At 36.1% G+C, this 57671-nt stretch carries 59 protein-coding genes and 6 tRNA genes (1 of these 65 running past the window's edge); 41 read left to right on the forward strand and 24 right to left on the reverse strand.

What is annotated here, in order from left to right; translation table 11 throughout:
* Positions 1-15 precede the first annotated feature (15 nt).
* The 13 genes from ACIQ7L_RS23105 to ACIQ7L_RS23165 all read left to right on the forward strand — a co-directional run bounded on the left by ACIQ7L_RS23105 (position 16) and on the right by ACIQ7L_RS23165 (position 10243).
* Positions 16-91 (forward strand) — tRNA-Val (locus ACIQ7L_RS23105).
* Positions 92-107: 16 nt separating this feature from the next.
* Positions 108-191, forward strand: a tRNA-Tyr gene (locus tag ACIQ7L_RS23110).
* Between the two features lie 66 nt (positions 192-257).
* Positions 258-332, forward strand: a tRNA-Gln gene (locus ACIQ7L_RS23115).
* 5 nt (positions 333-337) lie between these two features.
* Positions 338-413 (forward strand) — tRNA-Lys (locus ACIQ7L_RS23120).
* A 5-nt stretch (positions 414-418) separates the two neighbouring features.
* A tRNA-Gly gene (locus tag ACIQ7L_RS23125) sits at positions 419-490 on the forward strand.
* A 10-nt stretch (positions 491-500) separates the two neighbouring features.
* Positions 501-573 (forward strand) — tRNA-Ala (locus tag ACIQ7L_RS23130).
* A gap of 145 nt (positions 574-718) precedes the next feature.
* A complete protein-coding gene (locus tag ACIQ7L_RS23135; protein ID WP_400571979.1) occupies positions 719-1864 on the forward strand; it encodes a glycerate kinase in 1146 nt (381 codons plus the stop codon).
* A 398-nt stretch (positions 1865-2262) separates the two neighbouring features.
* Positions 2263-3156, forward strand: coding sequence for an arginase (gene rocF / locus ACIQ7L_RS23140; RefSeq protein ID WP_400571981.1), 894 nt, complete (start codon positions 2263-2265; stop codon positions 3154-3156).
* Positions 3157-3394: 238 nt separating this feature from the next.
* Positions 3395-4222: a diadenylate cyclase CdaA gene (gene cdaA / locus ACIQ7L_RS23145; protein ID WP_097894908.1), complete on the forward strand. Its 828-nt coding sequence runs from the start codon at positions 3395-3397 to the stop codon at positions 4220-4222.
* Positions 4215-5642 carry a CdaR family protein gene (locus tag ACIQ7L_RS23150; RefSeq protein ID WP_400571983.1) on the forward strand — a complete coding sequence of 476 codons (1428 nt, stop codon included), beginning with the start codon at positions 4215-4217 and terminating at the stop codon, positions 5640-5642. The genes cdaA and ACIQ7L_RS23150 overlap by 8 nt, the downstream gene beginning before the upstream one ends.
* Positions 5635-6981 carry a phosphoglucosamine mutase gene (gene glmM / locus ACIQ7L_RS23155; RefSeq protein WP_400571985.1) on the forward strand — a complete coding sequence of 449 codons (1347 nt, stop codon included), beginning with the start codon at positions 5635-5637 and terminating at the stop codon, positions 6979-6981. Before ACIQ7L_RS23150 ends, glmM begins: the two co-directional genes overlap by 8 nt.
* Positions 6982-7462: 481 nt before the next feature.
* Positions 7463-9265 (forward strand): glutamine--fructose-6-phosphate transaminase (isomerizing), encoded by a 1803-nt coding sequence (gene glmS / locus ACIQ7L_RS23160; protein WP_400571987.1) that lies wholly within the window; start codon positions 7463-7465, stop codon positions 9263-9265.
* Positions 9266-9784: 519 nt separating this feature from the next.
* A complete protein-coding gene (locus tag ACIQ7L_RS23165) occupies positions 9785-10243 on the forward strand; it encodes a putative iron-sulfur cluster-binding metallochaperone (RefSeq protein ID WP_400571989.1) in 459 nt (152 codons plus the stop codon).
* A gap of 309 nt (positions 10244-10552) precedes the next feature.
* Here ACIQ7L_RS23165 and scfB read toward each other — a convergent pair whose 3' ends face one another.
* The 3 genes from scfB to ACIQ7L_RS23180 all read right to left on the reverse strand — a co-directional run bounded on the left by scfB (position 10553) and on the right by ACIQ7L_RS23180 (position 14157).
* Positions 10553-11959 (reverse strand): thioether cross-link-forming SCIFF peptide maturase, encoded by a 1407-nt coding sequence (gene scfB, locus ACIQ7L_RS23170; RefSeq protein ID WP_400571991.1) that lies wholly within the window; start codon positions 11957-11959, stop codon positions 10553-10555.
* A gap of 78 nt (positions 11960-12037) precedes the next feature.
* The gene (scfA, locus tag ACIQ7L_RS23175) at positions 12038-12187 is read right to left on the reverse strand and encodes a six-cysteine ranthipeptide SCIFF (protein WP_097894903.1); all 150 of its coding nucleotides are present in this window, start codon (positions 12185-12187) and stop codon (positions 12038-12040) included.
* A 533-nt stretch (positions 12188-12720) separates the two neighbouring features.
* Positions 12721-14157, reverse strand: a complete 1437-nt coding sequence (locus tag ACIQ7L_RS23180; RefSeq protein ID WP_400571993.1) for an APC family permease — start codon at positions 14155-14157, stop codon at positions 12721-12723.
* 395 nt (positions 14158-14552) lie between these two features.
* Here ACIQ7L_RS23180 and ACIQ7L_RS23185 point away from each other — a divergent pair, with 395 nt between their 5' ends.
* Entirely contained in the window at positions 14553-15812 is a 1260-nt protein-coding gene (locus tag ACIQ7L_RS23185) for a multidrug effflux MFS transporter (RefSeq protein WP_400572090.1), read from the forward strand.
* Positions 15813-15850: 38 nt separating this feature from the next.
* On the opposite strand, the gene ACIQ7L_RS23190 is transcribed toward ACIQ7L_RS23185, so the two are convergent.
* On the reverse strand, positions 15851-16297 hold the full coding sequence (locus ACIQ7L_RS23190; protein WP_400571995.1) for a hypothetical protein: 447 nt from the start codon (positions 16295-16297) through the stop codon (positions 15851-15853).
* A gap of 572 nt (positions 16298-16869) precedes the next feature.
* Here ACIQ7L_RS23190 and ACIQ7L_RS23195 point away from each other — a divergent pair.
* Positions 16870-17382, forward strand: coding sequence for a hypothetical protein (locus tag ACIQ7L_RS23195; RefSeq protein WP_335359282.1), 513 nt, complete (start codon positions 16870-16872; stop codon positions 17380-17382).
* Between the two features lie 17 nt (positions 17383-17399).
* Here the strand turns inward: ACIQ7L_RS23195 and ACIQ7L_RS23200 are convergent, their stop codons facing one another.
* Positions 17400-17615 carry a DUF3951 domain-containing protein gene (locus ACIQ7L_RS23200; RefSeq protein ID WP_400571998.1) on the reverse strand — a complete coding sequence of 72 codons (216 nt, stop codon included), beginning with the start codon at positions 17613-17615 and terminating at the stop codon, positions 17400-17402.
* A gap of 173 nt (positions 17616-17788) precedes the next feature.
* Entirely contained in the window at positions 17789-18256 is a 468-nt protein-coding gene (locus ACIQ7L_RS23205; RefSeq protein WP_097894897.1) for a YusW family protein, read from the reverse strand.
* A 173-nt stretch (positions 18257-18429) separates the two neighbouring features.
* On the opposite strand from ACIQ7L_RS23205, the gene ACIQ7L_RS23210 reads away from it, so the two are divergent.
* The 4 genes from ACIQ7L_RS23210 to ACIQ7L_RS23225 all read left to right on the forward strand — a co-directional run bounded on the left by ACIQ7L_RS23210 (position 18430) and on the right by ACIQ7L_RS23225 (position 21742).
* A complete protein-coding gene (locus ACIQ7L_RS23210; RefSeq protein WP_400572000.1) occupies positions 18430-19329 on the forward strand; it encodes a helix-turn-helix transcriptional regulator in 900 nt (299 codons plus the stop codon).
* A 20-nt stretch (positions 19330-19349) separates the two neighbouring features.
* A complete protein-coding gene (locus tag ACIQ7L_RS23215) occupies positions 19350-19880 on the forward strand; it encodes a hypothetical protein (protein WP_400572002.1) in 531 nt (176 codons plus the stop codon).
* An 87-nt stretch (positions 19881-19967) separates the two neighbouring features.
* The gene (locus ACIQ7L_RS23220) at positions 19968-20549 is read left to right on the forward strand and encodes a TetR/AcrR family transcriptional regulator (protein WP_400572003.1); all 582 of its coding nucleotides are present in this window, start codon (positions 19968-19970) and stop codon (positions 20547-20549) included.
* Between the two features lie 53 nt (positions 20550-20602).
* On the forward strand, positions 20603-21742 hold the full coding sequence (locus tag ACIQ7L_RS23225; RefSeq protein ID WP_400572005.1) for a YhgE/Pip domain-containing protein: 1140 nt from the start codon (positions 20603-20605) through the stop codon (positions 21740-21742).
* A gap of 259 nt (positions 21743-22001) precedes the next feature.
* Here the strand turns inward: ACIQ7L_RS23225 and ACIQ7L_RS23230 are convergent, their stop codons facing one another.
* From ACIQ7L_RS23230 to modA, 5 genes are all read right to left on the reverse strand, one after another.
* Positions 22002-22835 carry an aldo/keto reductase gene (locus ACIQ7L_RS23230; protein WP_400572007.1) on the reverse strand — a complete coding sequence of 278 codons (834 nt, stop codon included), beginning with the start codon at positions 22833-22835 and terminating at the stop codon, positions 22002-22004.
* Between the two features lies 1 nt (position 22836).
* Entirely contained in the window at positions 22837-23640 is an 804-nt protein-coding gene (gene proC, locus ACIQ7L_RS23235) for a pyrroline-5-carboxylate reductase (RefSeq protein ID WP_400572009.1), read from the reverse strand.
* A gap of 249 nt (positions 23641-23889) precedes the next feature.
* Positions 23890-24741, reverse strand: a complete 852-nt coding sequence (locus tag ACIQ7L_RS23240; protein ID WP_097894890.1) for a GRP family sugar transporter — start codon at positions 24739-24741, stop codon at positions 23890-23892.
* Between the two features lie 509 nt (positions 24742-25250).
* Positions 25251-25925, reverse strand: coding sequence for a molybdate ABC transporter permease subunit (modB, locus tag ACIQ7L_RS23245; protein ID WP_400572012.1), 675 nt, complete (start codon positions 25923-25925; stop codon positions 25251-25253).
* A 5-nt stretch (positions 25926-25930) separates the two neighbouring features.
* A complete protein-coding gene (modA, locus tag ACIQ7L_RS23250; RefSeq protein WP_097894888.1) occupies positions 25931-26737 on the reverse strand; it encodes a molybdate ABC transporter substrate-binding protein in 807 nt (268 codons plus the stop codon).
* Between the two features lie 133 nt (positions 26738-26870).
* Between modA and ACIQ7L_RS23255 the strand changes: the two genes are divergently transcribed.
* Entirely contained in the window at positions 26871-27818 is a 948-nt protein-coding gene (locus ACIQ7L_RS23255; protein ID WP_400572014.1) for a substrate-binding domain-containing protein, read from the forward strand.
* 68 nt (positions 27819-27886) lie between these two features.
* On the opposite strand, the gene ACIQ7L_RS23260 is transcribed toward ACIQ7L_RS23255, so the two are convergent.
* Positions 27887-27988 (reverse strand): DUF3948 family protein, encoded by a 102-nt coding sequence (locus ACIQ7L_RS23260; RefSeq protein ID WP_400572016.1) that lies wholly within the window; start codon positions 27986-27988, stop codon positions 27887-27889.
* A 324-nt stretch (positions 27989-28312) separates the two neighbouring features.
* Between ACIQ7L_RS23260 and ACIQ7L_RS23265 the strand changes: the two genes are divergently transcribed.
* Positions 28313-28918 (forward strand): lysophospholipid acyltransferase family protein, encoded by a 606-nt coding sequence (locus tag ACIQ7L_RS23265; RefSeq protein WP_097894884.1) that lies wholly within the window; start codon positions 28313-28315, stop codon positions 28916-28918.
* Positions 28919-28988: 70 nt separating this feature from the next.
* On the opposite strand, the gene ACIQ7L_RS23270 is transcribed toward ACIQ7L_RS23265, so the two are convergent.
* On the reverse strand, positions 28989-29084 hold the full coding sequence (locus ACIQ7L_RS23270; RefSeq protein ID WP_335359293.1) for a DUF3948 family protein: 96 nt from the start codon (positions 29082-29084) through the stop codon (positions 28989-28991).
* A gap of 546 nt (positions 29085-29630) precedes the next feature.
* Between ACIQ7L_RS23270 and ACIQ7L_RS23275 the strand changes: the two genes are divergently transcribed.
* On the forward strand, positions 29631-30467 hold the full coding sequence (locus tag ACIQ7L_RS23275; protein ID WP_400572019.1) for a YitT family protein: 837 nt from the start codon (positions 29631-29633) through the stop codon (positions 30465-30467).
* A 22-nt stretch (positions 30468-30489) separates the two neighbouring features.
* Here the strand turns inward: ACIQ7L_RS23275 and ACIQ7L_RS23280 are convergent, their stop codons facing one another.
* Genes ACIQ7L_RS23280 through nirB form a run of 5 tightly spaced genes read right to left on the reverse strand, consistent with a single transcriptional unit; the run spans position 30490 to position 35862 of the window.
* Positions 30490-30948, reverse strand: coding sequence for a precorrin-2 dehydrogenase (locus ACIQ7L_RS23280; protein ID WP_400572020.1), 459 nt, complete (start codon positions 30946-30948; stop codon positions 30490-30492).
* Positions 30941-31651 (reverse strand): sirohydrochlorin chelatase, encoded by a 711-nt coding sequence (locus ACIQ7L_RS23285; RefSeq protein ID WP_400572022.1) that lies wholly within the window; start codon positions 31649-31651, stop codon positions 30941-30943. Before ACIQ7L_RS23285 ends, ACIQ7L_RS23280 begins: the two co-directional genes overlap by 8 nt.
* Positions 31648-33072 carry a uroporphyrin-III C-methyltransferase gene (locus tag ACIQ7L_RS23290; protein WP_400572024.1) on the reverse strand — a complete coding sequence of 475 codons (1425 nt, stop codon included), beginning with the start codon at positions 33070-33072 and terminating at the stop codon, positions 31648-31650. The genes ACIQ7L_RS23285 and ACIQ7L_RS23290 overlap by 4 nt, the downstream gene beginning before the upstream one ends.
* Before the next feature lie 54 nt (positions 33073-33126).
* On the reverse strand, positions 33127-33444 hold the full coding sequence (nirD, locus tag ACIQ7L_RS23295; protein ID WP_400572026.1) for a nitrite reductase small subunit NirD: 318 nt from the start codon (positions 33442-33444) through the stop codon (positions 33127-33129).
* 12 nt (positions 33445-33456) lie between these two features.
* On the reverse strand, positions 33457-35862 hold the full coding sequence (gene nirB, locus ACIQ7L_RS23300) for a nitrite reductase large subunit NirB (protein WP_400572028.1): 2406 nt from the start codon (positions 35860-35862) through the stop codon (positions 33457-33459).
* A gap of 272 nt (positions 35863-36134) precedes the next feature.
* Between nirB and ACIQ7L_RS23305 the strand changes: the two genes are divergently transcribed.
* The 6 genes from ACIQ7L_RS23305 to ACIQ7L_RS23330 all read left to right on the forward strand — a co-directional run bounded on the left by ACIQ7L_RS23305 (position 36135) and on the right by ACIQ7L_RS23330 (position 41236).
* Positions 36135-36491 (forward strand): YxeA family protein, encoded by a 357-nt coding sequence (locus ACIQ7L_RS23305; RefSeq protein WP_400572092.1) that lies wholly within the window; start codon positions 36135-36137, stop codon positions 36489-36491.
* A 130-nt stretch (positions 36492-36621) separates the two neighbouring features.
* A complete protein-coding gene (locus ACIQ7L_RS23310; RefSeq protein ID WP_400572030.1) occupies positions 36622-37344 on the forward strand; it encodes a response regulator transcription factor in 723 nt (240 codons plus the stop codon).
* A complete protein-coding gene (locus ACIQ7L_RS23315; protein WP_400572032.1) occupies positions 37341-38735 on the forward strand; it encodes a sensor histidine kinase in 1395 nt (464 codons plus the stop codon). Before ACIQ7L_RS23310 ends, ACIQ7L_RS23315 begins: the two co-directional genes overlap by 4 nt.
* An 87-nt stretch (positions 38736-38822) precedes the next feature.
* Entirely contained in the window at positions 38823-39737 is a 915-nt protein-coding gene (locus ACIQ7L_RS23320; protein WP_400572033.1) for an ABC transporter ATP-binding protein, read from the forward strand.
* The gene (locus tag ACIQ7L_RS23325) at positions 39737-40477 is read left to right on the forward strand and encodes an ABC transporter permease (protein WP_400572036.1); all 741 of its coding nucleotides are present in this window, start codon (positions 39737-39739) and stop codon (positions 40475-40477) included. The genes ACIQ7L_RS23320 and ACIQ7L_RS23325 overlap by 1 nt, the downstream gene beginning before the upstream one ends.
* A 12-nt stretch (positions 40478-40489) precedes the next feature.
* On the forward strand, positions 40490-41236 hold the full coding sequence (locus ACIQ7L_RS23330) for an ABC transporter permease (RefSeq protein WP_400572038.1): 747 nt from the start codon (positions 40490-40492) through the stop codon (positions 41234-41236).
* Between the two features lie 64 nt (positions 41237-41300).
* Here ACIQ7L_RS23330 and ACIQ7L_RS23335 read toward each other — a convergent pair whose 3' ends face one another.
* Positions 41301-41402 carry a DUF3948 family protein gene (locus tag ACIQ7L_RS23335; RefSeq protein ID WP_400572040.1) on the reverse strand — a complete coding sequence of 34 codons (102 nt, stop codon included), beginning with the start codon at positions 41400-41402 and terminating at the stop codon, positions 41301-41303.
* An 811-nt stretch (positions 41403-42213) separates the two neighbouring features.
* On the opposite strand from ACIQ7L_RS23335, the gene ACIQ7L_RS23340 reads away from it, so the two are divergent.
* Positions 42214-42984 (forward strand): TatD family hydrolase, encoded by a 771-nt coding sequence (locus ACIQ7L_RS23340; RefSeq protein ID WP_400572042.1) that lies wholly within the window; start codon positions 42214-42216, stop codon positions 42982-42984.
* 315 nt (positions 42985-43299) lie between these two features.
* Entirely contained in the window at positions 43300-43833 is a 534-nt protein-coding gene (locus tag ACIQ7L_RS23345) for a transglycosylase SLT domain-containing protein (RefSeq protein ID WP_400572044.1), read from the forward strand.
* A 17-nt stretch (positions 43834-43850) separates the two neighbouring features.
* Here ACIQ7L_RS23345 and ACIQ7L_RS23350 read toward each other — a convergent pair whose 3' ends face one another.
* The gene (locus ACIQ7L_RS23350) at positions 43851-44636 is read right to left on the reverse strand and encodes a DUF4931 domain-containing protein (protein ID WP_400572046.1); all 786 of its coding nucleotides are present in this window, start codon (positions 44634-44636) and stop codon (positions 43851-43853) included.
* A 34-nt stretch (positions 44637-44670) separates the two neighbouring features.
* Positions 44671-44853, reverse strand: coding sequence for a YciI family protein (locus tag ACIQ7L_RS23355; protein ID WP_400572094.1), 183 nt, complete (start codon positions 44851-44853; stop codon positions 44671-44673).
* Between the two features lie 208 nt (positions 44854-45061).
* Between ACIQ7L_RS23355 and ACIQ7L_RS23360 the strand changes: the two genes are divergently transcribed.
* The gene (locus tag ACIQ7L_RS23360) at positions 45062-46807 is read left to right on the forward strand and encodes an ABC transporter ATP-binding protein (protein ID WP_400572048.1); all 1746 of its coding nucleotides are present in this window, start codon (positions 45062-45064) and stop codon (positions 46805-46807) included.
* A 22-nt stretch (positions 46808-46829) separates the two neighbouring features.
* Here the strand turns inward: ACIQ7L_RS23360 and ACIQ7L_RS23365 are convergent, their stop codons facing one another.
* On the reverse strand, positions 46830-46952 hold the full coding sequence (locus tag ACIQ7L_RS23365) for a spore coat protein B (RefSeq protein ID WP_400572050.1): 123 nt from the start codon (positions 46950-46952) through the stop codon (positions 46830-46832).
* Between the two features lie 423 nt (positions 46953-47375).
* On the opposite strand from ACIQ7L_RS23365, the gene ACIQ7L_RS23370 reads away from it, so the two are divergent.
* The 7 genes from ACIQ7L_RS23370 to ACIQ7L_RS23400 all read left to right on the forward strand — a co-directional run bounded on the left by ACIQ7L_RS23370 (position 47376) and on the right by ACIQ7L_RS23400 (position 54976).
* The gene (locus ACIQ7L_RS23370) at positions 47376-47510 is read left to right on the forward strand and encodes an RAxF-45 family protein (protein ID WP_303745253.1); all 135 of its coding nucleotides are present in this window, start codon (positions 47376-47378) and stop codon (positions 47508-47510) included.
* 124 nt (positions 47511-47634) lie between these two features.
* Complete coding sequence (gene abc-f / locus ACIQ7L_RS23375) at positions 47635-49509, forward strand: ribosomal protection-like ABC-F family protein (RefSeq protein WP_400572052.1); 1875 nt, start codon at positions 47635-47637, stop codon at positions 49507-49509.
* A gap of 174 nt (positions 49510-49683) precedes the next feature.
* A complete protein-coding gene (locus ACIQ7L_RS23380; RefSeq protein WP_400572054.1) occupies positions 49684-50877 on the forward strand; it encodes a sensor histidine kinase in 1194 nt (397 codons plus the stop codon).
* Entirely contained in the window at positions 50874-51536 is a 663-nt protein-coding gene (locus ACIQ7L_RS23385; protein WP_400572056.1) for a response regulator, read from the forward strand. The genes ACIQ7L_RS23380 and ACIQ7L_RS23385 overlap by 4 nt, the downstream gene beginning before the upstream one ends.
* Positions 51537-51674: 138 nt before the next feature.
* Positions 51675-52607 (forward strand): ABC transporter ATP-binding protein, encoded by a 933-nt coding sequence (locus tag ACIQ7L_RS23390; protein WP_400572058.1) that lies wholly within the window; start codon positions 51675-51677, stop codon positions 52605-52607.
* A gap of 15 nt (positions 52608-52622) precedes the next feature.
* Entirely contained in the window at positions 52623-53819 is a 1197-nt protein-coding gene (locus ACIQ7L_RS23395) for an ABC transporter permease (RefSeq protein ID WP_400572060.1), read from the forward strand.
* 11 nt (positions 53820-53830) lie between these two features.
* Positions 53831-54976: an ABC transporter permease gene (locus tag ACIQ7L_RS23400; protein ID WP_400572062.1), complete on the forward strand. Its 1146-nt coding sequence runs from the start codon at positions 53831-53833 to the stop codon at positions 54974-54976.
* 13 nt (positions 54977-54989) lie between these two features.
* Here ACIQ7L_RS23400 and ACIQ7L_RS23405 read toward each other — a convergent pair whose 3' ends face one another.
* Together ACIQ7L_RS23405 and ACIQ7L_RS23410 are read right to left on the reverse strand one after the other, a co-directional pair.
* Positions 54990-55187, reverse strand: coding sequence for a hypothetical protein (locus ACIQ7L_RS23405; protein WP_400572064.1), 198 nt, complete (start codon positions 55185-55187; stop codon positions 54990-54992).
* Positions 55188-55231: 44 nt separating this feature from the next.
* Positions 55232-56104: a Cof-type HAD-IIB family hydrolase gene (locus ACIQ7L_RS23410; RefSeq protein WP_400572066.1), complete on the reverse strand. Its 873-nt coding sequence runs from the start codon at positions 56102-56104 to the stop codon at positions 55232-55234.
* A 1116-nt stretch (positions 56105-57220) separates the two neighbouring features.
* Here ACIQ7L_RS23410 and ACIQ7L_RS23415 point away from each other — a divergent pair.
* From ACIQ7L_RS23415 to ACIQ7L_RS23425, 3 genes are all read left to right on the forward strand, one after another.
* Positions 57221-57331, forward strand: coding sequence for a DUF3948 family protein (locus ACIQ7L_RS23415; protein ID WP_097897787.1), 111 nt, complete (start codon positions 57221-57223; stop codon positions 57329-57331).
* 53 nt (positions 57332-57384) lie between these two features.
* Positions 57385-57495, forward strand: a complete 111-nt coding sequence (locus ACIQ7L_RS23420) for a DUF3948 family protein (RefSeq protein WP_098338173.1) — start codon at positions 57385-57387, stop codon at positions 57493-57495.
* A gap of 73 nt (positions 57496-57568) precedes the next feature.
* On the forward strand, positions 57569-57671 hold the 5' portion of the coding sequence (locus ACIQ7L_RS23425) for a DUF3948 family protein (protein ID WP_217993885.1). The gene runs 8 nt beyond the window's last position; the window shows 103 of its 111 coding nt (coding positions 1-103); the start codon lies at positions 57569-57571; the stop codon falls past the right edge of the window.

The following is a 57671-nucleotide window of genomic DNA, read 5'->3' on the forward strand; positions in this document are numbered from 1 at the left end:
CGGGTCACCACTTTTGGAGGATTAGCTCAGCTGGGAGAGCACCTGCCTTACAAGCAGGGGGTCGGCGGTTCGATCCCGTCATCCTCCACCATATATTTTATAATGTCGGAGGGGTAGCGAAGTGGCTAAACGCGGCGGACTGTAAATCCGCTCCTTCGGGTTCGGCAGTTCGAATCTGCCCCCCTCCACCATTTTTCAAAAAATAACCTGAGCAGGGTTTATTTTTTTGATAAGACAAGCATACTAGTAAATATTAATGGGCTATAGCCAAGCGGTAAGGCAACGGACTTTGACTCCGTCATGCGCTGGTTCGAATCCAGCTAGCCCAGCCATTTACGAGCCATTAGCTCAGTTGGTAGAGCATCTGACTTTTAATCAGAGGGTCGAAGGTTCGAGTCCTTCATGGCTCACCATTTTCGCGGAAGTAGTTCAGTGGTAGAATACAACCTTGCCAAGGTTGGGGTCGCGGGTTCGAATCCCGTCTTCCGCTTCTTTACTTCGGGGCCTTAGCTCAGCTGGGAGAGCGCCTGCCTTGCACGCAGGAGGTCAGCGGTTCGATCCCGCTAGGCTCCATTTATAAATCAGAAAAAGCTTACATCAATCGATGTAAGCTTTTTTGTATTCTGTTTAAGGAAGACGGCTTGAATTCATTTCGTTTACAATAGAAAGGTAGAAGTGAATACAATACGTTTGGATATTGGTAATGGGGGGATAGATGTTGAAAGTTGTTATTGCATCTGATTCATATAAAGAGAGTTTACGAGCAATAGAGGTATGTAAGGCCATTGAAATGGGATTTAGTGAGGTTTTTCCTGAAGCTAAGTATGTAACAGTTCCAATTGGAGATGGAGGAGAAGGAACTGTTCAATCTCTTGTTGATGCTACAGGTGGAAAGGTTATTTCACTCGATGTCACAGGTCCACTTGGAGAGGAAGTAGAGGCGTTTTACGGTATTTCTCAAGATAAAAGAACAGCATTTATTGAAATGGCAGCAGCATCAGGACTGCATCATATTCCAATTGAAAAACGAAATCCGCTTATTACGACTACAAGAGGAACAGGAGAACTCATATTACATGCATTAGATCAAGGGGTACAGCATATCATTCTAGGGCTCGGAGGAAGTGCTACCAATGATGGTGGAGCTGGCATGCTGTCTGCTTTAGGTGCAAAGTTCTTAAATGAAAATGGAGAAGTAATGGAGCCTGTTGGTGACAATTTACATTCCATTGCCACTTTTAATCTTTCGGAACTAGATTCTCGTTTCGTACATGTGAAATTAGAAGCGGCATGTGATGTAGATAATCCGTTAATTGGGCCAAAAGGAGCCTCTTTTGTATTTGCTAAACAAAAGGGAGCTAATGTAGAAATGATGAAAGAACTAGAAGAAAATTTGAAACATTATGCTCATATATTAAAAGAACACTTCCATGTCGATGTAGCAGAAGTTCCAGGTGCAGGAGCGGCTGGAGGTGTAGGAGCAGCAGTCGTTGCGGTATTAAAAGGACAACTTCGAAAAGGAATTGAAATTGTATTAGATTATATAGGTTTTGATAAACATATAGAAGGCGCTGATCTTGTTTTGACAGGTGAAGGAAGAATAGATGAACAAACAGCCTACGGAAAAGCTCCTGTTGGTGTTGCTAGACGTGCGAAACAACATCATATACCAGTTATCGCTATTGGTGGCTCCGTTCTTTCAAATCATATTTCGATTTATAAAGAGGGGATCGATGCTGTATTTGGGGTAACAGCAAGCCCAATGACATTAGAAGAAGCATATAGATCAGCGGAAGAAAATATTAAAATGACCGCAAGGAATATTGCAACGGTATGGAAATTAGCATCAGAAAAACATCTCTAAGTATAGAGGTGTTTTTTATGTTTACTAATGTATATATACATTAATTAAAAAAACGATATCCCCTTCTTTTTAGGTGGGAGAGAGCATCTATTCATGCATAGATGCGGTTAGGGCCTTTTTCTGCCACATGCGAAGTAAAAACAGAAAGAGCAAACGAGTATAGATTACTTTTTACTCTGCATCGCAGGGATTTAGATGTCGAAAAATGAAAATGGATTTATATAGGAAAGGATTTGTTCTGCTAAGTTCGTTTTATACATAGGTTCACGTTAAAATATGGATTTTAACGTGAATAAGGGTGAATAAGGTGTATATACATACAAAAAAATGTCGAGTTGAGTCAGACTATATAAAAGATTTAAAATATTTAGTGAAGGCATAAAAGGGGGATACTATCTATGAAGAAAGAAATTTCAATTATTGGCGTTCCAATGGATTTAGGACAAATGCGTCGCGGGGTTGATATGGGACCAAGTGCGATTCGATATGCAGGAGTAATTGAAAGAATCGAGAACATTGGGTATAACGTAGAAGACATTGGGGATATATGTATTGAGAGAGAGAAAGAAATAGATGAAAATACAAAATTAAGAAACCTTACACAAGTTGCAGATGTGTGTAATGAGTTAGCAAGTAAGGTTGATCATAGTATAGAAAAAGGTCATTTTCCACTTGTGTTAGGTGGTGACCATAGTATTGCTATTGGGACTCTTGCAGGAGTAGCGAAGCATTATAAGAATTTAGGTGTTATCTGGTATGATGCACACGGTGATTTAAATACGGAAGAGACATCTCCGTCTGGAAACATTCATGGTATGTCGCTTGCAGCAAGCTTAGGTTATGGACATCCTTCGCTTGTAGATTTATATGAGGCATATCCAAAGGTAAAAAAAGAGAACGTCGTTATCATTGGTGCACGTGCATTAGATGAGGGTGAAAAAGAATTTATTCGCAATGAGGGAATTAAAGTATTTACAATGCATGAAATTGACCGTATGGGTATGACGGCTGTTATAGAAGAAACGATTGGGTATTTATCACATACAGATGGTGTGCACTTATCATTAGATCTAGACGGTCTTGATCCACATGATGCACCAGGGGTTGGAACACCTGTAACTGGTGGGTTATCTTATCGAGAAAGCCATTTAGCAATGGAAATGTTAGCAGAGGCTGATATTATTACATCTGCTGAATTTGTTGAAGTAAATCCAATCTTAGATGAGAAAAATAAAACTGCAACAGCGGCTGTTGCATTAATGGGTTCTTTATTTGGCGAAAAACTAAAATAAATGTAAGAAAAGCGGCTGAAGATGCTGCTTTTTTTATTTTAAAATGAGTTATATTATACGATTCATCAAAAAAGTTTGACATCTTACCAATTTAATCCAAGGGAGGGGTGTTGTTTGTAATTGTTGTTTTTTTCATGTATGTTATAATTAATTAGTTGTTGTAAATACATACAGATAGAGCATAAAAAACATTTCAATATATGGATGAAATTGCTCGTAAGTAGGAGGAAGGTGTAGCATGCCTTTTGGAGATATGAACCTTTTGAAATATCTCAGTACGATATTAGATATCGCCGTTGTGTGGTTTGTTATATATAAGCTAATTCTTGTAATTCGAGGCACAAAAGCTGTTCAGCTTTTGAAAGGGATTACAGTTATTATCGTCGTTCGTATATTAAGCTATTTCCTTGATTTGCATACGCTGTATTGGCTAACGGATCAGGTAATAACATGGGGATTTTTAGCGGTTATTATCATTTTTCAGCCTGAAATAAGACGAGCGCTTGAACAATTAGGACGGGGAAGTTTATTTTCTCGTGGAGGCGTTCATGGAGAGAGTGAACCTGAAATTGTTGCCACAGCTGTAGCGAAAGCAACAGAATATATGGGAAAACGAAGAATTGGTGCATTGATTACATTATCCAGAGAAACTGGAATGGACGATTATATAGAAACCGGAATTCCTTTGAATGCAAATGTATCATCGGAATTACTAATTAATATTTTTATCCCTAATACACCTCTCCATGATGGAGCGGTTATTATGCAAGGTAGTACAATTAAAGCAGCAGCTTGCTATCTTCCATTATCAGAAAGTCCTTTTATTTCTAAAGAATTAGGAACGCGTCACCGAGCTGCAATGGGGGTTAGTGAAGTAACTGATAGCATTACAGTTGTTGTATCAGAAGAAACTGGTCAAATTTCTTTAACAAAAAATGGCGAATTACATCGCGATTTAAAGACAGAGCAGTTGAAAGAAATGCTTTTGGCAGAGTTTAGTGGAAATGTGAAGACAACTTCTTCATCTTTATGGAATTGGAATTGGAGGAGAAAGCGTCATGGATAAGTTAATGGAGAACCATTGGTTTTTAAAAGGAATTTCATTACTACTGACATTGATGCTTTTCATGTCAACAACCATAACAGAAAAAAATAACACTGCGAATATATCGCCCCTCACAGGTGATACAAAAGAAACAATAGATTGCCCTATCAAGGTAGATTATGATGCAGAGAAATATATTGTAAGTGGCATCCCAAGCCAGGTGGAGGTGAAATTGGAAGGTCCTAAGGCGTCGGTTGCTGCTATAAAAGCAAAGAGTAAAATTGAGATTCCTGTAGATTTACGTGGTTATAAAAAAGGAACTTATGAAGTTCCCCTAAAAGCAACGAATCTCCCAAGTAATGTGAAAGCAACCGTTCAACCATCAAAAATTAAAGTTACAATTTATAATAAAGCTAAAAAGTATGTTTCTGTAGATGTGAAATTGTCAAATGAAAATCAGCTGCAGGCAGGTACTAGCATTGACAAATCTGCTATTAAGTTTAAACCAGATACTGTTGAGGTAGTTGGAACAGAAGAGGAAATAGATAGTATTGCTTCTGCTAAGGCATTTGTTGATGTAAAAGGTATTAACAAAACGGTAACAAAAGAAGCAGAGGTTATGCTATATGATAAAGATGGGAAACGATTAGATTTAAAAACAAGCCCATCTAGAGTAAGTGTGACAATCCCTGTTGCCACACAGGGAACAGCAAATAATATAGAGAAAACAGTGCCGCTAACCTATGTGAAAAAAGGAAGTATGCCAGAAGGGTTGGCGGTCACTAACATCGGTATTCAGCCAAGTGAAGTGACGATATCAGGTCCAAAAGATGTTTTGGATAATATACAATCCATAGAGGGGGTCGAAGTGGATCTTAGTCAAATGACAGAGTCTACAACATTCGATACCTCTGTTTTATTACCAAAGGGTGTAACAAGTGCAAAACCTGATAAAGTGACGGTTTCTGTCGAGGTACAGAAGCAAAAACAAACAAAGCATAGAACAATTGATGGCATTTCTATTCAAAAAAATGGTCTTTCAAATGACGCCACTTTGCAACTTCTTTCGCCGCAAAGTGGAAAGATAAGTGTTGATATTTCAGGAGAAGCTAGTGTAGTAGATAAAATAACAGCAGCGCAAATAACGGCGGCAATTAATCTGCAAAACCTATCTCCTGGTACGCATGATATCCCAATTCAGGTTAGCGGCCCAAGTAATGTTTCAATAGAGGCAAAACAAAAAAGTGCGAAGGTAACCCTTGTAAAGAAAGAACAACCAAGTCAAGAAGTACAAGGGAACACAGAGCAATCTGATTCACAAAAAGATAAAGAGAATACAACAGACAAACAAAAAGAACAAGAAAAAGGGCAAGAAAAAGATAAAGAGAATACAACAGACAAACAAAAAGAGCAAGAAAAAGGAGCGAATAGCAATGGGTAAATATTTTGGTACAGATGGTGTGCGCGGTGTCGCGAATAAGGAATTAACGCCTGAATTAGCGTTTAAAATTGGTCGTTTTGGAGGATATGTATTAACAAAAGATACAGAGCGTCCAAAAGTGATTATCGGCCGTGATACACGTGTATCTGGTCATATGCTAGAAGGTGCTTTAGTAGCAGGTCTATTATCAACTGGAGCAGAAGTTATGCGCCTTGGAGTTATTTCAACTCCTGGGGTTGCTTACTTAACAAAAGCATTAGATGCACAAGCAGGCGTTATGATTTCAGCATCTCATAACCCAGTACAAGATAACGGAATTAAGTTCTTCGGTTCAGATGGATTTAAACTAACAGATGAGCAAGAAGCAGAGATTGAAGCATTATTAGATAAAGAAGTTGATGAATTACCACGTCCAACTGGAACAAATCTTGGTCAAGTGAACGATTACTTTGAAGGTGGACAAAAATATTTACAATACATTAAACAAACGGTAGAAGAAGATTTCTCAGGCTTACATATTGCTTTAGACTGTGCACATGGTGCAACATCTTCTTTAGCACCATATTTATTTGCAGATTTAGAAGCTGATATTTCTACAATGGGAACTTCACCAAATGGCATGAATATTAATGACGGTGTTGGTTCTACACATCCAGAAGTTTTAGCAGAACTAGTAAAAGAAAAAGGTGCAGATATCGGACTTGCATTCGATGGTGATGGAGACCGTTTAATTGCGGTAGATGAAAAAGGAAACATCGTCGATGGCGATCAAATTATGTACATTTGTGCGAAGTACATGAAAGAAACTGGTCAGTTAAAACATAACACAGTTGTTTCAACAGTTATGAGTAACTTAGGTTTCTACAAAGCGCTTGAAGCAAACGGTATTACAAGTGATAAAACAGCAGTTGGTGATCGCTACGTAATGGAAGAAATGAAACGTGGTGGTTATAACCTAGGTGGCGAACAATCAGGTCATATTATCTTACTTGATTACATTACAACTGGAGATGGAATGTTAAGTGCACTTCAACTTGTAAACATCATGAAAATGACGAAAAAACCATTGTCTGAGCTTGCAGGTGAAATGACAAAGTTCCCACAATTATTAGTGAACGTTCGTGTAACAGATAAAAAATTAGCATTAGAAAATGAAAAAATTAAAGAAATTATCCGTGTGGTAGAAGAAGAAATGAACGGAGACGGCCGTATTCTTGTTCGTCCTTCTGGAACAGAACCACTTATCCGTGTAATGGCAGAAGCACCGACACAAGAGCTTTGTGATGGATACGTACATCGTATTGTAGAAGTTGTGAAGGCTGAAGTTGGCGCTGAATAATTCGCTGGTTTTATATGAAAAAGGAGCACGTTTTGTGCTCCTTTTTCATATGTTTTATAGACAATGAAAAATTTTCATTGACGGTTTATACTGTTTGTTATAAGATGGTCTTGTTCTTTTTCTCAAAATAAGTATGTGATTATTAAAGCGCCAGAACTACAAGTTGTGTAGTTGACGAGGAGGAGTTTTTATCGAGATTTCGGCGGATGACTCCCGGTTGTTCATCACAACCGAAAGCTTTTACTTAAATCACCAAGGTGACTTGATGGACAAAGGTAAAAGTGTGATGAGAGAAAAGGAACGGATAAATACTAGCTGTATAAGTATATACGGACTGAAACCAATCGAGAGGAAGGTGAAGGCCGTTACAGACTTGCAGGGCTAGCAATATGTAATCCGTTTTTGATATGTAAATAATGGAAAATGACTATGTCGTTACATGTTCGCAGAGCAATGTAAGCATTTGTAACGGCGACTAAACATGTGTGGAATCGTAGGATTTATTGGAGAGCAAGATGCAAAGGAAATTTTATTAAAAGGTTTAGAGAAGCTAGAATACCGCGGATATGATTCAGCGGGTATTGCAGTACAAGCTGAGAACGGTGTTGTTGTATACAAAGAAAAAGGCCGTATTGCAAAACTTCGTGAAATCGTAGATGAGAACGTAGCGGCAAGCGTGGGAATCGGTCATACACGCTGGGCTACACATGGTGTTCCAAGTACAGTAAACGCACATCCGCATCAAAGTACATCAAAACGCTTTACACTTGTTCACAATGGTGTAATTGAAAACTATGAGTTAGTGAAAAAAGAATATCTTCAAGATGTGACGTTTGTAAGTGAAACAGATACAGAAGTTATCGTTCAGCTTATGGAACAGCAAGTAAACACAGGATTAAGTGTAGAAGATGCATTCCGTAAAACGTTATCTATTTTACATGGTTCTTATGCGTTAGGATTACTTGATGCTGAAAATCCAAACATGATTTATGTTGCTAAAAACAAAAGCCCGCTATTAGTAGGTGTTGGTGACAACTTTAATGTTGTTGCGAGCGATGCAATGGCGATGTTACAAGTTACGGATCAATTTATCGAGTTAATGGATAAAGAGATGGTAATCGTAACAAAAGAAAGTATTACAATTAAAAACTTACAAGGTGAAACGATTGAACGTGCACCGTTTACAGCGGAATTAGACGCAAGTGATATTGAAAAAGGAACGTATCCTCATTTCATGCTTAAAGAAATTGATGAGCAACCACTTGTAATCCGTAATATCATTCAAAAATATCAAAATGAAAAAGGCGAAATTGAACTAGATGAAGACATCCGTGGTGCAATTTTAGATAGCGATCGTATTTATATTATTGCATGTGGAACAAGTTACCATGCTGGTCTTGTTGGAAAGCAATTCATCGAGAAATTTGCGAAAGTACCTGTAGAAGTACATGTAGCAAGTGAGTTCTCTTACAATATGCCATTATTAACAGAAAAGCCTTTCTTCATTTATATCTCGCAAAGTGGTGAAACAGCAGATAGCCGTGCAGTACTTGTGCAAACAAATGAGATGGGTCATAAAGCATTAACAATCACAAACGTACCAGGTTCTACGCTTTCTCGTGAAGCAGACTATACACTGGCTTTACATGCAGGACCAGAAATCGCAGTTGCTTCTACGAAAGCTTATACAGCGCAACTTGCAGTACTTTCAATCCTAGCAGCTGACATTGCAAAAGTAAAAGGTGAAGTTCTTGATTTCGACTTAACACAAGAACTAGGTCTTGTAGCGAACGCAATGATAGTACTTTGTGATCAAAAAGAAGAAATGGATGCATTAGCAAAACAATTTTTAGCAACAACACGCAACTGCTTCTTCATCGGACGTAGCGTAGACTTCTTCGTAGGTCTAGAAGGTGCGTTAAAACTAAAAGAAATCTCTTACATCCAAGCAGAAGGATTTGCTGGTGGAGAGCTAAAACACGGCACAATTGCTTTAATTGAACAAGGTACACCAGTTATCGCACTTGCTACACAAGAGCATGTAAACCTTGGAATTCGCGGTAATGTGAAAGAAGTAGTAGCACGTGGAGCTAACCCATGTATCATCTCAATGAAAGGCTTAGAGATGGAAGGCGACAGCTTTGTATTACCAGCTGTACACGAAGCATTAGCACCGCTTGTAGCAGTTATTCCATTACAACTTATCTCATACTACGCAGCGCTTCACCGCGAGTGTGATGTTGATAAGCCACGTAACTTAGCTAAATCTGTTACTGTTGAGTAGGAGATTAGTAGTTTTGTGTAGCTTTTGAATAAAGATTGATAATTTATAAAAAGTTTGATTAAAAATCCTGCATATCAATGCAGGATTTTTTTGTTCAGCAATCTGGGGTATTTTGTTGAATAATTAGATTCCTATTATTTTGCTGCGCAATTTAATGTTGCGTGTACCTATCCTTATGGGCGTAATGTTTAAGATGATAGCGAAAGCTTCCAATGGGATTGAACTGAAAGATTATTGATATAGATATTTAAGGGGGAGTTTCAGCCCGCCTTTAATTTTGGGGCTGCAGTGTTATTATTAACAAGTGGCACAAACAAAAAAATAATAAAGTTTGAACGGAAATTTTGTTTAACACTCTTATTAACGATATAAAAGAGACTTCGGTTTTTCTTATTGCTAAGGTTAACGAAAAAGAAAAAATTCAAAACCATCCTTTTACCCTGTACTATGGTACAGGGTTTATAATTCATTATGAGAGGAATATTTAAAAAACTAATAAATCGTAAAGGTGGAAGAGTAATGGGAGATTGTTGTAGTAACCTGAAAGAAGAAAGAATTGAAAATGAGGGTGTTTGTCCATCATGTAAAAATAAAGCTAAAAATGTAAAATTGATTACACTAAAATCATTACTTAAACCATCTGCATTAGAAACATTAAATGTTAAAGAAAATCACTACTTTTGTTCAACAGAAGATTGTGATGTAGTCTATTTTGATACGAATAATAAAAAGTATCTTGTATCTGACATAAAGGTAGCTGTTCATCAAAAAGAGGGTTCGTCAACTACACCAATTTGTTATTGCTTTGATTGGACTAAAGAGAAAATAAAGGAATATGTAGAAAAAGGACTTACTCCTAATCCAGTAGAACATATTCGTGAAAATATAAAAGAAAATCGATGTGGATGCGATGTAAACAATCCTCAAGGCAGTTGTTGTTTAGGAAATGTTACGGGTTATATAAAAGAACTAAGCTAACTATCTACCTTTAACTAAAAGGAGAGCTTTTGTTTAAGAACGCAGTACGGAATTATCAAACTCTATTTCAAAGATACATTTTGTGTCCCAGTAAAAACATGTTTTAGACTATGGAAAAAATGGTGGGTTAAAGAGTGTTTTCATACTTCTCGTTTTCGGAAGTTGATTTAAGTTGTTTTAAGGATAGATTTATTTGATGTGAATTCTTTTAGTTTTCTAAACGAGGATATTGAAATACTTTCAAAGAGGCTGAGCATAAATCAGATTTTTGTCTGACATATGTCTAAGCCTCTTTTTGTATCATTATGCTTATTGAGTCACGGCTTGTTTGTTTTCTTCCATAGATCTGATGGATTGGGCTACCTTAACCATCATGGAGCATTCGATTCTCTTGCGGAAGATGTCACAACTGAAGTCGTAAGTTCCCTTAAGAGAGCCGGTTGCATGCAACGCGTTGGCAGGGCAACCGCCACTGCAGTAGAGTTTCGCCCAGCAGTCCTGGCATTCCGGCTTCGAGTAGCAGTTGCTCTCTTTAAATTGGCATTGCATCTCTGGTTTTGTGATTCCATCCCAGATGTTTCCCATGCTATATTCTTCATCCCCGACGAACTGATGACAAGGGAATATCTCACCCCATGGTGTGACAGCGAGATATTCGGTTCCTGAGCCACAGCCGGAAATTCTCTTTTGGATGCAAGGACCTTCTGAGAGATCAAGCATGTAATGGTAGAAGGTAAAGCCGTTGCCTGTTTCTTCGCGCTTAAGCATTTCCTTGGCGAGAATCTCGTACTGGTTATAAATCTCTGGGAGGTCTTCCTCAGTAAGCGCATATGGTTCACGTGGATCACAGATGACCGGTTCCATCGAGAGTTTGTCGAAACCAAGATCTGCGATATGAAAAATGTCATTGGTGAAGTCGACATTGTTCTGGGTGTATGTTCCACGTACATAGTATTCTTTTTCTCCACGCTTTTCGATAAATTCCTGGAATTTCGGAACAATATAATCGTAGCTACCCTTTCCAGTAATCGTTTTCCGAAGCCCATCATGGACCTCTTTTCTTCCATCAAGGCTCAATACGACATTGTACATTTCCTTATTTAAGAAATCGGTGACCTCATCGCTCAGCAGCATGCCATTTGTAGTGAAGGTAAAACGAAAAGTTTTTTTGTATTCCTTTTCTTTGCTTCTTGCGTAGGCGACGATCTGTTTGACAACCTTCCAGGCCATGAGCGGTTCTCCACCAAAGAAGTCGACGTCGAGGTTTCGGTGATAACCGGAGTTCTCCAATAGGTAATCGATGGCTCTTTGTCCAACCTCATAGCTCATAATTGCTCTGTTTCCGTTGTATTTCCCTTGACTGGCAAAGCAGTATTCACATGATAGGTTACAAGTATGCGCGACATTGAGGCAGAGGGCCTTTACATAAGTTTGACGATTTCTCAAATTAATTGAGAGGTCCTTATATTCATCCTCAGTAAAGAGTTGCCCATCATTTTTTAGTCCTGCGACATCCGCGATTGTTTCTCGAATGTCTCTCTCGGAGATGTCTGCATCATGTGCGTATTTTTCTAGCATTATTGTCACGATTTCCTCCGCAGGGGTATTTTCATAACGTGCAATAATTTCATAGGCGAGGTCGTCAACAACATGTACCGATCCACTATAGGTGTCGAGTACAATGTTGTATCCGTTTAGTTTATATTGATGAATCATACCTGATAATCAGACTCCTTTTGTCCATAGAAATTGCCGCCCATCTGGAAAGCAGTTGGGCGGTACAGTTTCAGTTTCCTATCTGTTCATTTTGTTTTCACAATGTTGATTTGCAACTCCGCAAGAAGTTTTGCAAGCTGACTGGCAAGATGTTTGACATGCGCCGCATCCACCATGTTTTGCGGTATCTTTCAGTTTACGAGTGCTCAGTGTTACGATTCTTTTCATAACGCACAACTCCCTTTTGAAAATATTTTTTGAAGAAATAAGATTTAAACTTTGTGAAACCCTTCACAATGTTAGTTATAATTTGTGAAGGGTTTCACATTAATTCCAACAATAATTTTAACAACATCTCGGGTTTACGTCAATTATTCCTGATGTCTTGATACTCTGGAAACTCTAATTGATTTCGCTTCCCTTTTTCACTTGCTAAAATTTAGAGAGTCCCTGGAGCGCGAAATATTCGCATATAAGTGTAGCTTGAACACGAAATTATGGGGATTTATATCTTAACTGTGCCGTTGAATATAGATAGCTTCTTGACTAGACTACTAGAGGCTTTATTTCGTTTTTGAAATGAGGTTTCTTTTTTGTATTTATATGATGTAGTTTACAACAGGGAGAAGGAAAATGCTCTGATGAACACTGGGGGAAAATGAAATTACCTGTTCACTAAAGGATATAGCGAACAGGTAATTTCAGTGTTTTGATGTTTGTCCCATTTTCATGGTTCACTTCAGTAACGGAGGGGGGATTGTTTACGAGTGCCCTTCATCAATGTTTCTATTCTGAATCCCAATTTTTCCTGCTTTAATCTTGCTTCGGAATAGTGCAAAATATACAAGAGTTCCCGTTAAAAATAGCGTTCCGCCTACAATCGCCACTCCATGAAACATATCAGGAATAGTTAATACCCCCATTTCGAACACGAGCCATATTAAAGCGCCGTACGTAACAGGTGCTCTCCATTTCCCTAAATTGAACGTCTCCGCGTCAGGCAAATCTTTTCTACGTAAATAGTAAGCCAAAACGGTTATGAAGTATAAAGCGGTAAGAACAACAGATGTTGATCCGACTAGTAAAGTTAAAGAATCAGAGAATAGGATTGCTATAATATCGAGAACTAATACAAGCAAAATCGCATTTACTGGTACGGATGTTCCTGGGTTCACCTTTTTAAAATAACGTGAAGCAAAAAATACATCGTCCCGCGCCATTGCATAGATGACACGGGAAGCAGAAGCCATTCCGATTAACCCGCATGCAAAAATGGAAATGATAACAAGAAGCATAAACAAAGTGCCGATGAATTGGCCGAGCTTTGTTTTAATAATAAGCGGAAGCGGGTTGGCAGAAGCTGTCACACCGGCTAAATCCGTAATGGAAATTGTAACAGTAAAAAGAAAAGCAAATCCAATGATACCACCAATCAGCAATGCGAAAAATACAGCACGTGGTACATTTTTACTAGCGTCAATTGTTTCTTCCGAAAGATTCGCCGCGGCTTCAAAGCCGACCATGGTCCACGATCCCATTAGCATAGCAATTACAAAGCCGCCAAGGTATGTGCCATTTTTCTGTTCGCCAATATTTGTTAGCATGTCCCAATTCGGAGTTGTGAATAGTGCAACAACAGCAAGAATAACAAGAATGCCCACCATACCGATCACTTCGGTATATACTGCAATGTCATTGAGGCGAGAAGCCAGTTTTACGCCAAAAATGTTGAGAACAGCCTGTAGCAGTAGGGTTGCGAGTGCAATATACAACAGGGTTTTTCCACTGATATTCCAGCCGAATACATCAGCAATGAGTGGAGCCAGGCCAAAATCGACGGCAGGAATGACTATGACAAAAAAGCAAAATCCGAGCCAGCCGGAAAACCACCCTAATCCTTGATTTGCAAGCCGCGTCACCCATTGATACGAATAGCCGCTTAGTGGCATTCTTCCTGCCAATTCGGCAATAACAAGAGCGACAAGCAAGTGGCCTGCTAATACGATGGGCCACGTCCAAATACCTGCGGGTCCCGCATTGTTTAAAACAAAACCAAAATTCGTGAAAATGCCCGTTGTGATAGACATAAATGAAAACGCAACTGCAAAAGAACTAAAAAACTTTAAAGACCTCTTTAACTCTTGCTTGTAGTGATATTGCTGCATGTTATTCGTTTCCTGCTTGATTTTTGTTTGCATAAAAAACCTCCTTCTGTTTTGTCAGTACGTTGTATCCCAACTTATCTTGTATCCCTCCTTTCTTTATAAGTTTGAAAATTCAGTCTTTTTCAAGCGTTTTTATTCACTCTCCTATATTGCAAGTACCATACCAATTATACAATTCGCGTCATGCTTTAATTTTGTAAGCTTTTCACTGTTTAAAATGTTGCCTCATTATGAAATTTGGAATAGTTTATTCAAGATTTCATATTCTGCTGGTGACTGATGTTCTATACAAGAAAAGCGCATTTCCCGTACGCTTTTTTATGTTATTAAGAGGAAAGTACGATATACTTGACGTATCTTTAAAGATGTAACTATAATTGTTACGATTCGTGGATACGCTTATTTTATATTTACAACGGAAAGGGTGAATAGCGGAAGTGAATGAAGTTAATCGCGATGTATATAAACCTGTAAAAACAAACAGGTTATGGATGATTCTTGTATTAGGAACACTCACAGCAATTGGACCATTGTCCATTGATATGTACTTGCCTTCGTTACCCAAATTAACGGATGATTTACAAACGAGTGCTTCCCTTGCTCAGCTTACTTTAACAGCTTGTTTGCTAGGACTTTCAGTTGGACAATTATTTGTTGGTTCCATTAGTGATATTTATGGACGGCGCAAACCTCTTATTATTGCTCTTATTATTTATGTTGTATCTTCTTTACTTTGCGTAGTTGCACCATCTATTTGGAGTTTAGTTCTCTTACGTTTCTTACAAGGAGCCTCAGGTTCAGCAGGAATTGTTATATCGCGTGCTATGGTGCGTGATATGTACTCAGGTCCTGAGATGACAAAGTTTTTCTCACTGCTTATGTTAGTAAACGGAGCAGCGCCTATTTTAGCTCCAATTATTGGGGGACAATTGTTACAGTTTACATCATGGCGTGGAGTTTTTATCGTTCTTGGCGTGATAAGTGTCTTTATGTTAGTATCCGCTATTTTTGTATTACATGAGACATTACCTCTAGAGGAGAGGGAAACAGGTGGTTTAACTGGAACATTATCAACATATGGGAAATTGCTGAAAGATCGCTTATTTATGGGATATGCTTTGTCTCAAGGTTTAGTATCAGCAGCGATGTTCGCATATATTTCGGGTTCACCGTTTGTGTTGCAAAACATATACGGGGCATCACCACAAGCATTTAGTTTATTCTTTGCTATTAATGGTATTGGTATTATTATTGCCAGTCAAGTTACTGGCCGTTTGGCAGGAAAGTTAAGTGAGAAAACATTATTTGTAGCTGGTATTGGAATTGCAGCTGTTGGCGGTATTTCCTTACTTCTCATAATTGTACTAGGAATAGGATTAATCGGTGTTTTATGCTCATTATTCCTTGTTGTATCAAGTATTGGGATCGTATCGACAACAGGCTTTACACTAGCAATGAGAAATCAAAAACAAGCTGCTGGAACAGCATCTGCATTACTTGGATTATTACAGTTTATTTCCGGAGCGCTTGTTGCACCTTTAGTAGGTATTGGAGGGAGTAATAACGCACTTCCTATGGGTATTGTGATTGCCCTATGTGAAGTGGGCGCCGTTTTATGTTATATGTTTATGGCAAAGCGCAGCGAAAAGCAGTTTGCACTTCAAGAACAGCAGGATATAGAGGCATAAGAGTACTAAAAAAGAGCTAATTCAAAATATACTCTGAATTAGCTCTTTTTGCTATTTCTTTGAAACAGTTCATACATGTTATTTATAATTGTATCGTATAGAGCGGCTAATTTATCCCAAACCCAGCGATTCGAATCAATCTCTTTTTCACCGCAGTCAATAATATCCGTATGATCTGTAATCTTATAGGCTCTTTCTACAATTATCGGAGCGATTTTTGGGATACGAGGGATATTTTTTAATATATCGGCAAAGTTTCCGATATAGACATGACCGATAATTTCAATTGCCAATGATTCATCAGATATATTGAGGATGGTACCATGTTGATTCGTATGTTCTTGCTTTAAATATTGGGCGAGTTTGAGTGGAGCTTTTTTCTTCTTCAGTACGCGGCGAAGGCTTTCTGTATTTTCAATATGAAGCGATCTTTCACGTATGAGAATAGACAGTTCTTCTCCCATAAATAATAGTTTATTGTACATATATATTTCCCCTTGTATTCTAAAAAATGGATAACTCACCCTTAAATATATATAAATCTATTTTAATTTTTTGACATCTAAATTCCTGCTATGCAGAATAAAAAGTAACCTACACTCATATGTTCGTTCTGCTTTTACTTCGCATGTGGCAGAAAAAGGCCCTGACCGTTTCTATGCATGGCCAGATGCTCTCTCCTACCTAAAAAGAGGGATTTTATGTCGTTTTTTAATTGATGTATATATAGTTACTTCATGTATATATCAGTCTACCATGCTATGTTCTATATGTGTGCTTACACTTTTGTAAGGTATACGGTGAAGTTATGGAGATACTGATAGTATAAAGTGACGATACTGTGACAAAAATGATAGTATGTATATAAAATGGAGGTCATACGTGCAAAGTTTGAAGTGTTCTCGTTATAATAACAAGTAGAGATAAAATTGAACTAATCGGGCTTTTACGGGCAGTGTATTTCCTGCCGAGCTTCTTTTCCGAATCTTGAGGTGGGAAGATTACTACCCGCGAATAGCAGGATAAGTAGTAGATGTAGATAAAAGGAGAGTAAGAGATGAAGAAAGTGTGGGGTATTGTTTTGCTTGGAAGTATGCTTCTTTTAGCGGGATGTAATGGAAATAAGGACGCAAAAGAATCAAAAGAACCAAAAGAAAAAGTAGAACAATCGGCAGATCAGCAAGAAGATATGAAAGTATATCAAGATGTCCATAAAAAGTATGATGAGAAAATGAATAAAGAGTTAAATGAATCCGTAAAACTATGGGAAGAAACGAAAGAAAAAGCTGGGAAAAAATTAGGAGACGCGCAGTTTAAAGAAGATGTTCACAAGGTAACAACAAGTATGTTAGAGGATATTGATCATATTCGTAAAGAAATTCGCGTACCTAAGTCAAAAGAACAGGAACATGAGTTATATGTTGGTTTCTTAGATGAGGCAGAACAAGCAATGAAAAAGCTAGATAAACTAGCGAAAGATGAAGATTCATCATTAATTCGTGACATAGAAGTCCATTTTTCAACAGCTTCAACATACTATAAACGTTTTCAAAAAGAAGCACAAAAATAACCTTGCGCACCGCAAGGTTATTTTTTCTTTTTCCCATCTCCGTCTTCATCTTCAGTTACTAAGACTTTCTGTTCTTCGTGAAATTCTGAAATTGTTTGTCCGGTAATGTTGTCAAACGGGGTGTAGAAAGAAATTATATTTTTCTTTTTAATAAATAATTTGTAAAAGCCGATTATGACCAATATTACAATTGTTAGTGGTAATCCTATAACGGCCATAAGGAATGGATCCATTGTAAATCCCCCTTCTAGGGAAAGGCATTATTAAAGATGCCTTTTACCGTATTATAAAGCTAAGAGGTGATTTTTACCAATTTGTATTTGGGATTTCATATAGTATTGGTTCTAGTCCTGATTTACGATATGTAAAAGATTAAAAATAAAGAAGTAGGCAATCGCCTACTTCTTTATTTAATTTCTTTCTTATATTCTTTCTTTGTTCCATCAGAGAAAACAACTTCTAAGTCGAACTTTTGATAATCTTTGTCCAGTTGGAAGACGCTCACCACTTGATCAATAACTTCTTGATCTGGTGTATTTTTATCAAATGTTAATTTTTGCAGAAGTGGACTTAGCTTTGGAATCGCTTCGTCTCCTGTTAATTTCACATTAGCTTTATGGTCTTCAATTTTTGCGTCCATCTTTTTGTTAGCACCTTTGTTTTTATAATCAGCTTCGTAATCTTTCTTTGTATCTTGATAATCTGTTTTTAAAGTAAATTCATTAAAGTTAAGCTTTAAATCAGCGGGTGCTTCATTTTTCGCTTCGTCCGTTGTTTTTTTATTAGAAGTTGTATCTTGTTTTGCTGGTGCCTTACAGCCTGTTAATGCGGGTACTAGCATAAGAGCTAATAAAACTGAAAGTAAAATTCTCATTATATATTCCTCCTTATTGTAACTTCCTTCCATACAAGTTTTTCCCAATTTCATGTAATTATGTATGTGTTCGAAATAAATTATTTTCCTTGTGTCACGTAGAATACTTCGCAATTTAAATCAAAAATAACTTGTATGTATATGGTAAATTGAAAATGTAGGGAGGCGCAAAAATGTATGAAGAATATAAAGATTTGATTAAAGGAGCAGTTACGTATATAGAAGAGCATTTAGATGAAGAACTTACGACTGAAAGAGTAGCTTCTTATAGTGCTATATCCATGTATCATTTTCATCGTATTTTTCAAAGTCATCTTGGGATGAGTGTCACTGATTATATTCGAAAAAGAAGATTAACACATGCTGCTCAAGCGTTGGTAATGACAGATAGAGCAGTTCTTGATATTGCAGTGCAATATGGTTTCTCTTCACAAGAGGCATTTACAAGATCATTTAAACGAATGTTTCATTTGCCACCCAAAAAGTATCGTACATATTTTCAATCATTTTATATAGAAAGGGAGGGCGTTTCAATGCAAAAAGGATTACCAAAAGGGTGGGTATTAAGCGGAAGTCACCCTGGAGAATATGAAATGGGAATAGACTATGAAACGGTTCATCAAGGAAAAACATCGGCTTATATAAAAGCGAAAGAGGATGTTACACATGGCGGATTTACAACACTTATGCAAATGTTTAAAGCTGATAAATACAGGGGGAAACGTTTGCGCCTAACGGCATTTATTAAAAGTAAAAGTGTGAAAGATTGGGCAGGACTGTGGATGCGTGTAGATGGGAAAGATACAGAGCCATTAGCTATGGATAATATGCAAAATCGTCCAATTAAAAATACGACAAACTGGGAGCCTTATTCAGTTGTGCTGGATATAAGAGAAGAAGCGCTCGGAATTGCATTTGGCATTTTATTATCAGGAGAAGGCTGTATATGGGCGGATAGTTTTCGATTGGATGAAGTCGATGAAAAGGTGCCGTCAACGGACTTAGCGGAAAATTTTTATGAGACTCTTTCTGAAGAACCTACAAATTTGCAGTTTGAAGACATAGAAGAATAAGTAAAGGTGAGAAAGAACACATGTGGAAAATGTTATTCTATTCAATATCGGAATTATTGAAATTAGAAACACCTTCGTATTTCCTTATATGGTTTTTTGTACTCTTTATAATTGGTGTGCTCAGTGAAATGATAGAAACAATAGGGAAAAGAAAGCCACTTTTACATTCTCTATTTAAGGCTATTATAGAATGCTTCCTTGCATTAATTATTTGTATCGGTATTGGTATTCTATTATTTCGTATCATTCATTTCATATTTCCGAGTCAAGTTGAACCCTATGATATTGCCTATGGAAGATGGCTAGCATTCATTGCATTAACTTTATTTTCAATTATCGGTTTTTTAGTGAAGATCACAAAACAAAAGACAAGGATATGGTTGAAACCGACGGGAGTCATTGCTCAATTTTTCTTTATTAGTATAAGTGTTTGGGGAACAATTACTATTTTTCAGCCATCTTTACATATGAGTATGCTAGTTATACTTTTATTTAGTTTTATATTAACTGTATTTCAGTTTCTTGGTTGTTTATATGAGTATCGTTCTTAATAATTTACAAAAAGTGGATTGACAATAATTAGAAAAGGTATATAATCTGAATGTAAGTGATCACTTGCATAAGGAAGAGAGGATTATATGGCGCGCTCAAAGACAGCAGACAAAATTATTCAAGCAGCAATTGAGTTAGTGAAAGAAAGAGGATATAAAGCAGCAACAACGAAAGAAATCGCAATGCGTGCTGGTGTCAATGAAGTAACGATATTTCGTAATTTTAAAAATAAAAAGGGTATCATTGAAGCAGCCGTTTATGAATTTTCATATGTACCGCATGTAAAACAGTTTTTACAAACAGAAGTTGTGTGGGAATTAGAAACGGATTTGAAGAATTTAGCAAGGCACTATCATAAATTTTTGAATGAAGCGAAAGACATCATTTCTATCGGTATACGTGAAACAGGTGAATTTCCCGAATTAGATGATGAAATTGCTAAGATACCAAAAGGATTAAAAGAAGAATTGATGATTTATTTTGAAAAGATGCAGCAAGAAGGAAAAATTATTCATACAAATATTGAAGCGCAAGTAATGAATTTTATATGGATTAATTTTGGGTATTTTCTATCTAAATTGCGTTTTGAAAATCGACTCATAGAGATCAATGATGAAAATTTTATTGAAAATAATATAACCTTATATGCTAGGGCATTAAGACCCTAGTATTTATTTAAAATCAAATGCAAGTATGTACTTGCTTGCGGAAGGGTGGAAAGATGAATACATTGAAGCAATTTTTAAAAATACCGGGTACGTATGTAGGAGTTATAGTGGCGTTAGCGTTTCAACTTATTTTCTTTTGCGTTTGGCTTACAGCATATGATGGAGTAAATGAAAGAGCGGATCAAATGCACATTGCTATTGTGAATCAGGATACGAACATGGGAAGTAAAGTAGCAGAAGGTTTACAGAAGAACTTACCTTTCCAAGTAACAAAAGAAAAATCTATGGAAAAAGCAAAAGAAGAAATGAATGCACATGCATACGATATGATTATTGAAATTCCGACTTCTTTTTCAAAGGATGTAAGTGAAAAAGGAAAAACAGATTTAACCTTTCATATTAACCAAGCAAACGCTATGATGGCAAAGCAGATGATGGAAGGAGTCGCGAAACAAGTTCGTGACAATGTAAATAAAGAAATATCAAATTATAAGCAGCAAGCAGTTGCTGGAAAATTACAAGCCATGGGTCCAGGGAGCGTAGAAGCAATAAAAGGTTTAACTGAAGACTCAGTTGGATTTACGATTCATAAAGTAAATGATGCAAAAGGATTTTCCGTAAACATGGTACCGCTTATGATCGTGTTAGCTTCATTTGTAGGAGCGATGATTATGAGTATGGAATTATCTAAAGTGGCAAAACAGGTAGGAGGCAGCTGGGATAATTACTTATCACGACAAGTGATTAACACCGCAGTATCAATCCTACTTGCATGTATTACAATTGGTTTAATGAAAGTATTTCAAATTGAAGCGCAAGAAACGGTATGGAATGTATGGGTATTTCAAGCAATCGTCTTTTTTGCTTTCCTATCATTAACACAAATGTTTATAACCTTATTTGGAAATGCAGGCATGCTTTTTAATATTATTTCGCTGTCATTACAACTCGTAAGCTCTGGTGTTATGGTACCACATGCAATGTTATCAAAAACATATCAAACAATCGGCGAATTATTTCCCGCAACATATGCAGCGAATGGTTATTATACAATAATATTTGGCGGTGGAAGTTTGAAAGAAAATATTATTTCTCTATTATTTATAATTATCATTACACAAATTGTAGCGCTAGTTGCGATGGGAATATCATTTGCATTAAAAGGGAAGAGGCGTTTAGTAAAAGAAGCATAAAGAAAAAAGGTATCTGTTTTTCTTAAATCATCATAGATGTAATGAGCAAACAAGTAAGTTGTATTCAGTTTTTTTTAGAGAAGCAAGACACTGTGCATATAGAGGGAACTGAAAAAGTTCCTCAAAAAGAAAAAGAAGATAACCTCCTACGTAAATAGGTAGTTATCTTCTTTTTAGTTTCTGTATTTTGATAAAAGTTCTGTTATTGGCTCAAAGTAGACACTTTTCAGCAGCCTTTGCATATACAGTGGCTTTCTTTTTAAAAGTTAAAATTATCAGGATCTGGACCAACGCGATGATTTTCATTTAATGATTGAATAGCTTTCATATCTTCAGTGCTTAATTCAAAATCAAAGATATTTGCATTCTCAATAATGCGGTGTTCTTTAATTGATTTTGGGATAGTCACAACTTCATTTTGCAGATCCCAGCGTAAAATGATTTGAGCAGTTGATTTGTTATACTTTGTAGCAATTTCCTGCAATGTTGGATGATCAAGTAATTGACCTTGCATTAATGGTGACCAAGCTTCAAGTTGAATGCGATGTTCTTTACAAAAAGCATGCAGTTCTTCTTGTGTTAGACGTGGGTGATATTCGACTTGGTTAACCATTGGTTTAATCTCAGCAATTTCGAATACGTCTTGTAGATGGTGAATATGGAAATTGCTGACGCCGATAGCACGAACGCGACCATCTTTATAAAGCTTTTCTAATGCTTTCCATGATTCAGTGTACTTTCCTTTTACAGGCCAGTGTACTAAATAAAGATCTAAATATTCTAAACCTAGTTTTCCTAATGTAGTTTCAAAAGCTTGTAATGTCGACTCATAACCTTGATCACTATTCCATACTTTTGATGTAATGAATAGTTCTTCGCGTGGAATACCAGATTCTCGAATTGCTTGTCCAACACCTTCTTCATTTTTATATATAGCCGCTGTATCAATGCTACGGTATCCGTTTTTGATAGCTGCTTTTACAGAATCAATAACTTCTGTACCATCTTCAACTTTAAAAACACCTAGACCAAACCAAGGCATCTTCACGCCCTTATGTAATGTTGTGTAATCTTGTAAACTTGTGATTGTCATATTATTTCCCCCTAGCTTTTTTATTTGTTGCTTCAATTGCTTGGTGAATGATATTTGCGAAATTATGCTCATATAAAACATTTAAACCTTCTGCAGTTGAACCACCTGGTGTTGTCACTTGTTCACGCAGCATAGCTGGATCTTGTTCTTGCTTGAGCATAGCAGCAGAACCAGCAATCATTTGAATGACAAGATGTTTTGCTGTTGCTTCATTAATCCCATAACTTTTTGTTGCTTCAATTAGACCTTCAGCAAAGTGGTACAGGAAGGCTGGGGCACTGCCAGTAACAGCAGTTAGCCTATGAATTTCTTCTTCAGTGCAAAGTTGTGATGTACCAATGCCTTTTAAAAGAAGTTGCAGTGTTTCTTGCTGTTCTTCATTTACGGAATGTCCCATCGTATATAAGGAGATAGACTGTCCAATCGTCGCAGCTGTATTTGGCATAATCCAGGCAACTGGTGTACCTTGAGGAAGTTTTTCCTCTAAGTAAGATGGGCCAATTCCAGCAGCAACGGTCACTACAAACTGATGAGTTAGAAGAGGAGATAACTCCGCTAATAACTGTTCATGTGCAGCTGGTGGCATTGCTAAAACGATGGTATCCACAGCTTTGATATACTGTTTCCAATCATTTGTAGTCGATACGCCATATCGTTGCTCTAATTGTTTGAGCTTTTCTGTATCGCTTCGATTAGATACAATAATTTCTTCGATGTATTCTTTACTCGTCTTAAGTAGACCAGTAAATATTGCTTCTGCCATACGTCCGGCACCAATAAATAAAATTCGATGTTTTTTTAGCATATCCTTTATTCCTTCCTATTCTCAAAGATATTATAAAAAACGATAACATCTGTGAGAGATTTTTGTAAAAAGAAAAGACTTGTATACAAGGAAAACTTTTATCCCATATGAATGAGCAATAATATTCCTATTTATTAAAGTTTCACTCTAACAGGGAGATATGCATCGGTTGAAGTGAAATGAAAAAACCTAGCATATAAGTCATATATCCAACTTACATGCTAGGTTTGTATTGTGTTTATGAATACATTATTTTTTTGTTAATCCTAGTAATACAGCACCGCCGATAATTAAGACACTACCAAGTGCAATAAACACCATTTGTCGTTTTGTTTTCTTCTCACCTAAGAAGACAATTGCACCAAATGTTGAGATAACGATTCCCGTTTGGGATAACGAGAAACTTGTTGCAACACCAACTTTTGGCTGAGAAAGGAATAAGAATAAGTTACCTGTACCCCATAATAAACCAGATAAGATATTGCGAATTGCATATTTATTGAAAGGTTTATGTTTTGCAGTTAAGAGTACGGCACCGGCAAACATACCAACAGCTTGTGGTAGGATAGCAGCCCAACCATCGATGTTATACCAACGAATAATGATTACATATACTAGATATCCAAATGTTGAGAGAATTAGTGTAAGGATACCTTTTTTAAATTGACCAGGTGGTTGCGCATTTTCTTTATCATCTAAAGAAGTGAAGACAACACCAACAACAATTAATAGAATTGCAATCGTTCCCAGAATAATTGTAGTTGTAGTTGTCCATTCATGGAATACAATTACCCCAAAGATAGAAGTAGCTACAAGTTGCATACCTGTTGAAATGGTAACAGTGGTTGAAACACCTAATGTTTCAACAGTTTTTAATTGGTTAACTTGTCCTAAAGCCCAGAATATACCTGAAATAAAGCCTACGATTAAAACTGTTAAAGTAAGTGTTGGCTGTGTAAATGCAAACATAATTGATGCGAAGAATAGAGCGCCGATTGTCATACCTACCGTCTGGCTATATGCACCACCGCCCATTTTTACGCTTACTAATAAGACGTTTCCCCACGCAATTGCAGGCAGAAGCGCTAATAAAATGTCCATTACAAGACTCCTCTCATTTTACTATATTAATATAACCAAAGTTCGTTCTAACGATTGGTAATTCTCCACTTGAAAAGTAGAAGATTACCGATCGCGAAAACAGGATGAAGAATTTACGATATAAATGCGTTTTCATTTCTTCATTTTTTCAAACACTTTCATATAATAACAGGAAAATGCTCTTTTTAGAAAGTAAATTCAAATAGAATGTATATTGTTATAAATATAAAAATTTCGTCATTAATTGTAATAAAAAAAGATCTCAATTTGAGATCTTTTTAAGGGGGTGGGGAACTAAAATGATGCAGCTCTTTTTAGCTAATGGGAAGATGGGGACAATCTATTTCCCAAAAGTGTTACTTTATGTCTTCATTATATGAAATACGACCAATAGTAACTATCGAATTAGCTTACAAGAAAATTACATTTTTGTAAGGTGAATGTTTTGTTATTCTACAAAACATTTTATTTTTCGGGAAATAAAAAAGCAGCTTTTGTCGAAAGCTGCTTTAAGAAGAAGTAATTCTTTTATTAATAAGTTGAATGCACAATAAGAAAATGAGTGACATACTAACTGTTATGATAACAAGTGTCCATGCAAGCTGCATATTACTTGCATCAATTGCCATATAAATGGCCGTTGGAATCGTTTGTGTTTTTCCAGGAATGTTTCCAGCAAACATCAGCGTCGCACCGAACTCGCCAAGTGCTCGTACAAAACTTAAGATCATACCGCTCAGTAGTGCCGGGAATGCAAGTGGTAGTGTGACGTGTAAAAAGACTTGATACTCACTTGCTCCAAGGTCACGGGCACCGTCTTCAATTTGTTCATTTGCAATCGAAAATCCTGTTTTGGCAGATTGATACATAAGTGGGAATGAAACAATTGTTGAAGCAATAACAGCAGCCCAAGATGTAAACATAATCGATTGCTGAAACAATGATTCAATCCATTTTCCAATCGGACTGTTATTCCCAAAAATAATAATGAGAAAGAAACCAATTACAGTTGGCGGGAGTACCATTGGTAATAGGAAAATGGTTTCTAATAGCACTTTGTAACGCCATGAGGAGCGTGCTAATACTCGTCCAATCACTGTGCCAAAAATCATAACAATGATGGTGGCGAATGCAGCTACTCGTAAAGAAAGAAAAACAGGTGACCAAAGTGTATCAAATGCCATAGTAGTTATGAAAGGATTGTAAATCCATATTTTTTAAAGATAGATTGTGCATCTTTTGACTGTAAATATTCATAGAATGAAGTCGCCTCTTCTTTATGTTTAGATTCTTTTATAACCCCTACTGGATAGTGGATAGGTTCATGAGAATTAGCCGGCGCCGCATCGACAATTTTCACTTTGTCTGAAATGAGAGCGTCTGTTTTGTATACAATACCAGCGTCTACATTACCTGTTTCTACATATGTTAACACTTGGCGAACATCTTTTGTAAATACAATTTTGTTTTGAAGATCATTCCAAAGATTTTCATGTGTAAGAGAAGCTTTTGCATATTTTCCTGCCGGTACAGATTCAGGTGTACCGATTGCTAATTTTTTCACTTTATCTTCTTTTAACTCTTGAAATGTTTTAAGAGAACTTTCTTTTGGAACAACTAAAACAAGCTCATTTCCAAGAAGGTTTTTACCTTCTTTTTCATTGATAATCCCTTTTTTTACAAGTGTTTGAAATTTATCTTCTGCTGCGGAAAAGAATAAATCAGCAGGAGCACCCTGTTCGATTTGTTGCTGAAGTGCGCCAGAACCACCAAAGTTAAAGGAAAGTTTAATATTAGGTTCTTTCTTCTTATATTGTTTTTCGATTTCTTTAAAAGCATCCTGCAAACTAGCAGCTGCAGATATAGTAAGTTCAACTGTCTTTTCTTCTTTCGCGTTCGTTTTTTCTTTCTTTTCCCCATTTGTGCAGGCACTACTCAAAATGAGAAAGAAAGAAAGTATGAATGCCCCAATAAATCGTAATGTAAATTTGTTCATACATATAATCCCCTTTCTTTTTCCCATATTAATTATAACTAATTATATTTAATTATAAATAGTTATAATTAAATATAATGTGAAATATATCACTGTTTGAAAAAATAGGAGAAATATTCTTTTCTTTGTTACAATGAAGGAAGAAAGTGAGGAATCGCCTATGGATTATCATTCCTACACAACGGAAGAAGTAGCGAAACGATTAAAGGTATCAAAGCTAACTGTGTATGACTTAATTAAAAAAGGAGAACTGCCTTCTTATAGGGTTGGTAGACAAATGCGCATTGATGCTGTGGATTTAGAACAATATATTAAGCAAATGAAAATAGGAAAAGTACAAGTATCTCCTGTAAAGATGGAAGAGAAGAGTAGCGGAAATACATGCGTCATTAGTGGACAAGAACTAACGTTAGATATGCTAGCCAAACATATAGAAAACCGGCTGCCAAATTCTAATATATTAAGAGCGCATCAAGGTAGTTTAACGAGTTTAGTAAAGATGTATCAAGGAGAAGGGAACGTTGTTAGTTTACATTTATTTGATGGTGAAACTGGTACATATAATGTTCCGTACGTAAAGCGCATTTTAGTTGGACAACCATGTATCGTAATAAATTTACTAGCGAGAAACGTTGGGTTTTATGTGCAAAAAGGAAATCCAAAAGGAATACAGACATGGACTGACTTAGATAAGCCGTCTATTCAATTTGTAAATCGTGAAAAAGGATCAGGCATCCGAGTGTTAGTAGATGAGCAGGTGCGCATTCAAAAGTTAGATAAAGCAAATATTAGTGGGTATGAATGGGAAGAATCAAATCATCTTGGTGTTGCTTCTCAAATTGCTAGCGGAAAGGCTGATGTTGGCGTAGGGGCAGAAAAGGTAGCGCGAATTGTAAATGTAGATTTTATTCCGCTTATGAAAGAGCAATATGATTTGGTTATTTTAAAGAACAAAGAAAATGAACAGCTGATTGAAGGGGTAAAAGACATCTTGCAATCTAAAGATTTTCAAAATGAATTACGAGCAATCGGTGGGTACGATATAAGTAAAACAGGCCAAATTATATATGAAACGAATTAAAAAAGCTGCTTGTCCATAGGACGAACAGCCTTTTCTCTATATAAAGGGGTTCAGGGAAACAAAGTTTTTTAGACAAGGCCTTGAGCAAGTGCGTAAATGAAAGCAGTAAGAAGAGCTGCGCCGCTTGCAAGTCCAATAAAGTCTAATTTGTTAAAAGTAATGTTGTTCATTCTAATCTCTCCTTATCGGTTTAAAGTAGTAGAAACAGCTTTTGCATCGATTAGGGCGGATAGCACCATGCCCATTATGCTTACAAATTTGTTTGTTTTCATTTTGTTCATCATGCGTATCCGCTCCTTTTCGAATGATTGTTGCCCTTGTTTCTGTCTTAATTATATGAAATCCTGGCAAGAGGAACTATCGAATTAGCTTACAGTAAAGTTACACTTTTGTAATAATTAATACTTAATTTTATTACCAACTACTAAAGGTTAGTGTTATAATTGCTGTATAGATAGGATTAAAATTCGGATGTTTAGAAAGGAACGAAACAAATGTATAAGCCAATTACATTTTTGTTGAAATATATATTTAAGACTGTTGGAAAAGTGGAGGTTCAGGGGAAAGAAAAATTACCTGAAGGAGGACCATATGTTGTTGCTTGTACGCACACAAGTTTTATGGATGTTTTAATGTTAGCGACAGGGATGTATCCAACGGAAATTCATTACATGGCGAAAAAGGAACTGTTTGAAGGGAAATTTACAAATTGGTTTTTTAAGAATGTAAATGCCTTTCCAGTAGATCGTGCAAATCCAGGACCAAGTACATTGAAAATCCCATCTCGTTTATTAAAAGAGGGTAAAGTAGTAGGGATTTTTCCAAGTGGAACGAGATCGACAGAGGATGCTTCTTTAAAAGCAGGAGCTGTTACGATTGCAATGCGCTCTAATGTTCCTTTAGTACCGGCAGCTTATATTGGGCCATCGAGTGTAAAAGAATTGATGAAAGGGAAAAGGGCGCAACTGATCTTTGGGAACCCAATTCAAGTAGGAGCAGGAGAAGCAGTAGATAGAAAAACTGCTATGAAAATGATGACGGATCAATTGAATACAACATTTGAAGAATTGAAAGAAATTTTGCAACAAAACAAAAAATAGGAAAAGACGACCGGGCATAGACGGTCGTCTTTTCTATTACTATTTATATAAAGGGGAAAGGGACACAAAATTATAGAAGCGTAGCAGCGTAAATAAAAGCAGTAAGAAGAAGTGAGCCGCTAGCTAATCCGATAAAGTCTAATTTGTTAAAAGTAATAGTGTTCATATTGAAATTCTCCTTACTTGTTTAATGAAGTAGCAACCGATTTTGCATCGATAAGAGCGGATAAAACCATACTCATTGTATTTATGAATTTGTTTGTTTTTATCTTGTTCATCATGTGTATCAGCGTCTTTTCGAATGGTTGTTGTTACTTTCTGACTCAATTGTACGAAATATAGGGAGAAGTAACTATCGAATTAGCTTACAGGAAGATTACAATTTTGTAAGAAAGCGATAGGAAGATGTAAGGATGGGAATGTTTTATACATGTTTATGAAATTCATTACGTTAAAGGAAGAGGTAAACAGATGGCTAATATTAAAGATCTTGCACAGCTAGCTGGTGTTTCGGTTACGGCTGTTTCACCATCCATATGTAAGTAAGGGAAGCGGCCAGCAGTATAAAGAGGTTAGAGTAAACTTGAATAATTAACCAAACGTTTGTTTAAACATAATAATATAGCTGTCATAAGAAAAAGGGTACGATAAAAACCACTTCTATACCTCTAGGAGATAGTGATACAATGTCAAATGGGGGGAGGTACAAACTATGATTAATCAACGAATGAAAGAGATCGCATTAATTACAATTGGTTCCTTATTGTTTGCAATTGGTATTAACTACTTTGCAATTCCAAACCGTTTATCAGAGGGTGGAATAATTGGCCTAACGGTTGTTACGTATTATTTATTTGGATGGTCACCAGGGATTGTGAACTTTGCCTTAAATGCTGTTCTATTAGCTATTGGTTATAGATTCTTTGATAAAAAAACGATGGTTTATACAATTCTTGGGATTGTGGAAACATCTTTGTTTTTATATGCTACAGAACATATCGGACATCAAGTGAATGGCGATACACTATTAGCTGCTTTGTTTGCTGGTGTGTTTGTAGGTGTCGGATTAGGTTGTATGTTCCGAGCGGGAGGTACATCGGGAGGATCAGCAATTTTAGCACAATTAGCAAATCAATATTTAGGCTGGAGTGTTGGAAAAGGCGTTCTCATTATTGATATTGTTGTAATTGCTGGATCTGTGTTTATTATTGGACAAGAAAAAGCAATGTATACTCTTGTGGCGGTATTTATTGGGGCGAAAGTAATTGACTTCGTCGTAGAAGGAATGAATACGAAAATAGCGGTTACGATTATATCAAATCAACCAGATTTAATTCGTGAGACGATTACGAAGCATATGACGCGCGGTGTTACGATATTAGAAGGACGCGGCGGATATACTGGGAAAAATAAAGAAGTATTATATGTCGTTATTAATAAGCAAGAGCTTGTGAAATTAAAACAAGTCATTAGCGAAGTGGATAAAAGTGCATTTGTTGTTATTCACGATGTACGAGATGTACTTGGCGGCGGCTTTAAAGCAAGTTAAAAAGATGAGCGAGAGGATTCGTTCATCTTTTTTGCTTTAATATTTGAGGAAGGTTTGCTATTAATTTTTGTTTGATTCGTTTTGCAAAGGATGGGTTTTTACCGGAAGTTGATACACTTATAACATATTCATCATTCCGAATGATTGCTGGTGTATGGAAAGAGGATTCTGTTCCATCACTTACAATGTTAACCCATTGAAAATCATGTGCGGCCTGTTTGACCATCATATTTATATCATGGTGATTCGTGGCAGCATAGATAAGGTGAGCGTCTTGAATATCTTCTTCTGCGAATATTTTTTTCTTCCATGTAATATAAGTAAGCTTCTTCATTTCTTCACAAATATATGGACTCACAACAGTAACAAAAGCTCCTGTATTTTTTAATCCAGCTGCCTTTCGGTATGCAATCTTTCCACCGCCGATAATGACAACATTTTTACCTTGTAGATTACACATAATCGGATAAATGTTATACATGTACATATTCCTCCATTCGTTCTAGTAAAGCTGTTTTCATGTAGGAATCAAATTGAAGGCAGTTACAGGTTGTAACGTTAGAGTATTTTTTTGCATGTCGATTAATTTTCTGAAGTAATAGCCCAGTGAAGAGAAGATACGGCATGACATATACATGATTTGTCGATACTGTCTTTTCATTGAGTTCATCAGTAAATGAAGGTGTTCCTTTTGTTAAAAAGGAACACGAAACTGGCAGGCTCAGTCTTTGCGCAACTGCTAATCCAATTTGTCTTAATTCATGTATAGGCTGAGAATCACTGCTACCACGACCGACAAGTAAGATTTCACTATCTTTTGTGGGCATGGCTTCACGTATTCGTTTTATTACCAGTTCAACCATAAGCGGATGTGTACTGAAAGGTGGTGCAACTGAAAATGTAATGTGTGGATAAAGCTTTTGTATGTTCTTAATTTCAAAAGGAACATCACGTTTATAATGAGCTGCTGCAAATAATAAAACAGGGACAATTAAAACCTCAGTTGCACCTTCAGTGATTGCTTCTATAATTGCATCTTGAATAGTCGGTGTTGTTAGTTCAAGAAATCCTATTTTTTGGATACTTTCACTTCGCTCGTTTATAACAGACTGAATAAAGTGAGTGAACTGTTCATTGCCCTCGTGTAAACGGCTACCATGTCCAATATAAACAATGCCTTTCATTGTGTGATCACCTCTTTGTCATTGATGATAGCTTGCAGTTGATCATCAATGTGATGAAATCCGACCTTATTGGCATATTGTAAAGTCGGTTCATCGATATATGAGAATGGTAATTTCATAATATCTGTGAAACCAAGGCGTTTTACTTCTGTTATAAACGTATCAATTGCAGCACGTCCCTCAAAGAAAATGCTATCCCATGTGAATTCAGTCAGTGTACGTGAATGAACTTCATCAAAACGATGATCAATGTTATATTGATGTGTCATTATATAAGAACCAGCACCTATTCTTTCTTGGATAACGGAAATCCGATTGATATTTCGACCTAGATAAACGGTTGTTTCAGTGGAACATGTTGCAGGTGCACCTAAAAGTCCATATTGCATAAGCTCTTTTTGTGTAGCAACATTCATATATTGCAGCGTTGCTTGCAAGGAACGAATATCTTTTTGATGTTGCACACATGATTGTAACAAGATTCCAATGCTCTCAGGTGAACAGAAAACAAGACGGTTCGCTTTAAATATTTCGCAGAGTTGCTCAGATGTTAATTGGTGTTCTTGCTTTTTGAAAGTTGGTATTTGATATATGTCTGCTCCAGCTGCTTGTAACTTTTGCGACATTATACTTGTTTTGCTTGTTGCAGAGACAAATAAAACTTTTTTCCCGTGTAGTGGTTTGTGTTCTTGCCAAGCAATTTGTTTTCGTAAGGATACCACCTCACCAACGATTGTCATCGAAGGATTAGAAATCTGTTCCTTTTTTACATGATCAACTATTGTGGAGAGCGTACCTGTAACAACTCGTTGTTTTCCAGTTGTCCCCCACTCAATGACTGCTACAGGTGTATCTTCTTTTCTTCCTGTTTGTAATAAATTTTCACAAATTACCGGTAGATTTTTAACACCCATGTAAAAGGCGATTGTGTCACTATTTAAAAGGGCACTATAATTTACTTGGTCGCTAATTGCTCCTTTTGTATGACCAGTTAACAAAGTTACACTATTGCTGTAATTACGATGAGTAAGAGGGATGCCAGCATACGCACTAGCAGCAATACTAGATGTAATACCTGGGACAATCTCATATGAAATGTTTTCTTCAGCTAAAGCGGCTGCTTCTTCACCGACGCGGCCAAAAATGGACGGATCCCCACCTTTTAAGCGAACGACAGTTTTACCTTCTTTTGCGGACTGAATTAAATGAGCATTAATCATTTCTTGTCGCATAATATGATTTGTTGGCATTTTCCCGCAATAGACGAGATCGCATGTTGGCTTCGTATAACGAAGTAAATTTTGATTCAGCAAGCGATCGTATAAAACAACGTCTGCTTTTTTTAGGCAATCTATAGCTTTTTTTGTAATAAGTCCTTCGTCACCAGGTCCTGCACCAACTAAATATACGTATCCGTTCATCTCTCCACCTCATCTATTTTGACTTGAAAGGAAGCGGAAGCCTCCTTTCACAAGCTACATGTATATATAAATATCGCCATCAATAACTTCTACTTCATACGTTTGAATACAACCATCGTCAGGTTTTTGAACTTCGCCTGTGATTAATGAAATCTTCCAGTCATGTAACGGACAGAAGACGAATTCCCCAGAAACAATTCCTTCGGCTAAAGGCCCGTTTTTATGAGGACATCGATTTTCTACAGCACGGATATCGCCATTTGAAAGATGAAATAAAGCGATAGATTTTTCATTGATTCGCACTTCCTTACCTATTTGAATAGGAAGGTCTTCTGCACGCATTATTTTTATTTTTTCTTTTGTTTGTAACATGTAGATCGCTCCTTACTGTACAGTTTCTACTTCATACATGGCTTTTAATGACTTGGTTTCTAATGCTTGTCCCCAAGCTTCTTCATATGTGCTACGTGCTGTTTGGAAACGTTCATTTAACATGGTAACCATATTTTCATCTTGCAGTATTTCTTTTATATGATCTAAGCCGATTCGTTCTACCCAAGGAGCTGTTCGTTCACCGTAAATACCAGTTTCACGGTAATGTTGTACATAAGCTGTGGCAATACGAAGTACATCTTCTTCTGTAGGGACAATCATTACAAAATCAGCTTCACGAACTTCTGTACCACCGTTACCGCCGATATAAAGCTGGAATCCATTTTCAACACAAACGACGCCGAAGTCCTTTGTTAATGCTTCTGCACAGTTACGCGGACAACCCGTTACGCCCATTTTCATTTTATGAGGTGTATCTACCATTTCTAATGATTGCTCAAGTAACATACCAAGTCCCAATGAATCTTTTGTCCCGAAGCGACAGAAACGGGAACCAACACACGATTTTACATTACGAAGAGATTTGGAATAGGCATAACCAGAATTCATATCAAGGTCAGCCCATACTTTCGGTAAATCTTCTTTTTTTACACCGTATAAGCCAATTCGGCTTGCACCTGTTATTTTTACGAGCGGTACATCATACTTTTTCGCAACCTCGGCAATTCTCATTAAATCGTCTGCGGTAGTAACGCCGCCGTACATACGAGGAATAACAGAAAATGTACCATCATGCTGAATATTGCCGTTCATTCTTTCATTAACGAAGCGGGATGATTTATCATCGGCATATTCTTCTGGACGTGCCATACGTAAATAGTAATTTAATGCAGGACGGCATTTTGAACAGCCATCTTCATGTGTGAAGCCAAGGACGTTTCGCACTTCTTTTGGGGATTTTAGCCCTTTCTCATGAATTGCTGTGACAACTTCATCACGTGATAAAGTTGTACATCCACACATACCAACCGATTGAGCAGATGCATCAAAACTATCACCGAGTGTATGAGATAAAATTTGTTCAACAACTGGACGACATTTACCACACGATCCAGCAGCTTTTGTGCAGCCCTTTACTTCTTCAAAAGTTGTTAATTCTTGTTCTAAGATGGCATGAACAATGGTTCCCTTTGTAACACCATTACATCCACAAACGGTATCATCTAAACTCATAGTTGCAACGTCAAGTTCACTTTCTTCACCGGCTTTGTGGAGAAGAGAGGCAGGGGTGTATTCTTGGATATCTTCCGCTTTTTTTAACATGCTAAAAAGGCGTGTGCCGTCAGTTGTATCACCATATAAAACAACACCAACGACTTTATTGTCATGAATTAATACTTTTTTATAGGAACGTGTGCACTCATTAAATATAGAGATTGCTTTCGTCTTATCATCTTCATAGATTTGTCCGGCAGAGAATAAATCGCATCCAGCAACTTTGAGTTGTGTACCGACGATGCTACCTGTATATCCAGATGTCTGTGAATTTGTTATATGTTTTGCTAATGTGGTACCTTGTTCATATAAGGGAGCAACAAGACCATAGGCAATACCATTATGTTCTGCGCATTCACCAACTGCATAGATTGCCTCGTCATCTGTTTGCATATAGTCATTGGTAACGATGCCGCGATTTACAAGTAAACCAGCATCCTTTGCTAATTGTGTATTAGGGCGTATTCCAACGGCCATTACAATTAAATCGCATGTTACAACATCACCATCTTCAAATTGGATACCTTCAACATGGTCAGTGCCAAGAATCTTTACAGTTTTCTTTTCCATAAGAAACTTCATACCTTGTGCTTCTAAGTCTTCACGCAGTAATGAAGCAGCCTTAGCATCCAGTTGTTGCTCCATTAAGTAAGGCATTAAATGGACAACATGCACGTCCATTCCTAAGTCAATAAGCCCTCTTGCAGCTTCTAATCCGAGTAATCCCCCGCCTATGACAACAGCTTTTTTATATTGTTTAGCGGTATTCATCATAAATTGTGTATCTTCAATTGTGCGAAAGCCTGTTACACCTGGAAGTTGTGAACCTTCAACAGGTAAAATAAAAGCACTGGAACCTGTTGCAATAATGAGTTTATCGTACATAACAATACGATTCTTTTCTGTCACAATGACTTGTTCTTCTCGATCAATATTTTTTACTTTTTCATTTGTATACAGTGTAATATTATTTTCTTCATACCAACTGAATTCATTCATGATGATATCTTGTATATTCGTTTTTCCTTGTAAGACGTGAGATAGCATAATACGGTTATAGTTTGGATGAGGTTCATCACCAAAAATAGTAATGTCATAAAGATTTGGATCTTGTTTTAAAATTTCTTCAACACAGCGTATACCAGCCATACCATTTCCGATCATGATTAAGCGTTTTTTCATATTCATTTCCCCTCTTAAATGTGAAATGTTTAACAAACTTTTATACTTGTATTATAGAATTTTTGGAAAATAGGAGATGTGATATTTATCACAGTTTTTTTAGGTTCACAAATTGTTAAAAACAAAATATAAAGAGCCATTTAAATTCTTACAAAAATGTAAGGGGAATGTAAGGTGATCCGATGGCAGAATTAATTCTCTCTCTTTAAAATAAATTTATAGAAAACTACACATATTGTGTGGAGGAGGAATCTGCCTTGGGGTGGGAAATTTTGAAGAAAAGAATAATTTTTACGGTAATAGTGGTGGTAGCTGTCGTTGTATTATTGCTACCAACAAAGCTTGGACCAGTAATTGATAAATATAATCCGTTTTATAAAGCGAAAGAATACTATACGGTTGTGAATGGTATCGGCCAGCACATTGGAGATGGTTGGTATGAATATGAATTTGTTGCTTACGATGAAAAAGGAAGAGAACAAACTATAAAGAAAACAGTAAATCATATGTTGAAAAGAAATGAACCGTTGAAAGTTGTTGCAAAAGGACGTTATGCTGAGTCAGTAGTAGAGATTGAGGCTCAAAATATTCCTGTGCAGGCGAGAAGTAAACTTTTGGAGATGAGGTAAAAGATCACTACATTTTGTAAAGTGTAGTGATCTTTTTATTGGAAAATATTATGTAGTGATTTAAAAGATAAATAGTAAAATATAAAAGAAACATAGAATTGAATAGGAAGATAATTGAGGTGTTATATATATGATTGGAGTTATGCCGGAATTTCAGACGAAAAAAGTACTTATTATTGATGATGAGAGAGAAATCTTAAATATGTTAGAAACAGTATTAAAGAAGGAAGGTTTTATGCATATTTATACATGTACAACAGGCGAAGAGGGAGTGCGCATATGCCAGCAGGTACAGCCGGATTTAGTTGTATTAGATATTATGTTACCGGGTATAGATGGCTATCAAGTGTGTCAACAAATACGTCAATTTACATTTGTGCCTATCTTCTTTCTATCAGCTAAGAACGAAGAATTGGATAAAATGCTTGGATTTAGCATAGGTGGGGATGATTATATTACAAAGCCATTTAGTCCAAGAGAAGTTGCTTATAAGATGAAAGCTTTTTTTAGACGTAATCAATATGAGCACCAGCCCCAAGACATATATCAGTTTGGGGATATTACAATTGATGGAAAGCAAGGTAATGTAGTAAAGGAGGGTTTAGCACTCCCTGTAACAGCAAAAGAATTTCAAATCTTATTATTTTTAGCAAAGCACCCAAATCAAATTTTTAGTAAAGCAAGGTTGTATGAGGGAGTATGGGGAGAGACTTATTTAGGAAATGACAATATTATGATGGTTCATATGAGGCATCTTCGAGAAAAAATCGAAGTAGACCCATCTAATCCAAAGTATCTTATAACAGTAAGGGGACTAGGTTACAAATTGTATACAAAAGGTGATGCAAGATGAAATGGAAAGTAACAAGGTTATATATTGCATCCTTACTCGGCTTAGTTATATTTATTTTACTTGTTCAATTTTTTTTCGTTAGTTATTTTGCTAATACATATAACCATGAAGGCGTAGATGACCCGGAGAAATGGGCATTCGATTTTCAAAAAGAAATAATGTTGAAAACTGAGGGAATTACAATAACGGATAAAGGGAAAAATTTTTTGAAAGAACATGGAGCATGGTTACAAGTATTAGATTGTAATGGTAATGAAGTATTTCAATTGTATAAACCAAAACATACACCAGTTCACTATACACCGAGCGATATGATTCTACGTTATAAATATGATGTTAATAACTATACAACATTTGTGAGTAAACTAGAAAATGGCGGAGAGGGAGAGAGCTATATTATAGCTTTTCCATCGAATCAAGCATTACGAAAATTTTTCTATTTTAATTTCAGTAATTTATCTAGTATTTATCCATATGGCTTTTTGATGTTAATGGGAGCAGCGGCTGTTTGTATATGTATATTTGCTTACTTTGTAGCAAAATATATGTCTAAGCCAGTTTTAAAAATAATAGAACATATTAAAAAATTAAAGCAGGGGAAATATGGACAAGTGCAGCAAGAAACAGGAGTGTATGCAGAAGTGTATGCAAACTTGAATCAATTATCAAGCCAACTAAAAAATGTTGACAGACAGAGGGAAAAGTTAGATACGATGCGAGCAGAATGGATTACAAATATTTCGCATGATTTGAAAACACCTCTTTCTTCTATTAAGGGGTATAGTGAAATTATAGGAAATCGGGATTATAAGATAGGTGAAGAAGAAATCCGCCAATATGCAGAAGTGATTCAAAATAAATCTATTTATATTGAAAAATTGATTGATGATTTGAAACTAACGTATCAATTGAAAAATGCTTTATTACCCATTCAGAAAATAAAAGTGGATATTGTAGAGCTTGTTCGTGAAACCATTATTGAGTTTATGAATATGCCACATTATGAAAATCGAACAATTGAATTTCAATGTGCTGATGATGAATTATTTCTAAAAGTGGATCAGAAATTGATGCAGCGTGTGTTAGCTAATATATTGATTAATGCACTGGTTCATAATGTTCATGGAACAATAATACGAGTGTCTGTAAAACAAATCTCTCAAAATTGTGTAATCATAATCGAGGATAATGGAAAAGGAATAGTTGCAGGGGAGCTAATATATATTTTTGATCGTTATTATCGCGGGACAAATACAGAGTCTGAGACTGGTTCTGGTTTAGGAATGGCGATTGCAAAAGATATTATTGTTGCTCATGGAGGAGAGATCACAGTAGACAGTACGGAGGGTAAGGGGACAAAATTTAATATTCAGCTCCCTTTAGAAGATTAAGCTAAACTTAAGGTTAGCTCAATTTGAGATTAAGAGATAATACTTACAATACATAGTAGCTTAAATCGAAATAAAGAGGTGGCAACTATGGGAGAGTATATTATTGAAACAGAGAATTTAACAAAAACATATGGGAATATAAATAGTGTTAGTGAGTTATCAATGAAGGTTGGCAAAGGTGAAATTTATGGGTTTTTAGGTCCAAATGGAGCAGGAAAAACAACTACAATTCGAATGTTACTTGGTTTAATCAAGCCGACTGCAGGTAATATTAAGATATTTAATCAAGATTTGAAGACAAAAAGAATGGAGATTTTAAAAGAGACAGGTTCTCTTGTAGAATCCCCATCATACTATGGTCACCTAACAGGTTATGAAAATTTAGAAATAATCCGGAATATGCTGCAAGTGCCAAAGAAACAGATTGATGAAGTGCTACAGACTGTTCGGTTGGATAAGCAAAAAGATAAGCTAGTAAAGCAATACTCACTTGGAATGAAGCAACGGCTGGGAATTGCAATGGCGTTACTTGGAAATCCAAAGTTGTTAGTTTTAGATGAACCGACAAATGGACTGGATCCAGCTGGGATTCAAGAAATTCGTGAGCTTATTAAACGGCTCCCGGTAGAGCGTGATATGACAGTAATTATTTCTAGTCATTTGTTAAATGAAGTTGATCAAATTGCTACACATGTCGGGATCATAAATAGCGGAAAGCTTATTTTTCAAGATAACATTGAGGTATTGCGGAAACAAAGCCAAGCATCACTTAAAATCCGTGTAGATGATGTCAATAAGGCACAGCGAATTTTAGGGGAACAGAAAATTCATTTTGCAATTGAAGGTGGTTGCCTCGTTACAAGGAAACAAGAAGATCATTATATTTCTCTTGTAAATCATATACTCGTTCAAAACAAAATAGCAGTATATCGAATTGAGGAAGAAAAGCATACGCTAGAAGAAATTTTCCTGAATCTAACGGGAAAAGGCGGTGTTTTGTAATGGTAGGTTTGCTAAAAGGTGAACTTTTGAAAGTGAAAAGAAAGAAAGTACTTTTAGTAGTATTTTGTATACAAATGCTAGCATTGCTTTGGCTATTTGGTGTGATGTCACAAAGCAATAAGGCATTTTATAATTGGAACGCATTAATTTCCCAATTAAGTATAATTAACGGCTTATTTTTACCTATTTTAATAGCAATGATTACTTCTCGTATTGTTGATTTTGAAAATAAAGGGAATACGTGGAAGTTATTATTTGCTATGCCTATTCCTAGACTATCCATTTATATGTTGAAAATTATATGTAGTATTCTGTTTTTAGGATTTGCAAACATAATTGCGTATATAGGCGTTATTTGTATCGGGAAAATGCTACACTTTGTAGATTCTATTCCAATAATTCTTTTATGGAAATACAGCTTTTTTACACTTATAGGAAGTATGCCGATGGTTATCTTGCAGCTTTGGATTTCCTTAAGTGTAAAAAATCAGGTGTTTGCATTGGCGGCAGGAGTTATTGGGACATTCTTAGGATATTTTTCGCAAATGTTTCCGTGGTCAAAGTTAATGATTTGGGGATATCCATCTTTAACAAGCCCAATTTCTTGGACATTTTCAGAGGGGCATGTAGTTTATTTTTCGAACACGGAAGTTTCAACGAATCTATTAATAAGCCTAGGAGTAACAGCGCTCCTCATAGGTTGTAGTTGTATTCAAATGATGCGAAAAGATATTCACTAGGAGGATGTAAAGATGTTGCAGAATACATTGCGAAGTGAGTTATTAAAGTTAAAACGTTCTAAAATATGGATTGTCATGATTGTTATTCCACTTATTTGTATTGCACTTGGATTATTGAATTTCTTTGCAAACTACAATGTGCTAATGGAAGTATCAAATAACGAGTGGACAAAGGCTTGGACCCAGGTTGGACTAATTTATGGATTATTCCTTTTGCCTATTTTAGTAAGTGTATATTGTGCATTTGTATGCCGATTTGAACATATCGAGGGGAATTGGAAAAAGCTAGCTTCTTTACCAGTGCCTTTTCGTTATGTGTATATAGCAAAATTAGTAGTTGTCATGCTATTAACTTTATGTACACAACTATTTTTTCTATTTATGTATATTTTAATTGGTAAACTAACTGGAATTACAAGTGAAATTCCTTGGCGTACATTGCTAAATTGGAGCTTCAATGGTTGGATTGGTACACTTTCTATTACTGCTTTACAGCTATTAATTGCATCTTCTATTAAAAGTTTTGCTGTTCCTGTTGGAATAGGAGTTGGATTTACTTTTGCCGGGATGATATTTCAATATCTTAATATCGGATTTATATGGCCATTTGCACAGCCAGGAGTAGCGATGGATCCGATTTGTTTAGAGGGATTACACACCGTATTTCAATTTAGTAGTTTTTACGTGACAATTGGTTTGTTTGTAATAATCTTTTCATGGATTGGCATTCGGCGTTTTACAGCAAGAGACATCGCTTAACAGGAAAACCCAACCGGGACAGGTTGGGCTTTCTTTATTATATAAAGGGGAAGGGGACACGATTTTATACGAGAATCATTGCAGCGGTATAAATGAAAGTTGTAAGAAGAGCTGCACTGCTAGCAAGTCCAATTACGTCTACTTTGTTAAAAGTGATGTTGTTCATATTTACTCTCTCCTTACTTATTTTATGAAGTAGTAACAATACTGTGTTTGTTGCTCTTTCTGACTTTATTGTACGAAATACTTGTGAAAGCAACTATCGAATTACATGACAGGAGGCTTACAGTTTTGTAATGTATGTGTAAGGTAATTCGATAGTTGTTATGTACGAACTTTACTACAATGTGAGTAGGAAGTTTGAACATACAACTTTCTGTCTGAATGATGATGAATATTTGAAAACCAACTAACTATTGAATAGACCTCATCTCTATAGGAAATGAGGCTATTTTTTTAAACCTTACAACATTGTAATGTTTACGTAAGTTAATTCGATGGCTCACTTGTCATATTTTTTGCATAATAGAAATAGAAAAGAAATTAGGGAGATATTAAGAAGGGAGAAGAATGGGATGCGTAAAGAAGAAGTAGTGAAGTTACCAATAAAAGATTTCTGTAGCTACTTTACTGTTGCCGTAGTATGTATTGGATTGTTTGATATGATAACAAATTTAATTGTTAAATAATATAGATGATAAAACAAGAAGGAGATTCTTTCTTGTTTTTTTATTGTCCCTAATCTGGGGTAGTGTATTAATTATATATACATCAATTAAAAAGTCGACATAAAACTCACCTTTTTAGATGGGAGAGAGCATCTGGCCATGCATAGGAGCGGTCAGGGCCTTTTTCTGCCACATGCGAAGTAAAAACAGAAAGAGTAAACGAGTATAGGGTACTTTTTATTTCGCACAGCAGGGATGTAGATGTCGAAAAATGAAAATGGATTTATATAGGTGTAAGGAGGGATAGGGATGAAATGGATTGATAGTCATATACATTTGGATCAATATAAGAGCGAAGAGCAAATGGAACTAATTGATGATATGAAAAGAAGTACAGAGATCGATGGATTGATTGCGGTATCAATGAACTATCATTCTTGCCAACGGACACTATCTTTAGCAGAACAATATAAATTTGTATATCCGGCAATCGGTTTTCATCCGGAGCAACCGATTAATAAAAAAGAATGCGAACAAATTTACAAATTAATTGAAGCGAATATAGAGCATCTAGTTGCGATAGGCGAAGTTGGTCTGCCATATTATTTAAGGCAAGAAAAGAGAGATCTTCCATTAGAACTTTATATAGAGGTATTAGAGAAATTTATAGCTTTAGCTAGGAAGTACGATTTGCCTATTGTACTGCATGCAGTTTATGAAGATGCTGATATAGTATGTGATTTACTTGAAAAATATGAGATTTCACGTGCACATTTTCATTGGTTTAAGGGAAGCACAAAAACGATGGAGAGAATGGTTCGAAATGGTTACTATATTTCTATTACACCCGATATTGTACAGAAGGAGAAAATTAGAAAGATTGTCTCATTTTATCCGCTAGAATATATGATGGTTGAAACAGATGGCCCTTGGAAATTTCAAGAGGATATCATGACACATCCAAATATGATTAAAGATGTGTTGAAAGAAATAAGCCTAATAAAAAACATGCCTATAGATAAGGTTGCAGAGCGGATATATCAGAATACAGTTCGATTTTATAACGCTATTTGTCGGTAATCATACTTCCACTTTAAAATGTAGGTGGGAGCTGAAGAAAATTCCCATTATTTAAAGTTTTATTTTATGATTCCAGTCGTTCTGCACGTCTTATTAATGAAAGAAAAACGATCGCGCTCATTCCAAGTATGAGAAGGAGATATTACATTTCCCAGACAGTTTTACCATGTATTTTTCATGAAATCAGTCTAAAGCAGGATGCGAAAAGGCCTGATTATTTGATATGATTGAAGAGCAAGAGAATAATAGAATGCAGGTAATTGTAAAGGAAGAGCTGAAAGGGGACAAATTTCAGCAGAGAAAGAGGTAGGGGTAGTGAAAAAATTCTTTGTAGGATTTCTAGTTGTTCTTGGAATATATTTGTATTTTCAAGGTGAATCTGAAGGAATGGAAAGAGTAATAAAACAGGCAAGTTATGTTAATCCAGAAGAAGCAAAACAGATGAAACAAATTATTACAGAGGAAGCAAAGAAAGTAGATCTTCCTGAATGGATACCTCTTACAATTGCTGAACATGAAAGTCGTTTGAATCCAAAGAGTGTTGGAGATAATGGCACTTCGTTTGGATTGTTTCAATTACATCGCGGTGGTGGACTCGCACCGGATCATTTCACGGATGAACAATTAAAGGATCCGCGTACAAACGCTCAAATTGCAATGCCGCATTTGGCGGAAGGGTATAAAAGAGGTGTGCAAAAAGGTTTGACTGATTTTGAATTACTAAAATATATAGCAAATACGTCTGGTTGGCCGGGTAATTTAGGGCCGGAGTGGACTGATAAAAATATGAAGTATAACGAAGGGCTAAAGAACGTATATTATCGAAATAAAGGAGTAGTAAAAGAGTAGGTGTTAGGACACCTACTCTATTTTTCTATAAAAAGTTCCATTTCATTTGTAAAATATCGTTCAAGTTGCTGTTTTACATCTTCTAACTTTGTAGAAACTTGTGGGATTTTATATCCAACATATAATGGTGAAACAACGAAACGTGGAACAACCTTACAAATCATTTTACCCTCAAAATGATAGAAGAATAAATTATAGCTGCTACACCCCTTATGGAAATCTGTTAATATGTAACGCACAGTTTGTTGAATATAATGTGCCATTATATCAACGGATTTTATATCCTCAATGACAATATTAAATTCAGTAAAACCGATAATTGGACGTGTAGAAATATTAAGTTCAATTTGCTCATCTTTTTGTATGATTACGCCTTGAAAGTGTTCAGGTGTTACATTTTCTCGGTAGTCTACATATTTCATTCCAATAATTTGCATATGCGCATGATGCAAACTTCCACCTGAAAATGGACCATGATTTTTATATAAAATAACAGAAGTAAATTCATTACTATTTTCTAAAGCGAGCCAATGTTTAATCGAGAAACGAATTAACTTTTGCATGTGTTCAGGTGTATAGGTCGCAATATGATCATCACAATTATCTGTTTCTATAAGAACAGTTTGAAACGTATCTTTCAATGTTGGAAATTTATTTTTCAACCAGATAATAGAGTCTTCCGTTTCTAAAATGTCAGTGAGGTTTTCCATATCGCAAAAAGGACAAGCTGTATTTTTATTACGGATGCTCTCTGGTTTTTGTTTGCCAATATCATTTAAAAAATAAAGTTGTTGTGTATCCATTCGTATATGCCCCTTTGAAAATATATGTGAATTTCTATCTTACAAATGATGCGAAATTCGCATCGTATTTTGTCGGTGTAAATTCAATAATTTCATATTCAGCCATTCCATATATATGGAATGGATCTTCCTTAATGATCTGCTGGATTTCTTCTTTAGAATTTAGGTTCATCAAAATGAGCCCACCGGTACGTGGATTGCGGCGACCGGAAAAAATAAACTTCTCTTACGCATAATAGTGATCTAAAAATTGAATGTGTTCTTTTAGGTATTGTTCAATTTCTTCGAGTGGTTTGATGTAGTTTACCATTACTAAGAACATTTTTAATCCCCCTATGTGTGAAATCCCCGTCTAATATATTCGTGAAAAGGAAAGGGAAATCCTGTATAGTGGTACAGGGAATAGAGGGAAAAGGAGTTAGAAGATGGAAGAACAGAAAAATGTATCATTTCGTGATATATGGCGGACTGCTAATCCGTCAAAAAAATTATTTGCAATAGGGTTGTTTTTTTCAATACTATCAACAATTGCTGGACTAGGTATCCCGCTCTTAATTAAAGAATTAATGGAAAAATTTTCAAACGGATTCTCCTTTTCGATGTTAGGATTGATCGCTGGATTATTGCTAGTTGAGTTTCTAAGCGAAGCTAGTTCTATGTATATGCTGTCTCGAGTTGGAGAGGGAATTGTACGGACGATAAGAGAGAAAGTATGGGGAAAATTATTAAGCCTTCCGGTAGGATATTACGATAAAAATCAATCTGGTGAGATGGTAAGCCGTGTAACGAATGATACAACAGTATTAATGACGTTAATTTCTGATGAAATTGTCCAACTTATTACCAATGTATTATCAATCGTTGTATCCATTATTATCTTATTTATATTAGACGTTCCGATGACACTTGTTTTATTGTCAGCTGTGCCTATTACTTTATTGGTTGTTTTACCGCTTGGAAAAAAGCTTGCTGACTTATCTGATCGAGAACAGAAGCAAATGTCGGAGCTAACTGCATTTTTATCACAGACATTAGGTGAAATCAAACTAATTAAATCGTATAATGCGGAGGGAATTGAATATAAAAGGGGCCAGCATAAATTTCAAAATTTATTTCAATATGGGATGAAGCAGGCCAAAATCAAATCCGTTTTAGGTCCAATTTTAGGAATGTGTACATTAGTAGTGTTAATGAGTGTTGTAGGGTTTGGTGTTTGGCGAGTTGATCGAGGATATATTTCATCTGGTGAATTAGTAGCGTTCATTTTATATTTGTTTCAAATTTTAATGCCATTTGTACAAATGAACCAGTTTGTAACGAGTTTTCAAGAGGCAAAAGGCTCTACACGGCGCCTATTTCAAATATTACATGAAAAAGAAGAAGAGCATGTTTCTCTTCCGCAAAAAGTTGATGTACCAGAAACATTAACATTTCAAAATGTAAGTTTTCATTACAATGAGCAAAGTCCAATTTTAAAAAACATTTCATTTACAGTGAAAAAAGGTACAACAACAGCACTTGTAGGACCAAGTGGTGCAGGGAAGAGTACAATCTTTTCGTTGATGGAACGATTTTATGAGCCAACAGATGGAGATATTTTATTAAATGGAAATTCTTATCGTGGCATGAATATAGAAGCATGGCGAAAGCATTTTAGTTATGTTGCTCAAGCGGCCCCTGTATTATCTGGGACAATCGTAGAAAATATTACATATGGTATGAAACGTACTGTTTTACAAGAAGAGATCATTCAGGCAGCAAAGCTTGCGAATGCACATGAATTTATCACTGAATTTCCTGATGGATATGAAACAGAGGTTGGAGAGCGTGGAAATCAATTATCTGGTGGTCAAAAACAACGAATTGCTATTGCGCGGGCCCTTTTACGTGATACAGAATTTCTATTATTAGATGAAGCAACGGCAAGTCTCGATTCGGAATCCGAAGTGAAAATACAAAGGGCGATTGAAAATGTATTTGCGAGTAGGACGACATGTGTTATCGCTCATCGATTATCAACAGTCATACAAGCCGATAACATTCTTGTGTTGGAGAACGGGAGTATCACAGGAACTGGTACACATGAAGAATTAATGAAACATCATGCGTATTATAAAAAGATTGTAGAACAACAATTTCTAATAGAAAAAACAAAAGACAAGATATCCTAATTGTACATGGGTATCTTGTCTTTTATTTTTTCTGTAATAATGTGTATGGATCATATAGAGTCGTTTCATTCTGTTTCTTTTTTCTATTTTTCAGTGCATGTAAGGCAAAGATTGTACCTACAATTGTAAAGATGGCTTTCTTCATATTTATTTCCCCCTTTTTTATTGTTCGTTTAATTCTTGGCTAACTGCTTTTGCATCAATTAAAGCGTGGAGAATCATTTTTACCATGTTCATCATTTTTATTCCTCCTTTTATAGTTGGTTAAGCTCTTTTACAACTGCTTGTCCGTTTACTAACACCTCGAAGATTGCTCTTACGATTTCTTTCATCATGATTATTTCCTCCTTTTGTGTATCTCTTGTTTACATCTTTATTGTATAAGGAGGCGTCATTATGTACTATCGCTTTCCATTACGTGAACATAACAGTTTTGTAAGATGGGATGTAATTTGGTGAAATGTTTAGTCTATCTTCATTATTTTCAGAAAAATGACTATTCAAACATTAAATGGGGAAGTATAATAAAGAAGTAAGTATCAAATTCCGTACGAAAGGAGTGAATGAGATGAAACGTTCTTTAGCTGCGCACGCAAAATTTTTAGATTTTATCTATTTTTGTCGAGCGATTTTTCATGATGTAGTTGCTAACGGGATACGTATGCCCTTTTTTAGCAATTGCATAGTAGCTATTGAACGATAGAAATCTCTTCACCCATTTTATAAGACGTGTGAAAAGGGAGCTATTTTGCTTCCTTTTTCTATGCCAAAAACCATGGGGAAAGTTTCTTTCCTCATGGTTTTTTACGTTGAAAGGAGTACGGAGAATGACAATTTGTAGTGTGAACAATGTAACGAAATCTTTTGGTGGGAACATCATATTTGAAAATATATCGCTTGAAATAAAGAATGGCGAACGCATTGGATTGGTTGGCCGAAATGGTAGCGGAAAGACAACAATTTTTCAGCTGTTAACAGGAATTGAGAGTGTAGATGCTGGAGCAATTCATATGAAGAAAGGGACGCGTATTGGTCATGTAGCACAAATTCCAAAGTTTGCTGATGAAACGACTGTATATGATGTATTAAGCTCTGCTTTTGCAAAAGAGAAGGAATTAGAAACAGAAATGCGTGGTTTAGAGAAACGTATGGCAGAGGAACAAGAGCCACTGGATTTACAAAAATCAATGGAGAAATATGGAGTCGTACAGGAGCAATTTGCGTTTTTAGGTGGTTATGAAATAGAAGCAAACATCATGAAGGTAGCAAATGGTTTACAAGTAACAGAGCTATTTTCTCGAATTTTTGCTGAGCTAAGTGGCGGGGAGCAGACGAAAGTAAGTCTTGCTTATATGCTGCTCAAGAAACCAGATTTACTGTTATTAGATGAACCGACAAATCATTTAGATTTATTTGCAGTAGAATGGCTCGAACAATTTTTGAAAGAGTATACAGGAACAGTTGTTGTGATCTCACATGATCGTTATTTTCTTGATGAAGTCGTTACGAAAATTTTTGACTTGGAAGACGGAGAAATTCATGTATATCATACGAACTACTCACAGTTTGTGAAGGAGAAGGAAGAAAGATTACTCCAAGAGTTCCAATCTTATCAAGAACAGCAAAAGAAAATAAAGAAAATGAAAGAAGCAATTAAACGCTTAAGGGAATGGGCAAATCAAGCGAACCCTCCGAACGAAGGATTGCATAAACGCGCTAGAAATATGGAACGTGCATTAGAACGAATGGAGAAGTTAAAAAAGCCAATTCTAGAAAGAAAACAGATGGGACTTCAATTTGAAGGACAAGAGAGAAGTGGAAAAGATGTTGTCGTAATGAAGGAAGTGAGCAAAAGTTTTGCGGAGCGTACTTTATTCCAAGGAGTAAATTTACATGTTCGTTTTCAAGAGCGTGCAGCTATTGTTGGACGTAATGGTACAGGAAAAACAACCTTATTAAAATTATTATTAGAGGAAATGAAATCAGATACTGGTGAGATTCGAATCGGTAGTGGTGTGAAAGTCGGTTATTTATCGCAGCATGCTTATGGAAACGTAAAAACCAATGTATTGGAAGCCTTCAGGGAGCATGTGGCTGTAACAGAGGGAGAGGCTCGGCACATATTAGCTCGTTTTTTATTTTATGGTCCAGCCGTTTTTAAAAAGGTCAATCAGCTTAGCGGTGGTGAACGAATGAGATTACGGTTGGCGCAGCTTATGTATCAAGATATAAATTTCCTTGTGTTAGATGAGCCCACAAACCATCTTGATATCGAATCAAGGGAAGTGCTGGAAGAAGCTCTCGAACAATATAATGGAACCATTCTTGCTGTTTCACACGACCGTTACTTTTTAAATAAGTTGTTTGAGAAAACATATTGGATCGATGAACATACATTGTTTGAATTTGCGGGGAATTATGCATGGGCACGTCAGAAATGGGCAGAGAGAATAGAGAAAGAAGAAGTGAAACAACAAGAGGTTCCAAAAATGAAAGTAATGAATGTAAAAAAGAAGGAATCTATTGGTATAGAAGAAATTGAAGATAAGCTTATGTATATAGAGGAAGATATATATGTGCTGGAGTGTACAATGGAAGAAACAAGAAATGTTGAAAAGTTAGAACGGTTATATAAAGAAAAAACAGAAAAAGAACGATTACGGGCGGAATTATATAATCGATTAGATCGTATGATGGAATAGATGAAAGAAAAACAAGTCATCCTCTTAGGAGATGTGGAGGTGACTTGTTTTTCTATTAATACACGTTAACTCGAGATGAAAATGGTATAATTTTCTTGCCATTATATTGTGAAAACGATTTTTTACATGTTGATATGATGTAAAACAATATTTTAAAAATGCGAGGAGAATTTGATGTTAGGGTATGCGCGTCTCATTACGATTGTTATGATTTGCATGGTATATATAAATCATGTTTCACGTGAAACAGAAAATTTAAAAATATTTGTTGGTATTGCATGTTTAATGTATGTTATAAATCATTTTTTACTTATTCAACCACATCAAGGGAGAAGGCGTACATTTTATGTATTCCTTTCAAATGGGATAGTTACAGCATTGTTAGGCTTTTTATTTCCCGAGACATGTTTGTATTTAATTATATTTGGGATTGATGCTGTAGGAGTATTTATTCATACGTGGCGGAAAGCAGTCATATATTTTTTTGTGAGTTTTTTCTTTTTATGCTGGTTTGCTATTTTACTATATACGTATCAATATACCGGAAAGATAGAAGTTGATAGTAATGCTATTAATTTTATGTTCGTTGTCTTCAGTGCTTTAGCCGGGAACTTAATTAAAAAACTGACAGTAGCCCGCCAAACTGTTGACGATCAATATGAAAAATTGACGTTATCACATATAGCTCTAAAAGAAGCGCATGAACAATTACAGCTTTATGCGAAAGAAGTAGAAGAACTAACTACAGTCCGAGAGAGGAACGATATTGCCCGAGAAATTCATGATACAGTTGGCCATAATATGACGGCTTTACTTGTTCAATTGCAGCTTGCAGAGGCTTTATGGAAGCAAAAGTCAGATGCTACAGAAGAAGTTTTACATACATGTCATGAATTAGCTAGAAAATCTCTTCAAGAGGTAAGGGCTTCAGTCCGTGCGTTGAAGGAAGAAAAAGATTTAGGAAACATAATAGAAAATATGAAAGAAATGTTAAATGAATTTTCAAAGGTAACGAAAGTACAAGTAACCTTTCATTTACAAGGGGATCCAATTATAATCCCGTTGTCATTACAACCTACCTTGTTGCGTATTATGCAAGAGTCATTAACAAATGCAAAGCGCCATGGAAAGGCTAGTTTATGTGAAGTTAGCTTATTGTGCTTAGATGAGAAAGTTATGCTATCGATTACGGATAATGGCATTGGCGTAAATGAACTGAGTCCTGGTTTTGGATTAATGAATATGAAAGAACGTGTAGAGGAACATGGTGGAATGATTCGATTTGAGAGTGAAAAGGAGAAGGGGTTTCAATTACAGATTGAGTTCCCACTTAAGGAAAAGACGTGGGTAATAGGAGGAAAGATATGATTCGTATTATGATCGTTGATGATCAATCACTTATTCGTGATGGTTTAGCAATGCTATTAAATTTACGTTCAGAACTTGAAGTGGTGGGCACAGCAAGTGATGGGGATGAAGTAGTTCGAAGAGCAGAACAATTACAACCTGAAATTATTTTGATGGATATTCGAATGCCTCGTATAAATGGCGTTGAAGGAACTCGTTTAATAAGGGAGAAGTTTCCTGATATGAAGGTTCTTATGCTGACGACATTTAATGATAGCGAACTTATTTTTGAAGCATTGGAACAAGGAGCGAGCGGTTATTTATTAAAAGATATGGAGACGGACGCAATTGTTCAAGCAATATTGACAGTTCATGGAGGAGGAGCCGTTCTTCCGCAGGATATAACAGCACAAATTGTGAAGGAACTAAAAAGAACAAAAGCGGTGGAAATATCAGAAAAAAGTCAGCCAAAGCAAATGGAGCAACTAACAGAGCGTGAAATAGATGTATTAAGGGAAATAGGCCTTGGATTAAATAATAAAGAAATTGCTGAGAAATTGTTTATTACAGAGGGAACTGTAAAAAACCATGTTTCTAACTTAATTAGTAAGCTGGAGCTGAGGGATCGGACACAAGCAGCTATATATGCGGTAAGATATGGTATTACAACATACACATGACTTTTGGCATAGAGAAAAATAAAAAAGCAGCAAATTATGCTGCTTTTTTATTTTGCATTTCTATCTTAAGGATGATGGAAGAAAGAGGATATTTTTTTACAATGAAATTGTAGATTAATGCAAAGGGGCTGAATCGACATGTTAGTCGTAGATCATATTACAAAGTCGTTTGGGAAGAAGGAAGTTGTAACGAATGTATCTTTTGAAGTTAAGAAAGGAGAAACATTTGGTTTGCTTGGTCCAAACGGTGCAGGAAAGTCGACGACGATATCAATGATTTGTGGGCTTATTCCATATGATGGCGGTGATATAAAAGTCGGGGGGAAATCTGTAAAAGAATATCCATTAGATGCGAAAAGGAAGATCGGTATTGTCCCGCAAGATATTGCTTTATATCCTACGCTTTCAGCGAAAGAAAATTTAATCTTTTGGGGGAAAATGTATGGTTTAAGTGGAGCTATTGCAAAGAAACGAGCAGATGAGGTATTAGCATATGTTGGTTTACAAGATCGTGCAAAGGACAAAATTGAAACATTTTCAGGTGGAATGAAACGCCGAATTAACATTGGTGCAGCACTTATGCATGAACCGGAGTTATTAATTATGGATGAACCAACAGTTGGGATTGACCCACAATCACGGAATCATATTTTAGAGACGGTAAAAGGATTAAATGAAAAAGGCATGACGGTCATTTATACGAGCCATTACATGGAAGAAGTGGAGTATTTATGTGAACGAATTGCGATTGTTGATCATGGAAAGGTAATTGCATTGGGAACGAAAACGGAATTATGTAATCGTCTTGCTGATGGCTTTATGGTGAAGTTACAACTGAATCGTTATAGCGAGGAGTTACTGCAGAAAATAAAAGGCATACCCACTGTAGAACGGATCATCATCGATGAGGATACAAATACACTTGATATTGGACTGAAGAATGGAGAAGCTATCGGCACGGTTGTTTCGGTAGTTGTCGAAAATCATGTGCAAATTTTAAAGCTTGAAGTACAAGAGCCAAATTTAGAAGCTCTCTTTTTACAGTTAACAGGGCGTTCACTTCGTGATTAAGGAGGTTAGGAACTCATGAAAAGTCTTATTATTGCATGGAAAGATTTAAAAATTCGTTTAATAGATCGGCGCGGATTTATGATGATGTTACTTATGCCGCTCCTATTAACAGCTATTTTAGGATCAGCACTAAGTAACATATTCGAAAACGGAGGATTACCTAAAACGGTAATTGGTTATTATCAAGAGGGAACAGATGAGTTTGCAAATATGTTTCAAAAGGATGTATTGCAATCAAAGGAAATAAAAGATGATGTAAAAGTAGAAGTAGTAACCTCGCAAAAAGAGCTAGAGGATATGGTTAAGAAACAGAAGATTGATGTTGGAATTATGATTCCGAATGGGTGGAGCGAACATATACAGGATGGAAAATTAAAAGAGCCAAAACTGATTACAGATCCATCAAAAGATATACAAGCAAAAATCGCCGAATCGATTATTCGTTCCTTTTCAGAGCGTGCTCAAACAGTTGCCGTCTCTACAAAAAATGTCGTAACAGATTTAGCAAAATCACAGCCAGAAAATATGGAACAGGCTGCAAAAGAGGTAAGTGCTAATTTACAAACAGTGGCGACTTCAAATGCAGATGGAATGGAAAAAGGAACAGTCGGCAAAAAAACAGTGGTTGCGATGCAATATTATGCTGCAGCAATGTTAGTTATGTTTTTATTATATAACATAACAGTAGGCGCAAAATCTATTGTGACAGAGCAACGAACTGAAACATTAGCAAGGCTATTAAGTACAGCGACTAGTCCTTTTGCTATTTTATTAGGTAAATTTTTAGGCACATTACTATTTGCTTGTATTCAATTTGGCGTATTTATAGTTGCTACTCATTACGCATTTCATGTGGACTGGGGGGACAATATTTCACAAATTGTAGTAGTAGGAATTGCTTATGCAATTTGTGTTTCTGGTTTATCTATGCTCATCGCAGCGTTTATTCGTGAGGAAAAAACGGCGGATTTAATAGGAGGAATCGGAATTCAGCTGTTAGCTATATTAGGAGGATCAATGTTACCAATCTATGCATTCCCAGATACCCTTCAAACAATTGCTAACATTGTTCCGAATAAATGGGCACTTACAAGTTTTTTAAACATTATGTCGGGTACATCTTGGGATGCGTTACTTCCAGTTATATTAAGTTTATCTAGTGCGGGTATTGTTTCCGTTATCATTGGAACCTTCCGTTTACGTACGAGATAGGAGGAGAAATCATGAAGAAAGCCTGGGCGCTTTGCTGGTTAGAGTTAAAACAAATCTTAATTAAGCCACAAAGCTATATACTCATGTTCGGAATGCCGATTATTTTCACATTCATTTTTGGTGGACTTTTAGGTGGAAGTGGAAACGAGAAAGTAAATATTAGTTTAGTAGACCAAGATGGATCTACATTATCCAACTCCTATTATGAGGAAATAAAGAAGAGCGATTTAATTTCTATAGAAAAGGTAACGTATGAAGAAGCGAAACAGAAAATCGAAAATAAGAAGTCCTCAGGTATTGTGACAATTCCAAAAGAATTTCAAAAGAGTATGACGGACGGGAAGATAGAGAAGGTTAAATTCCAATCAAGTGCTGATTTCACAGGAGGAGCTTCTGTAGAGCAAGTATTACAAAGTGCAATGAAAAAGATGGAAATAGAAGTAGCGGCAGCAAGGGATTCGGAGAAAAAAGGAGGAATGTCTTGGGAAAAGATGTATGAAACGATTCATGCAAAGGCAGAACCAGTTTCACTTCAAAAGGAATCCATTGTACCTGGGGAGAAAAAGCTGAATAACGTGACAGGGCGAGCGGCAGGGTTTTCTATTCTTTTTGTAATGATTGTGATGCTAAGTGCGACAGGAACAATTTTAAAATCAAGACAACTTGGCGTTTGGTATCGTTTATTAGGAACGCCTGTTTCAAAGGCTCAAATACTTGGGGGATATATACTTTCCTTCTTTTTAATTGGATGGATTCAATTTGGAACTTTAATGGCATTAACGAATGTTTTGTTCGATGTACAGTGGGGAAATCTACTAGGGATAATCATACTTGTCTCAGCGCTATTGCTAGCGGTCGTTGGTTTAGCACTATTATTAGCAAGTATCGTGAAAACAATGGAGCAACAGTCAGCATTAGGTAACATCGTGGTTATTTCAACGTGTATGATCAGTGGTCTTTACTGGCCAATTGAAATAGAACCAGAATGGATGCAAACTGCAGCGAACTTTATTCCTCAAACTTGGGCAATGCGTGGATTTACCGAATTAATTGCAAGGGGCGGGACACTGACAGATATAGTAGGATATGTTGGTATACTCATGTTATTTGCTGTTGTATTCTTCGTGATCGGTTTAACAAGAATACGTTATGATTGAAAAAAAGCAGAGTTTACAGCTTAACACGCTGAACTCTGCTTTCTTTTTGTATATTGTCTTCTCTCATAGATATGATAATCGCAATCCCGAGCATAAAGAAGAATACTAAAAAGAGGACGAACTTTGGGAAGAATGGAAATAGTAATAATGCCCCGACTATTATGAGTGTTAATACAACATAGTGCAAGACATATTGGAATAGTTTGTCCATACCTTCGCCCCCTTTTTGGTAGTTTGTTAGTATTCTATGCTCGGTCACTGAATAATAGAATTACTTTTTAATACGTACTGCTCAATTGCATGCGCAACGCCATGTTTGTCATTTGTTAATGTAACAACATCACATAATTTTTTTATATCTTCTTCAGCATTTCCCATCGCAACAGATAGACCAGCTACTTCTAGCATTGGTACATCATTAAAGTTGTCACCAATTGCAACCGTGTCTTGAATTGGAATGTTGAAATAAGATGCCATTTCCTGCAATCCATTTCCTTTATGACCATGCTTGTCCATAATTTCTAAATTGGTCGGAGCTGACGCTGTGACCATAATTTCTTTATCTTCTTGTAAAGATTGTAGCAGTTGTGAACGATGCCCAGCATCAAACGTTAAAATAAAGAATTTCGAGATTTCTAACTCTGGATTATTTACGACATCTTCGATTTTTTGGAAATCAGTAATTAAGTTAGATTTCTTTTGTTTTTCTGTAATTCGTTCAAGTTCTTCAATTGTAACATCCAGCGCATGTTTATTTTCTTCGAATGTATGTATCAGTCGTTCTTTCCAATTATAAGGAGAATACACTCCTTTATTCGTGTACAGTTTATATGGAAAGCCCTCAGATTCTAGTAATTTAGCAAGCTTGTATACTTTATCATTTTGTAAACAACGAGAGTTAATTACTTTTCCATCGACATAAACAATTGCCCCATTGCTTGCTCCAACTGGAAGTGATAACTGATATTCTTCCAATAGTTTTAAAGCATCTTCCTTTGCGCGACCAGAACAGATCATTACAACATGACCAGCTGCTTGAGCAGTGCGAATAGCTTTTAAATTTTCTTTGGAGATCTCGAGATTAGATGATAGTAATGTACCATCCATATCTAGTGCGATTAATTTCAAAATGACCACCTCTTTGCTTTTATTATACATAGTTATGTAGAGGAAACATATAAACTTATCTTGGAGACTAAGGGATTCATAATATTGCTTACTAATATGAAGCGAATTTATATATATCAATTAAAAAACCGACATGAATCGAGAGTATCTGGCCATACATAGAAGCGGTCAGAGCTTTTTTCTGCCACATGCGAAGTAAAAACAGAAAGAGTAACCGATTGTAGGTTATTTTTTAGTCTGCATAGCAGGGATTTAGATGTTGAAAAATTAAAATGGATTTATATAAATGAATATTTGCTTAATGGATAAGAGGCATGATTCAGTAATAGGTGATAAAAAATAGACCATCTTGTCAGCACAAGATGGTCAAGGAAGGGGAAAATATGTCAATTTTAATTAGGGATGGAAAGCTGTTCGAGACACTGGGGAATGTCTCATTATTAGGGAGGAACAGCTTCGATAGTTATAATATAAAAGATAGATGTGATTTCAATGTGAATTTGAAGTGAAAGGGATGGGGAATTTAATATGATTGTTTCATACTTTTTGACTAATAGAAGAAGGCATAGAAAATAGTTAGGTAATATGCAGCTATATATACATCAATTAAAAAACCAACATACCCCCCCTTTTTTTAGGCGGGAGAGAGCATCTGGTCATGTATAGAAGCGGTCAGAGCCTTTTCTGCCACATGCAAAGTAAAAACAGAAAGAGCAAACGAGTGTAGGTTACTTGTTATTCTGCATAGCAGGGATTTAGATGTCGCAAAATTAAAATGGATTTATATATGTTGACCTAGTATTTTGTAACAAAAGCAGTAATAGAGATTCTCTATTACTGCTTATTTCGGTCTGTAACCATAATGTTACAATAGTATTACAAACGCAGAAACGTTGGAAAACCCTATATAAAGGGGTTTTTAGAATATTTATGATGATTTCGTAAAAAAAATGTAATAAATTTTACGTAATTATATTGCAGTAGGAAACAAGTTATGTTACATTAATGTTACAAACGTTACACAACTAAATTTAATGTAACGTTAAGATAAAAAATATAAATCAATCATTTCTTAGAAGTTACATATAAATACCTATTAAAAAGGAGAGAAAGAATATGAACAACGAACAAGTATTACAAGTAACAAAGATGGACTTATTAGGATCAGCGAGCGGGGCAGCGGTGCTAACAGCATTAATCGTATTTTTAGCTAATGCTTTAGTATAGGAAGTAAAACGGATATTACAAAATCAGAAAGAAACGAAGGGAGAACGAACAATATGGAAAACAAAGAAGTATTACAAGTAACGAAAATGGATTTTTTAGGATCAGCGAGTGGGGCAGCAGTATTAACAGCATTAATTGTATTTCTTGCTAACGCTTTAGTATAGGAAACAGAAATTTTGTATAAGAAGTAGAACAATAGATTGCGAAATAAAAAGAAACGAAAGGAGAATGGAAGATATGAACAACGAGCAAGTGTTACAAGTAACAAAAATGGATTTACTAGGATCAGCAGGTGGAGCAGCGGTATTAACAGCATTAATCGTATTTCTTTCAAGTGTTT

Origin of the sequence: Bacillus sp. NPDC094106 (assembly GCF_044764345.1) — a bacterium.
Lineage (GTDB): Bacteria > Bacillota > Bacilli > Bacillales > Bacillaceae_G > Bacillus_A.

Bases quoted from the DNA above. Each gene is read 5' to 3' on its own strand.
- ACIQ7L_RS23180 (WP_400571993.1), bottom strand. From the start codon at position 14,157: ATGCAAACAAAAATCAAGCAGGAAACGAATAACATGCAGCAATATCAC.
- glmS (WP_400571987.1), top strand. From the start codon at position 7,463: ATGTGTGGAATCGTAGGATTTATTGGAGAGCAAGATGCAAAGGAAATT.
- modB (WP_400572012.1), bottom strand. From the start codon at position 25,925: ATGGCATTTGATACACTTTGGTCACCTGTTTTTCTTTCTTTACGAGTA.
- ACIQ7L_RS23340 (WP_400572042.1), top strand. From the start codon at position 42,214: ATGAAATGGATTGATAGTCATATACATTTGGATCAATATAAGAGCGAA.
- ACIQ7L_RS23290 (WP_400572024.1), bottom strand. From the start codon at position 33,072: ATGAACGGATACGTATATTTAGTTGGTGCAGGACCTGGTGACGAAGGA.
- ACIQ7L_RS23150 (WP_400571983.1), top strand. From the start codon at position 4,215: ATGGATAAGTTAATGGAGAACCATTGGTTTTTAAAAGGAATTTCATTA.
- ACIQ7L_RS23380 (WP_400572054.1), top strand. From the start codon at position 49,684: ATGTTAGGGTATGCGCGTCTCATTACGATTGTTATGATTTGCATGGTA.
- ACIQ7L_RS23275 (WP_400572019.1), top strand. From the start codon at position 29,631: ATGATTAATCAACGAATGAAAGAGATCGCATTAATTACAATTGGTTCC.
- ACIQ7L_RS23255 (WP_400572014.1), top strand. From the start codon at position 26,871: ATGAAGGAAGAAAGTGAGGAATCGCCTATGGATTATCATTCCTACACA.
- ACIQ7L_RS23385 (WP_400572056.1), top strand. From the start codon at position 50,874: ATGATTCGTATTATGATCGTTGATGATCAATCACTTATTCGTGATGGT.
- ACIQ7L_RS23225 (WP_400572005.1), top strand. From the start codon at position 20,603: ATGAATACATTGAAGCAATTTTTAAAAATACCGGGTACGTATGTAGGA.
- abc-f (WP_400572052.1), top strand. From the start codon at position 47,635: ATGACAATTTGTAGTGTGAACAATGTAACGAAATCTTTTGGTGGGAAC.
- ACIQ7L_RS23325 (WP_400572036.1), top strand. From the start codon at position 39,737: ATGGTAGGTTTGCTAAAAGGTGAACTTTTGAAAGTGAAAAGAAAGAAA.
- ACIQ7L_RS23240 (WP_097894890.1), bottom strand. From the start codon at position 24,741: ATGGACATTTTATTAGCGCTTCTGCCTGCAATTGCGTGGGGAAACGTC.
- ACIQ7L_RS23415 (WP_097897787.1), top strand. From the start codon at position 57,221: ATGAACAACGAACAAGTATTACAAGTAACAAAGATGGACTTATTAGGA.
- ACIQ7L_RS23390 (WP_400572058.1), top strand. From the start codon at position 51,675: ATGTTAGTCGTAGATCATATTACAAAGTCGTTTGGGAAGAAGGAAGTT.
- ACIQ7L_RS23165 (WP_400571989.1), top strand. From the start codon at position 9,785: ATGGGAGATTGTTGTAGTAACCTGAAAGAAGAAAGAATTGAAAATGAG.
- ACIQ7L_RS23420 (WP_098338173.1), top strand. From the start codon at position 57,385: ATGGAAAACAAAGAAGTATTACAAGTAACGAAAATGGATTTTTTAGGA.
- ACIQ7L_RS23215 (WP_400572002.1), top strand. From the start codon at position 19,350: ATGTGGAAAATGTTATTCTATTCAATATCGGAATTATTGAAATTAGAA.
- ACIQ7L_RS23405 (WP_400572064.1), bottom strand. From the start codon at position 55,187: ATGGACAAACTATTCCAATATGTCTTGCACTATGTTGTATTAACACTC.
- nirD (WP_400572026.1), bottom strand. From the start codon at position 33,444: ATGTTACAAACAAAAGAAAAAATAAAAATAATGCGTGCAGAAGACCTT.
- ACIQ7L_RS23360 (WP_400572048.1), top strand. From the start codon at position 45,062: ATGGAAGAACAGAAAAATGTATCATTTCGTGATATATGGCGGACTGCT.
- glmM (WP_400571985.1), top strand. From the start codon at position 5,635: ATGGGTAAATATTTTGGTACAGATGGTGTGCGCGGTGTCGCGAATAAG.
- ACIQ7L_RS23285 (WP_400572022.1), bottom strand. From the start codon at position 31,651: ATGAAAGGCATTGTTTATATTGGACATGGTAGCCGTTTACACGAGGGC.
- ACIQ7L_RS23270 (WP_335359293.1), bottom strand. From the start codon at position 29,084: ATGAACACTATTACTTTTAACAAATTAGACTTTATCGGATTAGCTAGC.
- ACIQ7L_RS23335 (WP_400572040.1), bottom strand. From the start codon at position 41,402: ATGAACAACATCACTTTTAACAAAGTAGACGTAATTGGACTTGCTAGC.
- ACIQ7L_RS23265 (WP_097894884.1), top strand. From the start codon at position 28,313: ATGTATAAGCCAATTACATTTTTGTTGAAATATATATTTAAGACTGTT.
- ACIQ7L_RS23220 (WP_400572003.1), top strand. From the start codon at position 19,968: ATGGCGCGCTCAAAGACAGCAGACAAAATTATTCAAGCAGCAATTGAG.
- rocF (WP_400571981.1), top strand. From the start codon at position 2,263: ATGAAGAAAGAAATTTCAATTATTGGCGTTCCAATGGATTTAGGACAA.
- ACIQ7L_RS23370 (WP_303745253.1), top strand. From the start codon at position 47,376: ATGAAACGTTCTTTAGCTGCGCACGCAAAATTTTTAGATTTTATCTAT.
- proC (WP_400572009.1), bottom strand. From the start codon at position 23,640: ATGCTAAAAAAACATCGAATTTTATTTATTGGTGCCGGACGTATGGCA.
- ACIQ7L_RS23230 (WP_400572007.1), bottom strand. From the start codon at position 22,835: ATGACAATCACAAGTTTACAAGATTACACAACATTACATAAGGGCGTG.
- ACIQ7L_RS23320 (WP_400572033.1), top strand. From the start codon at position 38,823: ATGGGAGAGTATATTATTGAAACAGAGAATTTAACAAAAACATATGGG.
- ACIQ7L_RS23350 (WP_400572046.1), bottom strand. From the start codon at position 44,636: ATGGATACACAACAACTTTATTTTTTAAATGATATTGGCAAACAAAAA.
- ACIQ7L_RS23200 (WP_400571998.1), bottom strand. From the start codon at position 17,615: ATGGATCCATTCCTTATGGCCGTTATAGGATTACCACTAACAATTGTA.
- ACIQ7L_RS23365 (WP_400572050.1), bottom strand. From the start codon at position 46,952: ATGAAGAAAGCCATCTTTACAATTGTAGGTACAATCTTTGCCTTACAT.
- ACIQ7L_RS23395 (WP_400572060.1), top strand. From the start codon at position 52,623: ATGAAAAGTCTTATTATTGCATGGAAAGATTTAAAAATTCGTTTAATA.
- ACIQ7L_RS23310 (WP_400572030.1), top strand. From the start codon at position 36,622: ATGATTGGAGTTATGCCGGAATTTCAGACGAAAAAAGTACTTATTATT.
- nirB (WP_400572028.1), bottom strand. From the start codon at position 35,862: ATGAAAAAACGCTTAATCATGATCGGAAATGGTATGGCTGGTATACGC.
- cdaA (WP_097894908.1), top strand. From the start codon at position 3,395: ATGCCTTTTGGAGATATGAACCTTTTGAAATATCTCAGTACGATATTA.
- ACIQ7L_RS23210 (WP_400572000.1), top strand. From the start codon at position 18,430: ATGTATGAAGAATATAAAGATTTGATTAAAGGAGCAGTTACGTATATA.
- ACIQ7L_RS23190 (WP_400571995.1), bottom strand. From the start codon at position 16,297: ATGTACAATAAACTATTATTTATGGGAGAAGAACTGTCTATTCTCATA.
- ACIQ7L_RS23205 (WP_097894897.1), bottom strand. From the start codon at position 18,256: ATGAGAATTTTACTTTCAGTTTTATTAGCTCTTATGCTAGTACCCGCA.
- scfA (WP_097894903.1), bottom strand. From the start codon at position 12,187: ATGAAAAGAATCGTAACACTGAGCACTCGTAAACTGAAAGATACCGCA.
- ACIQ7L_RS23260 (WP_400572016.1), bottom strand. From the start codon at position 27,988: ATGAACAACATTACTTTTAACAAATTAGACTTTATTGGACTTGCAAGC.
- ACIQ7L_RS23315 (WP_400572032.1), top strand. From the start codon at position 37,341: ATGAAATGGAAAGTAACAAGGTTATATATTGCATCCTTACTCGGCTTA.
- ACIQ7L_RS23195 (WP_335359282.1), top strand. From the start codon at position 16,870: ATGAAGAAAGTGTGGGGTATTGTTTTGCTTGGAAGTATGCTTCTTTTA.
- scfB (WP_400571991.1), bottom strand. From the start codon at position 11,959: ATGATTCATCAATATAAACTAAACGGATACAACATTGTACTCGACACC.
- ACIQ7L_RS23330 (WP_400572038.1), top strand. From the start codon at position 40,490: ATGTTGCAGAATACATTGCGAAGTGAGTTATTAAAGTTAAAACGTTCT.
- ACIQ7L_RS23400 (WP_400572062.1), top strand. From the start codon at position 53,831: ATGAAGAAAGCCTGGGCGCTTTGCTGGTTAGAGTTAAAACAAATCTTA.
- modA (WP_097894888.1), bottom strand. From the start codon at position 26,737: ATGAACAAATTTACATTACGATTTATTGGGGCATTCATACTTTCTTTC.
- ACIQ7L_RS23280 (WP_400572020.1), bottom strand. From the start codon at position 30,948: ATGTATAACATTTATCCGATTATGTGTAATCTACAAGGTAAAAATGTT.